37 protein-coding genes and 1 pseudogene (1 of these 38 only partly in view) are annotated in these 41450 nt (G+C 73.1%); 25 read left to right on the forward strand and 13 right to left on the reverse strand.

The genetic code is table 11. The annotated features are described in order from the left end of the window. The 3 genes from ddaH to F1615_RS28530 form a co-directional block, all read right to left on the reverse strand. Positions 1-276: the beginning of a dimethylargininase gene (gene ddaH / locus F1615_RS28520; protein ID WP_149551922.1), read on the reverse strand. Its footprint begins 501 nt before the window's first position; 276 of the gene's 777 nt are visible here — the first part of the coding sequence; its start codon is at positions 274-276; its stop codon lies beyond the left edge, outside the window. Between the two features lie 155 nt (positions 277-431). Beyond that, entirely contained in the window at positions 432-2696 is a 2265-nt protein-coding gene (locus F1615_RS28525) for an ATP-binding cassette domain-containing protein (protein ID WP_149551923.1), read from the reverse strand. A gap of 10 nt (positions 2697-2706) precedes the next feature. Further along, entirely contained in the window at positions 2707-4332 is a 1626-nt protein-coding gene (locus tag F1615_RS28530; protein WP_149551924.1) for an ABC-F family ATP-binding cassette domain-containing protein, read from the reverse strand. 315 nt (positions 4333-4647) lie between these two features. Here F1615_RS28530 and F1615_RS28535 point away from each other — a divergent pair, with 315 nt between their 5' ends. Both F1615_RS28535 and F1615_RS28540 read left to right on the forward strand, forming a co-directional pair. Continuing rightward, the gene (locus tag F1615_RS28535; RefSeq protein WP_149551925.1) at positions 4648-5292 is read left to right on the forward strand and encodes a GOLPH3/VPS74 family protein; all 645 of its coding nucleotides are present in this window, start codon (positions 4648-4650) and stop codon (positions 5290-5292) included. A 112-nt stretch (positions 5293-5404) separates the two neighbouring features. After that, complete coding sequence (locus tag F1615_RS28540; RefSeq protein ID WP_149551926.1) at positions 5405-6244, forward strand: isocitrate lyase/PEP mutase family protein; 840 nt, start codon at positions 5405-5407, stop codon at positions 6242-6244. 9 nt (positions 6245-6253) lie between these two features. On the opposite strand, the gene F1615_RS28545 is transcribed toward F1615_RS28540, so the two are convergent. Further along, positions 6254-6667, reverse strand: coding sequence for an SsgA family sporulation/cell division regulator (locus F1615_RS28545; RefSeq protein WP_149551927.1), 414 nt, complete (start codon positions 6665-6667; stop codon positions 6254-6256). Positions 6668-6942: 275 nt separating this feature from the next. Here F1615_RS28545 and F1615_RS28550 point away from each other — a divergent pair, with 275 nt between their 5' ends. From F1615_RS28550 to mmpA, 4 genes are all read left to right on the forward strand, one after another. Next, positions 6943-8001, forward strand: a complete 1059-nt coding sequence (locus F1615_RS28550; protein ID WP_149551928.1) for a WD40/YVTN/BNR-like repeat-containing protein — start codon at positions 6943-6945, stop codon at positions 7999-8001. Between the two features lie 71 nt (positions 8002-8072). Continuing rightward, entirely contained in the window at positions 8073-8396 is a 324-nt protein-coding gene (locus F1615_RS28555; protein ID WP_149551929.1) for a plasmid stabilization protein, read from the forward strand. Between the two features lie 67 nt (positions 8397-8463). After that, the gene (locus F1615_RS28560) at positions 8464-9186 is read left to right on the forward strand and encodes an endonuclease V (protein WP_149551930.1); all 723 of its coding nucleotides are present in this window, start codon (positions 8464-8466) and stop codon (positions 9184-9186) included. Positions 9187-9234: 48 nt separating this feature from the next. Further along, positions 9235-9381 carry a morphogenic membrane protein MmpA gene (gene mmpA, locus F1615_RS28565; protein WP_208818426.1) on the forward strand — a complete coding sequence of 49 codons (147 nt, stop codon included), beginning with the start codon at positions 9235-9237 and terminating at the stop codon, positions 9379-9381. Positions 9382-9399: 18 nt separating this feature from the next. Here the strand turns inward: mmpA and F1615_RS28570 are convergent, their stop codons facing one another. Continuing rightward, positions 9400-10578, reverse strand: coding sequence for a saccharopine dehydrogenase family protein (locus F1615_RS28570; RefSeq protein ID WP_149551932.1), 1179 nt, complete (start codon positions 10576-10578; stop codon positions 9400-9402). A gap of 509 nt (positions 10579-11087) precedes the next feature. Here F1615_RS28570 and F1615_RS28580 point away from each other — a divergent pair. Genes F1615_RS28580 through F1615_RS28590 form a run of 3 tightly spaced genes read left to right on the forward strand, consistent with a single transcriptional unit; the run spans position 11088 to position 15694 of the window. Beyond that, on the forward strand, positions 11088-12242 hold the full coding sequence (locus F1615_RS28580) for a CaiB/BaiF CoA transferase family protein (RefSeq protein WP_149551933.1): 1155 nt from the start codon (positions 11088-11090) through the stop codon (positions 12240-12242). A gap of 11 nt (positions 12243-12253) precedes the next feature. After that, positions 12254-13468, forward strand: coding sequence for an acetyl-CoA C-acetyltransferase (locus F1615_RS28585; RefSeq protein ID WP_149551934.1), 1215 nt, complete (start codon positions 12254-12256; stop codon positions 13466-13468). Between the two features lie 48 nt (positions 13469-13516). Next, complete coding sequence (locus F1615_RS28590) at positions 13517-15694, forward strand: 3-hydroxyacyl-CoA dehydrogenase NAD-binding domain-containing protein (RefSeq protein ID WP_149551935.1); 2178 nt, start codon at positions 13517-13519, stop codon at positions 15692-15694. Between the two features lie 17 nt (positions 15695-15711). On the opposite strand, the gene F1615_RS28595 is transcribed toward F1615_RS28590, so the two are convergent. Then, on the reverse strand, positions 15712-16419 hold the full coding sequence (locus F1615_RS28595) for a MerR family transcriptional regulator (RefSeq protein WP_149551936.1): 708 nt from the start codon (positions 16417-16419) through the stop codon (positions 15712-15714). 83 nt (positions 16420-16502) lie between these two features. Between F1615_RS28595 and F1615_RS28600 the strand changes: the two genes are divergently transcribed. The 4 genes from F1615_RS28600 (at position 16503) to F1615_RS28615 (ending at position 22211) form a co-directional block, all read left to right on the forward strand. After that, positions 16503-16982 (forward strand): macro domain-containing protein, encoded by a 480-nt coding sequence (locus F1615_RS28600; protein ID WP_149551937.1) that lies wholly within the window; start codon positions 16503-16505, stop codon positions 16980-16982. 196 nt (positions 16983-17178) lie between these two features. Further along, entirely contained in the window at positions 17179-19140 is a 1962-nt protein-coding gene (locus F1615_RS28605; RefSeq protein ID WP_149551938.1) for a Xaa-Pro dipeptidyl-peptidase, read from the forward strand. Further along, positions 19137-20408 (forward strand): M14 family metallopeptidase, encoded by a 1272-nt coding sequence (locus F1615_RS28610; RefSeq protein WP_149551939.1) that lies wholly within the window; start codon positions 19137-19139, stop codon positions 20406-20408. Before F1615_RS28605 ends, F1615_RS28610 begins: the two co-directional genes overlap by 4 nt. A gap of 81 nt (positions 20409-20489) precedes the next feature. Next, positions 20490-22211, forward strand: coding sequence for a BCCT family transporter (locus F1615_RS28615; RefSeq protein WP_149551940.1), 1722 nt, complete (start codon positions 20490-20492; stop codon positions 22209-22211). A 101-nt stretch (positions 22212-22312) separates the two neighbouring features. On the opposite strand, the gene F1615_RS28620 is transcribed toward F1615_RS28615, so the two are convergent. After that, positions 22313-23266: an NAD(P)/FAD-dependent oxidoreductase gene (locus tag F1615_RS28620; RefSeq protein ID WP_149551941.1), complete on the reverse strand. Its 954-nt coding sequence runs from the start codon at positions 23264-23266 to the stop codon at positions 22313-22315. Positions 23267-23333: 67 nt separating this feature from the next. Here F1615_RS28620 and F1615_RS28625 point away from each other — a divergent pair, with 67 nt between their 5' ends. Both F1615_RS28625 and F1615_RS28630 read left to right on the forward strand, forming a co-directional pair. After that, positions 23334-24356: an oxidoreductase gene (locus tag F1615_RS28625; RefSeq protein WP_149551942.1), complete on the forward strand. Its 1023-nt coding sequence runs from the start codon at positions 23334-23336 to the stop codon at positions 24354-24356. A 48-nt stretch (positions 24357-24404) separates the two neighbouring features. Next, a complete protein-coding gene (locus F1615_RS28630; RefSeq protein ID WP_149551943.1) occupies positions 24405-26045 on the forward strand; it encodes an ABC-F family ATP-binding cassette domain-containing protein in 1641 nt (546 codons plus the stop codon). Between the two features lie 98 nt (positions 26046-26143). Here F1615_RS28630 and F1615_RS28635 read toward each other — a convergent pair whose 3' ends face one another. Next, complete coding sequence (locus F1615_RS28635; RefSeq protein ID WP_149551944.1) at positions 26144-28510, reverse strand: Tex family protein; 2367 nt, start codon at positions 28508-28510, stop codon at positions 26144-26146. A gap of 105 nt (positions 28511-28615) precedes the next feature. After that, complete coding sequence (locus F1615_RS36900; RefSeq protein WP_257027966.1) at positions 28616-28747, reverse strand: LPFR motif small protein; 132 nt, start codon at positions 28745-28747, stop codon at positions 28616-28618. A 141-nt stretch (positions 28748-28888) separates the two neighbouring features. Between F1615_RS36900 and F1615_RS28640 the strand changes: the two genes are divergently transcribed. Next, positions 28889-29857, forward strand: a complete 969-nt coding sequence (locus F1615_RS28640) for a GlxA family transcriptional regulator (protein ID WP_149551945.1) — start codon at positions 28889-28891, stop codon at positions 29855-29857. 10 nt (positions 29858-29867) lie between these two features. Further along, the gene (locus F1615_RS28645; protein ID WP_149551946.1) at positions 29868-30503 is read left to right on the forward strand and encodes a DJ-1/PfpI family protein; all 636 of its coding nucleotides are present in this window, start codon (positions 29868-29870) and stop codon (positions 30501-30503) included. On the opposite strand, the gene F1615_RS28650 is transcribed toward F1615_RS28645, so the two are convergent. Beyond that, positions 30472-31245, reverse strand: a complete 774-nt coding sequence (locus F1615_RS28650) for an enoyl-CoA hydratase/isomerase family protein (protein ID WP_149551947.1) — start codon at positions 31243-31245, stop codon at positions 30472-30474. The two genes, F1615_RS28645 and F1615_RS28650, sit on opposite strands and share 32 nt — an antisense overlap. Positions 31246-31356: 111 nt before the next feature. Between F1615_RS28650 and F1615_RS28655 the strand changes: the two genes are divergently transcribed. Both F1615_RS28655 and F1615_RS28660 read left to right on the forward strand, forming a co-directional pair. Then, entirely contained in the window at positions 31357-32001 is a 645-nt protein-coding gene (locus F1615_RS28655) for an HdeD family acid-resistance protein (protein WP_149551948.1), read from the forward strand. A gap of 139 nt (positions 32002-32140) precedes the next feature. Continuing rightward, positions 32141-32671, forward strand: coding sequence for an ATP-binding protein (locus F1615_RS28660; RefSeq protein ID WP_167533884.1), 531 nt, complete (start codon positions 32141-32143; stop codon positions 32669-32671). Here F1615_RS28660 and idi read toward each other — a convergent pair. The 3 genes from idi to galE form a co-directional block, all read right to left on the reverse strand. Further along, a complete protein-coding gene (gene idi / locus F1615_RS28665; protein ID WP_149551949.1) occupies positions 32604-33197 on the reverse strand; it encodes an isopentenyl-diphosphate Delta-isomerase in 594 nt (197 codons plus the stop codon). The two genes, F1615_RS28660 and idi, sit on opposite strands and share 68 nt — an antisense overlap. A gap of 281 nt (positions 33198-33478) precedes the next feature. After that, positions 33479-34417, reverse strand: coding sequence for a cation diffusion facilitator family transporter (locus F1615_RS28670; protein WP_149551950.1), 939 nt, complete (start codon positions 34415-34417; stop codon positions 33479-33481). Positions 34418-34550: 133 nt separating this feature from the next. Next, the gene (gene galE, locus F1615_RS28675; protein ID WP_149551951.1) at positions 34551-35531 is read right to left on the reverse strand and encodes a UDP-glucose 4-epimerase GalE; all 981 of its coding nucleotides are present in this window, start codon (positions 35529-35531) and stop codon (positions 34551-34553) included. Positions 35532-35838: 307 nt separating this feature from the next. Between galE and F1615_RS28680 the strand changes: the two genes are divergently transcribed. The 6 genes and pseudogenes from F1615_RS28680 to F1615_RS28705 all read left to right on the forward strand — a co-directional run. Then, positions 35839-37671: a DUF5941 domain-containing protein gene (locus F1615_RS28680; RefSeq protein WP_149551952.1), complete on the forward strand. Its 1833-nt coding sequence runs from the start codon at positions 35839-35841 to the stop codon at positions 37669-37671. Continuing rightward, complete coding sequence (locus F1615_RS28685) at positions 37668-38420, forward strand: sugar phosphate nucleotidyltransferase (RefSeq protein ID WP_149551953.1); 753 nt, start codon at positions 37668-37670, stop codon at positions 38418-38420. The genes F1615_RS28680 and F1615_RS28685 overlap by 4 nt, the downstream gene beginning before the upstream one ends. Continuing rightward, positions 38408-39469 carry an iron-containing alcohol dehydrogenase family protein gene (locus F1615_RS28690; protein WP_149551954.1) on the forward strand — a complete coding sequence of 354 codons (1062 nt, stop codon included), beginning with the start codon at positions 38408-38410 and terminating at the stop codon, positions 39467-39469. The genes F1615_RS28685 and F1615_RS28690 overlap by 13 nt, the downstream gene beginning before the upstream one ends. A 13-nt stretch (positions 39470-39482) precedes the next feature. Next, positions 39483-40226 (forward strand): CDP-alcohol phosphatidyltransferase family protein, encoded by a 744-nt coding sequence (locus F1615_RS28695; protein ID WP_149551965.1) that lies wholly within the window; start codon positions 39483-39485, stop codon positions 40224-40226. Next, a complete protein-coding gene (locus F1615_RS28700) occupies positions 40223-41107 on the forward strand; it encodes a glycosyltransferase family 2 protein (RefSeq protein WP_149551955.1) in 885 nt (294 codons plus the stop codon). Before F1615_RS28695 ends, F1615_RS28700 begins: the two co-directional genes overlap by 4 nt. 96 nt (positions 41108-41203) lie before the next feature. Continuing rightward, positions 41204-41450: pseudogene (locus F1615_RS28705) on the forward strand (ABC transporter permease); the annotation flags it as partial.

A 41450-nucleotide genomic window follows, 5' to 3' on the forward strand; every position in this document is an offset into this window, starting at 1 on the left:
GGGCGTCTCCCCGCGCCGCGACTCGGCACCGGAGCGGGCGATCAGCGCCACGTTCCGGTACATCACCACCGTGTCCTCCACGAACACCGAGTCCGGGCAGTCCCCGGCCGGGTCCACCTCGATCGTCTCCCAGCCGTGGGTGCGCAGCGCCTCCGTGTACGCCTCCCACTGCTCCACCGCGCGGTCGAAGTCGACGCCTTCCCGCTCGATGTGCGTCACCAGCCCTTCGGCCAGACGGGGAGCGGGGCGGCGGACGAGGGCCTTCTTGCTGGGCACGGCTTGCGCCTTTCGCGTCGGACGGGGCATGTCTTGGCGGCGCCGGGGAGTCCGCGCGGTGGCCGGTCCCCCGCGGGCGTCGGCGCTGCCATCATGCAGGGCGGATCCGGACGGGACCACCCCGGCGGCCATGACGTGTACCACCGGTAACGGTCTCAGCGCGCGGCGCGCCGCAGATGCTCCGCCGTGAAGGACCCCTCGGCGGCGAGCAGTTCGGCCGGTGTTCCCTCGAACACCACCCGGCCGCCGTCCCTCCCGCCGTCCGGGCCGAGGTCGATCACCCAGTCGGCGCGTGCGACGACATCGAGGTTGTGCTCGACGACGACGACCGTGTTGCCCGCGTCGACCAGCCGGTCCAGGAGGCCGACGAGACCGTCCACGTCCGCCATGTGCAGCCCGGTCGTCGGCTCGTCGAGCACGTACACCACGCCCTCGCGGTGCAGCCGGGTGGCGAGCTTGATCCGCTGCCGCTCACCGCCGGACAGGGTGGACAGCGGCTGGCCCAGCGTGAGGTAGGTGAGGCCGACGTCCCGCAGGGCGCGCAGCCGGCGCCGTGCGCCCGAGTCGTGGAAGAAGTCCAGAGCCTCCTCGGCGGTCATCCCCAGCACGTCGGCGACGGAGCGGCCGCCGACGGTCAGGCGCAGCACCTCGTCCTTGAACCGCCGCCCCTCACAGGTGTGGCACGTCGTCGTCACCGGGTCCATGAAAGCGAGGTCGGTGTACAGGATTCCGCGGCCCCCGCAGGTCTCGCAGGCGCCGTCGGAGTTGAAGCTGAACAGCCCCGGTTCGGCACCCGTCTCCCGCGCGAAGATCTTCCGTACCGTGTCCATGATCCCGAGATACGTCGCCGGGGTGGACCGCGCGGAGATGCCGATCGAGGACTGGTCGACCACCACGGCGTCCCCATGGGCGGCGGTGAACTCGGCGACCAGTGTGCTCTTGCCCGAGCCCGCCACCCCCGTCACCGCGGTGAGCACACCGGCCGGGAACCGCACGGTGACGTCGCGCAGATTGTGCCGGTCGGCCCCCTTCACCCACAGCTCGCCCGTCGCCTCCCGCACCGCGCTCCTGACCGCCGTACGCCGTCCCAGGCACCGCCCGGTCAGGGTGCCCGAGGCGGCCAGTTCCCGCGGTGTCCCCTCGAACACCACTCTGCCGCCCTCGGCGCCCGCCCCCGGCCCCATGTCGACGACGTGGTCGGCCAGCGCGATGACGTCCGGGTCGTGCTCCACGACCAGCACGGTGTTGCCCTTGTCGCGCAGTCGCAGCAGCAGTTCCCCGAGCCGGTGGACGTCGCGCGGATGCAGTCCGACGCTGGGCTCGTCGAAGATGTACGTCATCCCGGTCAGGCTGGACCCGAGGTGCCGGACCGTCTTCAGCCGCTGCCCCTCACCGCCGGAGAGCGTGGACGTCTCCCGGTCGAGGCTCAGGTAACCGAGTCCGATGCGCTCGATCCGCTCGAGCGCGGCGACGGCGGCCCCGGCGACGGGCCCGGCCACCGGGTCGTCGATCTCCCGCAGCACGGCGGCGAGATCGGTGACCTGCATCCCGGCGCAGTCGGCGATGGACCGCCCGCCGATCCGGGAGGCCAGCGCCGCCTCGTTCAGCCTGGCCCCGCGGCAGGCGGGGCAGACGCCCTCGGCCAGGAACTCCCGCACCATGTCCCGGGTCCTCTGGCTCATCGCGGCCAGGTCCCGCTTCAGGTAGAGCCGTTCGAAGCGGTCGGCGAGCCCTTCGTACTCCGTGGTCCAGGTGCCGCCCGTACCGTTGACGGTGACCTTGCTGCCGGGCCGCCCCCGCATCAGGAAGCGCCGTTCGCCGGCGGTGAACTCCCGCACCGGCTTGTGCGGGTCCAGCTCGTCGCTGTTGGTGTACGCCTGCCCCTGCCAGGTCCCCGCGGCGAACGGCGGGAAGCGGACCGCCCCCTCCGCCAGGGAGCGGTCCGCGTCGAGGATGCGGTCCCAGTCCGGACGCACGGTCCGGCCCAGGCCGTCGCACTCACGGCACATGCCCGACGGGTCGTTGAACGAGTACGCCGTCGCCGGCCCGGCGCTCGGTGTGCCGTGCCGGGAGAACAGCACCCGCAGCACCGAGTAGACGTCCGTCATCGTGCCCACCGTCGACCGCGAGTGGCCGCCGACCGGCCGCTGGTCGACGACGATCGCGGGCGTCAGGTCCTCCAGGGCCTCCGCGTGCGGTCGCTCGTACCTGGGCAGCCGGTTGCGGACGAACCACGTGAACGTCTCGTTGAGCTGCCGCTGCGACTCGACCGCGATCGTGTCGAAGACGACCGACGACTTCCCCGACCCCGAAACGCCGGTGAACACGGTCAGCCGGCCTTTCGGGATGCGGAGCGTGACGTCCTTGAGGTTGTTCTCCCCGGCCCCGGTGATGGTGATGTACTCGCTGGACTGGCTCATACCGCCGACGCTAGGCGGAATACCCGACAGCTTCTGTCGTGATTTCCTTCAGCTCCCCCTCCTCCATCAACAGCCACCGGGTGATGCCGATGGACTCCAGGAACGGCAGGTCGTGACTGGCCACGATCAGGGCTCCCTCGTACGACTCCAGCGCCGTCGTGAGCTGCCGGACGCTCGCCATGTCGAGGTTGTTGGTCGGCTCGTCCAGCATCAGCAGCTGCGGCGCGGGCTCCGCCAGCATCAGCGCGGCCAGCGCCGCACGGAACCGCTCGCCGCCGGAGAGCGTCGCCGCCTTCTGGTCGGCGCGTGCGCCCCGGAACAGGAAGCGGGCGAGCCTGGCCCGGACCCGGTTGTTCGTGGCACCCGGGGCGAACCGGGCCACGTTCTCGGCGACGGACAGTTCCGCGTCGAGGACGTCGAGCCGCTGCGGCAGGAACCGCAGGGGCACATGGGCCCTCGCCTCGCCGGAGACCGGCTCCAGCTCCCCGGCGATCGTGCGCAGCAGCGTCGTCTTGCCCGTGCCGTTGCGCCCGATCAGCGCGACCCGCTCCGGGCCCCGCAGGTCGAGGCCGCCGTTCACCCGGGCGCCGTACGCCAGTTCCAGGTCCATCAGGGTGAGGACCCCGCGACCCGGCGGTACGGCCGTGTACGGCAGGTCGACGCGGATCTCGTCGTCGTCCCGCACGGCATCCACCGCGTCGTCGAGACGTTCCTTCGCCTCGGAGAGCTTCTCCTCGTGCATGACGCGGTGCTTGCCCGCGGACACCTGCGCCGCGCGCTTGCGCGCCCCCATGACGATCTTCGGCTCGCGCTTCTGGTCCCACATCTTCTGGCCGTACCGCTTGCGGCGGGCCAACTTGACCTGGGCGTCGATCAGTTCGCGCTTCTGCTTGCGCAGATCCGCCTCGGCGACGCGCACCATGCGCTCGGCGGCCTCCTGTTCGACGGCCAGGGCCTCCTCGTACGCCGAGTAGTTGCCGCCGTACCAGGTGACCTCCCCGGAGCGCAGATCCGCGATCTGGTCGACCAGCTCCAGCAGTTCACGGTCGTGGCTGACCACGATCATGACGCCCGGCCAGCCGGCGACGGCCGCGTACAGCCGCCTGCGGGCGTACAGGTCGAGGTTGTTGGTTGGCTCGTCGAGCAGCAGGACGTCGGGGCGCCGCAGCAGCAGCGCCGCGAGCCGCAGCAGTACCGACTCGCCGCCCGACACCTCGCCGACGGTGCGGTCGAGACCGATGTGGCCGAGGCCGAGTTCGCCGAGCGTGGCGACGGCGCGTTCCTCGACGTCCCAGTCGTCGCCGACGGTCTCGAAGTGCTCCTCGGCCACGTCGCCCGCCTCGATGGCGTGCAGCGCGGCCCGCCGGGCGGCGATGCCGAGGGCCTCGTCGACCCTCAGCGCGGTGTCGAGCGTCACGTTCTGCGGCAGGTAGCCCACCTCGCCGGCGACACGGACGGTGCCGTCGGCCGGGGTGAGCTCGCCGGCGATCAGCTTCAGCAGGGTCGACTTGCCGGAGCCGTTGACGCCGACGAGCCCGGTGCGGCCGGGGCCGAAGGCGACGTCCAGGCCCTCGAAGACGGCGGTGCCGTCGGGCCAGGTGAAGGCGAGGGAGGTACAGGTGAGGGAAGGTGACATGCGGGCCTCCGCGGTTGCTCGGGGCGATCAGGGGCAAACGCGTATCGAGACACCGCGGGACGACGACCGGCAGCCGGAAGGGAAGGCGTGGGCATGAGAGGAGCCCTGTTCCGAAGGAACCGCAAGGACGGCTCGAACGCCGAGGTCGCACGCGGCGTACACACCTGACGGGTGTGACGCGGTGTCTCAGAACCTCAGACGAGCAACGTCCTTCTCCATTCGACGGCAACAGGACCGCTGTACAACGTACGAGGGTCCGGACAGGCTGTCAACGCCTTTCACCGACCACGACGTCACCGCACCCGAGGAGGCCCCGTGCCCAGCGGCCCGCTCTCACTGCCGGCGCATCTCTGCCTGCTGGCCTGGGACACCGACCCGGCCCGGCTGTCACCCCTGGTGCGGGCCGGTGCCCTCGCCGAGCTGGCCCGGCGCGGACTGCTGATCGACGACGACGGCATCGCCACACCGCTCGACCTGGACTCCCGCACCGGGGACGCGGTCCTGGACGGACTTCTGGAGCTGGTCCGAGAGTCCTTCCCGCACCGCTGGCGCGCCTGGGTGACACTGCACGCGCGGCTCACCCTGGACGCGGTCCGGGAGCAACTGGTGGCCGAAGGTCTTCTGCGTGCCGAGAAGCACCGGGTCCTCGGGGTGTTCCCGTCCGTGGAACACGTCCTGGCCGACACCGCCCGCGCGGACTCCCTGCGCCGGGAGGCCCACCAGGTCCTGACCGGATCCGTACCGGCCGAGAGTGTCCCCGAGCCGGCCGCCACCGCCCTGGCCCTCGCGTCCGCGGCCGGCCTGCCGCCCGCCCCGGACGGCTCCTCCCGCGACCGGCGCGGCGAAGCCCTGGCCCACCGCGCCGGGGCGTCGAAGCCCGCGTTCGCCGCCGTCCTGCGCGAGCTGCGCGCGGGGCTGACGACCGCCGCGCCGATGCCCTCGCTCACCAGGGGCCGCTGACCCTCGGCCGGGTCGGACGCTGTCGCGCCCGGCCCGCCCGCTCGGCCGTCCCGTACGTCCCTGTCGGATTCCTGCCGGACGTGACGCCTGCCGCGCTGGTTGAGTGGCCCGCATGACGAACCCCGCCGCCGAGCTGCGTGACCGCGCCCTCGCCTTTCGCTCCCTGCACGTCCCCGGGCGTCCGCTGATCCTGCCCAACGCCTGGGACGCCGCCAGTGCCCGCCTCGTGGAGGACGCGGGCGCCGCCGCCGTGGCGACCACGAGCGCCGGGGTCGCCTGGGTCCTCGGCGCGGCGGACGGGGAAGGCCTGGACCGCGGGCGGGCCCTGCGCGCCGTGACGCAGATCGCCGGGGCCGTCCGCGTGCCCGTCACCGCCGACATCGAGAGCGGCTACGCACAGGATCCGGCGGGAGTCGGCGACACCGTGCGCGCCGTGCTCGCGGCGGGCGCGGTCGGGGTGAACATCGAGGACGCCCCGCACGGCACCGGCGGGGGCCCGTTGCGCCCGGCCGGGGAGCAGGCCGAGCGGATCGCCGCCGCCCGCGCGGCCGCGGACGGGGCCGGCGTGCCGCTGTTCGTCAACGCCCGCGTCGACACCTTCCTGTGCGGCGCCGGGGGAGTGGACGACACCGTGGAGCGCGCCGCCGCCTACCTCGCCGCGGGCGCCGACGGGATCTTCGTCCCCGGCACCGTCGACCCGGGGACCGTGAAGGAGCTCGCCGGCCGGATCGACGCCCCGTTGAACGTGATGGCCGGTCCCGGCGCCCCGCCGGCCGCTGAACTGGCCGCCCTGGGGGTGGCCCGCGTCAGCGTCGGTTCCGGCATCGCCCAGGCCGCGCACGCCCTGGTCCGCCGCGCCGCGCGGGAGCTGCTCGACGACGGGACGTACGAGGCGCAGGCCGGCGGCCTGGCGTACGGAACGCTCAACGCCCTGATGGCGGAAGCCCGTTAGCCCAACTCCTCAGGCGTCGCGCATCAACTCGGCGAGGCCGTGGTCCAGGTCGAGCTGGAGGAGCTCCAGACCGGCCGGCACCAGTTCGCTCGTGGCCTCGAGGAACCGGCGCACCTCGCCCGAGCGGACATGCACGACAGCCGTCCCCTCGGGGGCGTGGAACTCCAGCACGGTGCGGTCGTAGCCGTAGGGACGCACCCGCACGTCGCCGTGGCCCTCGGGTCCCCGCAGCCCCGCGGCCAGCAGTTCGCGGGCGAACGTCCAGCAGACCTCGACGCCCTCCAGGGTGGCCGGCGCGGGGAAGGTCATGCGGACGGCGAACGGGTCGTCGCGGTCGTAGTGCAGGGTGGCGGGAATGTTCGGCATCCGCGGCGCGGCGGCGACCAGGCGGGCCTCTACGGGCTGTTCGATGACGGTGGACAACGCCTTGCTCCCTCGTGACGGCTGGACGGGCTTCCGGGCGGATCGGGTCGGCTACTTGAGGAGACGACGGAATCAGCCAATCCGTGCACACGATGAGCGAGTGACCTCTGTCACCGCCTTCATGCACCCGAGTGACACGGCTCTCCCCGCGCGTTCCGCCGCGCCCCGCCCCGACGCCCTCTGGACGGCGCCCGGACGGTGGACTACGTTCGCCCGCCATGAGGCGCTCGGGGAGCACGCGACCGACGAGACGGACGAGACGAACCCACCGCCGGGTGACCGCGGCGGCCGTGTGCGCGGCGGCCCTGGCCGCCCTGACGGCCGCACCGGCCCAGGCGCACGGACCGGACCGGCAGACGTTGCCGCGCTGGTCGGTCAAGGACACCGGCACTGCGGACGTCAGGTTCCGCGGTCTGTCCGCCGTCAGCCGCGACACCGCCTGGGTGGCCGGGAGCCTCGGCACCGTCCTGCGCACCACCGACGGTGGCGGGAGCTGGCGGAACGTCTCCCCGCCGGGCGCGGGGGAGTTGCAGTTCCGGGACATCGAGGCGTTCGACGCGCGGCGGGCCGTGGTGCTGGCCATCGGCGAGGGCGAGGCGTCCCGGGTGTACCGCACCGACGACGGCGGAGCGACCTGGACGGAGTCCTTCCGCAACACCGACGCCCGGGCCTTCTACGACTGCCTCACCTTCTTCGACCACCGCCACGGCCTCGCGATGAGCGACCCGGTGGACGGCAGGTTCCGCATCCTGTCGACCCGGGACGGCGGCCGCAGCTGGACGGTGCTGCCGGACAGCGGGATGCCCCCGGCGCTGGAGGGCGAGGCCGGCTTCGCGGCGAGCGGCCAGTGCCTGGTGTCCTCCGGGCCCAAGGACGCCTGGCTGGCCACGGGAGGAGCCGCGCGGGCACGCGTGCTGCACTCCGCCGACCGGGGCCGCACCTGGACGGTCACCGACACCCCGATCCCGGGCGGCGACCCGGCGCGCGGTGTCTTCGCCCTCGCCTTCCGCGACCGCGCCCACGGCCTCGCCGTGGGCGGCGACTTCCGTCCCGGCCAGGCCTCGCCGGACGCGGCCGCCCGCACCGCCGACGCCGGCCGCACCTGGCGCCCGGCCGGCGCCCCGCCCCCGGCCTACCGGTCCGGTGTCGCCTGGCTCCCGCACAGCCGCACCGCCGCCCTCGCGGTGGGCCCCACCGGCACCGACCTGACGACCGACGCCGGCCGCTCCTGGCGGACCGTCGACACCGGCTCGTACGACACGGTCGACTGCACGCCCGACCACGGTTGCTGGGCGGCGGGGGAGAAGGGACGGGTTGCCCGCCTGGAGCACTGACGCGTGCGGCGTGCCCTGATCGCTGCCACCGTGGGTACCCGTTCGCTGTACGCGAGAGGAAGTGAGCGAACATGCCACGCGGTTCCAGCCCGAAGCGGGAGCGTCAGTACGAGCACATCAAGGAGAGCGCGAAGGACCGGGGCGAGAGCACCCGGCGCGCCGAGGAGATCGCCGCCCGGACGGTGAACAAGGAGCGTGCCCGGTCCGGCGAGTCCAAGACGGCCAGCCGCACCTCGACGCAGGACATGTCGTCCGGCAAGCGGGGCGGCCAGCGGTCCGGCAAGGGCTCCCAGGGCCCCACCCGGGACCAGCTGTACGAAGAGGCCAGGAAGCGGGGCGTGGAAGGCCGTTCGAGCATGAACAAGAGCCAGCTCCAGCGGGCCCTCGGCAAGTGAGCCGCCTCCGCGCGGTCGGGGACTCCTTCCGCGCGGAGAGCGCCCGCCCCGTAGGCTCAGGGGCACGATGACGACCGTACGCACACCGGCCGGCTGGCCCGTGACCGAGGAAGAGGCCCGAGCGGTCCAGGACCGGCTCCGCACCCGGGTGGTGCTCGACGAACCGGGCCCGCCGCCCGGCACGGGCCATGTCACCGGGGTCGACGTGGCGTACGACGACGAGCGGGACGTCGTCGCCGCCGCGGCCGTCGTCCTGGACGCGGCGACCCTGGACGTCGTCGCCCGGTCCACGGCCGTGGGCCGCGTCTCCTTCCCGTACGTCCCCGGCCTGCTCGCCTTCCGCGAGATCCCCACCGTCCTCGCCGCCCTGGACGCCCTGCCCTGCCCGCCCGGGCTGGTGGTCTGCGACGGCTACGGCCTCGCCCACCCCCGCCGCTTCGGCCTGGCCAGCCACCTCGGCGTCCTCACCGGCCTGCCGACGATCGGCGTCGCCAAGAACCCCTTCACCTTCACCCACGAGGAACCGGACACCCCGCGCGGCAGCACCTCCCCGCTCCTCGCCGGCCGCGAGGAGGTCGGCCGGGCCCTGCGCACCAGGGACGCCGTCAAGCCGGTCTTCGTCTCGGTCGGCCACCGCGTGAGCCTGGACAACGCCTGCGCCCACACCCTCGCGCTGGCCCCCGGCTACCGCCTCCCCGAGACCACCCGCCGAGCGGACGCCCTGTGCCGGCGGGCACTCGCCGGGGCAGCTCCCGGCCGGCCGCCCGTCCAAGGTGAGTACGGGGCCTGAGTATCCCGGCGGATGCCGGCCCCCGCCCGCCCCGGCAGGCTGGCGTGCATGACAACGCACCGTGCGCCCGAGCCCGTTGCCGCCGACGGCCGGCCCGTCGAGCGGGCCGTGACCGTCGGGCTGGCCCTCGCCGTACTCGCCGGACTGGGCTGGATCGCCGGGATGATCTACACGCTGGTCGAGTGGCCGCTGTAGCCCCCGCCGGCCGTGCCGTCAGCGGGTCGCGGCGACACGGAAGCGGATACCCGCCGTCCGCAGGCGGTCGATCAGCGCGTCGCCCATCGCCACCGCCGTCGTGACCTGGCCCGAGGTCGGCGGAAGGTCGTCGAGGGCCAGGCACATGGCCCCCTCGGCCAGCATCTTCGCCGTCTCGTCGTAGCCGGGGTCGCCGCCCGCGACCTCCGTGTACACCCGCCGGCCGCCGCCCTCGCCGACGAAGCGGACGGTGAACCAGCTCCTGGCGCGCTTCTCGGGGCCCGGTCCGTCGCCGGGGCTGAGCCGTTCGGAGAGCCGGCGCCGCATCGGCGGCACCTGGGCCGCGGCGACCAGCGCGCCCACGGCCGCCACCCCGCCCACCGCCACCGGGAGACGACGCACGGCCGCGTAGTGCCGGTAGCGGAAGTCGGGGCCGTACCGGTCGAGTGACCTCGCCGAGCGGCGCACGATCTGCGGGTCGATCGTCGGCAGGGGCAGGGCCCAGGCGCCGACCTCCGGTGCGTAGCGCGGCGCGCCCATGGGGGCCGAGGCCCGCCGGTCCACCAGCCGCGGTTCGTGGTGCCGGCGATCGCGGGCCGCCGCGCGGAGCCCGCGGTGCCGGGCGAACTGGTTCAGCGCCGAGGCGAAGGTCCCGCCCGAGAAGGCCGCGTCGGCGGTGACGAAGCCGTCCACGGACAGCGGCACTCCCTCCGGCAGCTGCCGCACGGTGAAGTAGGCGCCCAGGTCGTGCGGCACCGAGTCGAAACCGCACGCGTGGACCAGCCGCGCGCCGGTCTCCCGCGCACGTGCGTCATGACGGACGTACACGAGGTCCACGAACTCCGGTTCACCCGTGAGGTCGACGTAGTCGGCCCCGGTGTCCGCGCAGGCGGCGACGAGTTCCTCGCCGTACTCCACGTAGGGGCCCACGGTCGTGGCGACCACGCGCGCGTTCTCGGCGAGGGCGCGCAGGGAAGCGGGGTCGGACACGTCCGCCCGCAGCAGCCCCGCCTCCCCGCCTCCGGGCAGCCGCTCCCGCAACCGCTCCAGCTTCTCCGTGCTCCGGCCGGCGATCGCCCAGCGCAGCCCCGCGGGGGCATGGGCGGCGAGGTACTCCGCGGTCAGCGTCCCGACGAAGCCGGTCGCTCCGAAAAGCACGATGTCGTAGGGACGGTCCGTCCTGTTCAGCCTGCTCATGACACCCCTTGGTCCTGCAGCCGCGCCGCTGTCGGTGGCCGAGGCTAGCGTGAGGGGTGCGGAGCCCGACGACGAGCCCGGAGGAAAGCGATGTCCGTGCCACCGAACGCCCTGAAGAAGTGGGAAAAAGTGCGCGACCACACCCTGGGGCCGCCGGAGCCGCCGAGGAGCGTCCCTGGGGCGGGACCGTCGCCAAGGTCAACGGGAAGGTGTGCGTCTTCCTCGGCGCCGACGACTACCCCATGGGGGTGACGGTGAAGTTCAAGGACGAGACGGTGCACCCCCACGCGCCGGCGTGCCCCGGCGCAGAGCCCGCCGGGTACGGACCGGCAAGGGCCGGCCGCGCGCGCGTTCCCCCCGAACCCGCGGGCGCCCCGACGGCCGGGCGCGCGGCCGGACACCGCCCCGTAGAGTGGCCAAGCGCTTGCTCGCCCGGTCTTGTGCCGGGTGGAACGTGTTCTTAACATCGCTGGTGTTACATCAGGTGTGTCACAGCCGTTGGGGGCTCGATGACGGAGGCGAAGGCGCCGGGCGGCGGTCCGCTCACCGGCGTGCGCGTGGTCGAGCTGGCCGGGATCGGGCCGGGCCCGTTCGCCGCCATGCTCCTGGCCGACCTGGGCGCCGATGTCGTACGCGTGGACCGCCCGGACGGCCCCGGGCTGGGGATCGACCCGGCCCGCGACGTCACCAACCGCAACAAGCGCTCCGTGATCGTCGACCTGAAGGACCCCGACGGCCCCGCCCGCGTCCTGGACCTCGTCGAGCGCGCCGACGTCCTCGTCGAGGGCTACCGCCCCGGTGTCGCCGAGCGCCTCGGCGTCGGACCCGGGGACTGCCACGCCCGCAACCCGCGCCTGGTCTACGGCCGGATGACCGGCTGGGGCCAGCAGGGCCCCCTCGCCGACCGCGCCGGACACGACATCGCGTACATCGCCCTCACCGGCACCCTCGGGATGATCGGCGACCCGGACAGGCCACCGGCGGTCCCCGCCAACCTGCTCGGCGACTACGCGGGCGGCTCCCTCTACCTCGTCGTCGGCGTCCTCGCCGCCCTGCACCACGCGCGCGCGACCGGCACCGGACAGGTCGTCGACGCCGCGATCGTGGACGGCACCGCCCACCTCTCCGCGATGATCCACGGCATGCTCGCCGCCGGCGCCTGGCAGGACCGGCGCGGCGCCAACCTCCTCGACGGGGGCTGCCCCTACTACGGCACCTACGAGACCGCCGACGGCGGGTACATGGCGGTCGGTGCGCTGGAGCCGCGGTTCTACGCCGAGTTCCTGCGCCTGCTGGACCTGGACGACCAGGCCGGGGCCCACACCGACGTCACCCGCTGGCCGGAACTGCGCGCACAGGTCGCCGCCCGCTTCAAGACCCTTGGCCGAGACGAGTGGACGGCCCGTTTCGACGGCTCGGACGCGTGCGTGGCGCCCGTGCTGTCCCTGCGCGAGGCCCCGCACCACCCGCACCTCGCCGCCCGCTCCACGTTCACGGACCACGCCGGCATCACCCAGCCCGCGCCGGCCCCGCGGTTCTCCGCGACCCCCACCACCGTCCGCACCGGGCCCGCCAGGCCGGGCGCCGACACCGGCGACGTGGCCCGCGACTGGGACGTACCCCGGCTGCTGCCCTCGACCCCGAAGCCCTCGAAACCTCAGTGAAAGGCCCTCTCGTGAGCACCGAAGCGTATGTGTACGACGCGATCCGCACCCCGCGCGGGCGCGGCAAGGCGAACGGCGCCCTGCACGGGACCAAGCCCATCGACCTGGTCGTGGGCCTCATCCACGAGATCCGCGACCGCTTCCCGGACCTGGACCCCGCGGCCGTCGACGACATCGTGCTCGGCGTCGTCGGCCCCGTCGGCGACCAGGGTTCCGACATCGCCCGCATCGCCGCCGTCGCCGCCGGTCTGCCGGACACGGTGGCCGGCGTCCAGGAGAACCGCTTCTGTGCCTCCGGCCTGGAGGCCGTCAACATGGCCGCCGCCAAGGTGCGCTCCGGCTGGGAGGACCTCGTCCTCGCGGGCGGTGTGGAGTCCATGTCCCGTGTCCCCATGGCCTCCGACGGCGGCGCCTGGTTCAACGACCCGATGACCAACCTCGCCGTCAACTTCGTCCCGCAGGGCATCGGCGCCGACCTGATCGCCACCATCGAGGGCTTCTCCCGGCGCGACGTCGACGAGTACGCGGCCCTCTCGCAGGAGCGCGCGGCCACCGCCTGGAAGGAGAACCGCTTCGAGCGGTCCGTCGTCCCGGTGAAGGACCGCAGCGGCCTGGTCGTCCTCGACCACGACGAGCACCTGCGTCCCGGCACCACCGCCGACTCGCTGGGCAAGCTGAAGCCCTCCTTCGCGGACATCGGCGAACTCGGCGGCTTCGACGCGGTGGCGCTGCAGAAGTACCACTGGGTGGAGAGGATCGACCACGTCCACCACGCGGGCAACTCCTCCGGCATCGTCGACGGCGCCGCCCTCGTCGCCATCGGCTCCAAGGAGGCCGGCGAGCGCAACGGACTGACCCCGCGCGCCCGGATCGTCTCCGCCGCCGTCTCCGGCTCCGAGCCCACCATCATGCTCACCGGCCCCGCCCCCGCCACCCGCAAGGCCCTCGCCAGGGCCGGACTGACCATCGACGACATCGACCTGGTCGAGATCAACGAGGCGTTCGCCGCGGTCGTCCTGCGCTTCGTGAAGGACATGGGCCTGTCCCTCGACAAGGTCAACGTCAACGGCGGCGCCATCGCGCTGGGCCACCCGCTCGGCGCCACCGGCGCGATGATCCTCGGCACCCTCGTCGACGAACTCGAGCGCCAGGACAAGCGCTACGGCCTCGCCACGCTCTGCGTGGGCGGCGGCATGGGCATCGCCACCATCGTCGAACGCCTCTGAACTCCCAGCGACCGCACGCGACTTCCACGAAGACCCGGAGACCCCCTCATGACCGAGAGCACCACGATCCGCTGGGAACAGGACGACACCGGCGTCGTCACCCTCGTCCTCGACGACCCCGACCAGTCCGCGAACACCATGAACAAGGCGTTCCGCGACTCCCTCGCCGTGATCACCGACCGCCTGGAGGCGGAGAAGGACTCCGTCCGCGGCGTCATCCTCACCTCCGCCAAGAAGACCTTCTTCGCCGGCGGCGACCTGCGGGACCTGATCCGGGTCACCCCGGACACGGCCCAGCAGCTGTTCGACGGCGGCATGGCGCTCAAGCGCCAGATGCGCCGCATCGAGACCCTCGGCAAGCCGGTCGTCGCCGCGATCAACGGCGCCGCGCTCGGCGGCGGCTACGAACTCGCCCTGGCCTGCCACCACCGGATCGCCCTCGACGCCCCCGGCTCCAAGATCGGCTGTCCCGAGGTCACCCTCGGCCTGCTTCCCGGAGGGGGCGGCGTCGTCCGCGCCGTCCGCATGCTCGGCATCACCGACGCGCTGCTGAAGGTGCTCCTCCAGGGCACCCAGTACAACCCGCGCCGCGCCCTGGAGAACGGCCTGGTCGACGAGATCGCCGACACGCGCGAGGACATGCTCGCCAAGGCCCGCGCCTTCATCGACGCCCACCCCGAGTCCGCCCAGCCCTGGGACAGGCCCGGCTACCGCATCCCCGGCGGCACCCCCGCCCACCCGAAGTTCGCCGCCAACCTGCCGGCCTTCCCGGCCAACCTGCGCAAGCAGACGGGCGGCGCCCCCTACCCCGCGCCCCGCAACATCATGGCCGCGGCCGTCGAGGGCGCCCAGGTCGACTTCGAGACCGCCCAGGTCATCGAGGCGCGCTACTTCGTCGAGCTGGCCGCCGGACAGACGTCGAAGAACATGATCCAGGCGTTCTTCTTCGACCTCCAGGCCGTCAACTCCGGCGCCAACCGCCCGAAAAGCGTCGAGCAGCGCAAGGTCACCAGGGTCGCCGTCCTCGGCGCCGGGATGATGGGCGCGGGCATCGCCTACTCGTGCGCCCGCGCGGGCATCGACGTCGTCCTCAAGGACGTCTCCCTGGAAGCCGCCGTCAAGGGCAAGGGCTACTCCGAGAAGCTGTGCGCCAAGGCCGTCGCCAAGGGCCGCACCAGCCGGGAGAAGGCCGACGCGCTGCTCGCGCGGATCACGCCCACCGCCGAGGCCGCCGACCTCGCCGGCTGCGACGCGGTCATCGAGGCCGTCTTCGAGGACACCGCCCTCAAGCACAAGGTGTTCCAGGAGATCCAGGACGTCGTCGCCCCCGACGCGCTGCTGTGCTCCAACACCTCCACCCTGCCCATCACCGCCCTCGCGGAAGGCGTCGAGCGCCAGGACGACTTCATCGGGCTGCACTTCTTCTCGCCCGTCGACAAGATGCCGCTGGTCGAGATCATCAAGGGCGAGCGCACGGGGCAGGAGGCGCTGGCCCGCGCCTTCGACCTGGTCCGGCAGATCAACAAGACCCCGATCGTCGTCAACGACTCGCGCGGCTTCTTCACCTCCCGCGTCATCGGGCACTTCATCAACGAGGGCGTCGCCATGGTGGGCGAGGGAATCGAGCCCGCGTCGGTCGAACAGGCCGCCGCCCAGGCGGGCTACCCGGCCAAGGTGCTCTCCCTCATGGACGAGCTGACCCTCACCCTGCCGCGCAAGATCCGCAGCGAGTCGAAGCGGGCGGTCGAGGAGGCCGGCGGCACCTGGACCGCGCACCCGGCCGAGGCGGTCGTCGACCGCATGGTCGACGAGTTCGGCCGCACGGGCCGCAGCGGCGGGGCCGGCTTCTACGAGTACGGCGAGGACGGCAAGCGGGGCGCCCTGTGGCCGGGGCTGCGCGAGCACTTCTCGAAGCCCGGTCACGAGATCCCGTTCCGCGACATGCAGGAACGCATGCTCTTCTCCGAGGCACTGGACACCGTCCGGCTGCTGGAGGAGGGCGTGCTGACGTCCGTCGCCGACGCCAACATCGGCTCGATCCTCGGCATCGGCTTCCCCGGCTGGACCGGCGGCGTCCTGCAGTACATCAACGGCTACGAGGGCGGCCTGCCCGGCTTCGTGGCACGCGCGCGCGAACTCGCCGAGCGTTACGGCGAGCGCTTCACCCCGCCGGCCCTGCTGGTGGAGAAGGCGGAGAAGGGAGAGGTGTTCAGGGACGCGCGCTGACGCCGTTCACCGGGGTCTCACCCCTCCTCGTCGAGCCACTCCCGCAGCTCCTCCCTCAGCGACCGCTGGAAGGTGGTGAGCAGCGCCTGCACCACGAGCGGATGCATCCGCGCGGACAGGGACCGCACGTCCCGCGCGTCCTTGTCCGCGACCGCGTCGCGCAGCTGCCGCGACAGCTCGTGCGCGGCCGCGCGGGAGTGCTCGATCAGCGTGGTGCGGGCGGCGAGGATCGTCTCGTGCGACAGCGGTACGTCCAGGAGCTCGACGCCGAGCCGCAGCAGCCCGGCGTCGACCCGGAAGGCCTCGCCGTCCGGCGCCCCGCCGACGGGCTCGACGACGTCCATCGCCGCCAGCCGCTTCAGGTCCTCCTCGTCCAGCTCACGCCCCGCGCGGCGCTCCAGCTCGCCGCGCGGCACCGTCTCCGTCGCACTCGGCGCCCAGGAGGCCACCACCGCCCGCTGGATCGCCAGGTCCCGCACGCTCAGGTCCGGCGGCAACTGCCCCAGGTACCGCTCGATCGCCGCCAGCGTCATGCCCCGGTGCTGCAGCTCCTCGACGAGCTCCAGCCGGGCCAGGTGCTCCCGCCCGTAGTGACCGACCCGCCTGGGACCGATCACCGGAGGCGGCAGCAGCCCCTTGGTGCCGTAGAAACGGATGGTGCGCACGGTGACCCCGGCCCGGGCCGCCAGTTCGTCGATCGTCAGGGCCTCGGTCTCGGTCGTCATGCCCGCCAGTATTGCTGTACCACCGGCACTGCGACACCTCGGGCTCCCGGCCGCTTGTCGGTGCCGGCGTCTACGGTGACGTCATGTCGGGGATCACATATGTCCGGGGTGACGCCACCGCTCCGTCGGTGAAGGGCGTCAAGATCATCGCCCATGTCTGCAACGACATCGGGGGCTGGGGCAAGGGCTTCGTCCTGGCCGTGTCGCGCCGCCGGCCCGAGCCGGAGGCCGCGTACCGCGCCTGGCACCGCGACCGCGCCTCCAACGACTTCGCGCTGGGCGCGGTGCAGGTCGTCCGGGTGGAGCGGTACGTCCTGGTGGCCAACATGATCGGCCAACGCGGCACACGCACCGGCAGCAAGAGCGTCCCCGTCCGCTACGAGGCGATCGACACGGCCCTCGCCCGCCTGGCCGGACACGCGCGCGCCCTCGACGCCTCCGTTCACATGCCCCGCACAGGCTGCGGCCTCGCCGGTGGCACGTGGTCGCGTGTCGGACCGCTGATCGACCGGCGGCTGGTCGGGCGGGGCATATCCGTGACGGTGTACGACCACGGGGACTGAACGGCGGGGCGGTCCGCCGAGTGGTGCGCGCGCCGGCAGGGTGGCGGTGCCCTCCAGCCCGTCGGTGGCCGGCCGGTACCTCAGCGGCAGGCCGTAGCGGGAGACGCCGTACCACGCCGGTTCCGGCCACCTCGCGTCCCACGACCCGTCAGATGCGCTCTTCTGCACGGGAGTTCACCGATGTACCGTCCGCCGCATGCCGAAACGCACGCGCCCCACGACCTGGAGAACGCTCGCGGCGGCGGCCACCGCCGCCCTGACGGCCACGCTGCTCACCCCCGTCGCGGCAGACGCCGCGCCGCGCGAGAGCCGGCCCGTCCACTCCTACGACAACGCCATCCGCGAGGCCGTCTGGGTGGACACCGGCCTCGACGAGGACGAGAACGGCGGGACCGACCGGGTCGCCGTCGACATCGTCAGGCCGCGCGAACCCGCACAACGGGGCCGGAAGGTACCCGTCATCATGGACGCCAGCCCGTACTACTCCTGCTGCGGGCGGGGCAACGAGAGCCAGCGGAAGACGTACGACGCGAACGGCGACGTCGTGCGGATGCCGCTGTTCTACGACAACTACTTCGTGCCCCGCGGCTACGCCGTCGTCGGCGTGGACCTGGCCGGCACCAGCCGCTCCGACGGCTGCGTGGACGTGGGGGGCCGTTCCGACATCCGGTCCGCGAAGGCCGTCGTCGACTGGCTCAACGGCCGCGGCACGGCGTACACCAGCCGCACCGGCACCGAGCGGGCCCGGGCCGACTGGACCAACGGCCGCACCGGCATGATCGGCAAGAGCTGGGACGGCACCATCGCCAACGGCGTCGCCGCCACCGGCGTGGAGGGCCTGGAGACCATCGTCCCGATCGCCGCCATCTCCTCCTGGTACGACTACTACTTCTCCCAGGGCGCCCCGCTGTACGACTCCGGCCCCGACTGGCTGTCCCAGTACGTCGAGAGCCCCGAGGCCCGCGCCCGGTGCGGCGCGGTCCAGCGCGAACTCGTCGCCGGTGCCCCGCGCACCGGCGACCGCACCCCGCTGTGGACCGCACGCGACTACGTGCGCGCGGCGGAGAAGGTGAGGGCGAGCGTCTTCCTGGTGCACGGCATGCAGGACCTCAACGTGCGCATGCAGCACGTCGGCCCGTGGTGGGACGCCCTCGCGGCACACGGCGTGAAGCGCAAGATATGGCTCTCCCAGACGGGCCACGTCGACCCCTTCGACTTCCGCCGCGCCGAGTGGGTCGACACCCTGCACCGCTGGTTCGACCACGAACTCCTCGGCTACGACAACGGCATCGACCGCGAACCCGTGGCCGACATCGAACGCCGGCCCGACCAGTGGGTCACCTCGGCGACCTGGCCGCCGCGCGGCACGCACACCGCGACCCTGCGCCCCCACCTCGGCGACGAGGCCGGCGTCGGCACCCTGGGCCTGCGCCGGGGCAAGGGCATCGAGTCCTTCACCGACGACCCGCGGCTGAGCGAGACCGACTGGGCCGCGCGGGTCGACACCCGGACCCCCGGCAAGGCGGGCTTCGTCACCGGCCCGCTCACCCGCGGCCTGCGCCTGTCCGGCGCCTCCGAGGTCACCGTCACCGCCACACCCAGCACCCCGACGGCCCATCTCTCCGCCGTCCTGGTGGACCTCGGCCCCGACACCATCCGCGACTACGCCGACGACGGCGAGGGCATCGGCACCCTCCCCGAGCGCACCTGCTGGGGTGCGAGCACCGAGGGCGACAGCTCCTGCTTCAAGGAGACCCGCGCGACCACCACCGACGTCGAGCACACCGTCGTCAGCCGAGGCTGGGCCGACCTCGGCAACCACGCCGGCGACGGCAAGGGCGAACCCCTGGTCCCCGGCAAGCGGTACACGATCACCCTCGAGCTGGCCGCCACCGACCACGTGGTCCCCGAGGGCCACCGCCTGGCGCTGATCGTCGCCGGGACCGACCGCGGCCTGATCGACCCACCCGCCGACACCCCCACCCTCACCCTCGACCTGGCCCGAACCTCCGCCCGGGTCCCGTTCGTCGGCGGCACCGCCGCCTTCGCCCGTGCCACCGCCGGCGCGCACGCCACGGCCACGGCCCCGGACGCCGTCCTGGACGGCGTGAGCCGACCAGGCGTCACCGCCCACCGCGTCCCCGGGGTGGCACGATGAGGCGCGTCCTGGTCCTCGCCGCGGCCGCTCTCACGGCCTCCCTCGTCACCGCCCCGGCCGCCCGGGCCGACGACTCCCCGCCGCGCACCGGCTTCGAGCAGAGCGACGGCGCCCGCTGGACCACCCAGCCCGAGGAACAGCGGTTCCTCGCGGCCGTCGACCGGGCGAGCAGCCGCGTCTCCGTCAGCCGCGTCGGCACCACGGAACAGGACCGTCCGATCCGGCTCGTCCGCATCGGCACCGGCTCCACCCCGCACACGACGCTGCTCGTGTGCAGCCAGCACGGCGACGAACCCTCCGGCCGCGAGGCCTGTCTGAGCACGGTCCGCGACCTGGCGTACGCCGAGGACCGCCGGACCCGCCGCTTCCTGGAACGCACCACGGTGCTCGTCGTCCCCACCGCCAACCCCGACGGCCGGGCCGCCGGCACCCGGGGCAACAGTGAGGGTGTCGACATCAACCGCGACCACCTCGCCCTGAGGACCGCGGAGGGCCGCGCCCTGGCCGCCGTCATCCGCGACCGGCGCCCCGACGTGATCTACGACCTGCACGAGTACGGCGCCACACCCCCGTACTACGACGAGGACCTGTTCGACCTGTGGCCGCGCAACCTCAACACCCATCCCGCCGTCCGCGACGCCGCGCGGACCCTGTCCCACGACCACGTGCGCCCCGCCGCCGAGGCCGCCGGGTACTCGACCGGCACCTACGGCATCTGGACCGACCCGGACACCGGTGAACCGATCCGCCAGACGGCCGGGGACGGACAGGAGCGCATCCTGCGCAACACGTCCGGGATCAAACACGGCGTCGGCCTGCTCGTCGAGAGCCGCGTCGACCCGCTCACCGACGCCGAACGGGCCGACGAGGCGCTCAACAACCGGCGCAGGGTGCACTCACAGCTCACCGCGCTGGAGGGCCTGTTCCGGTTCGCCGGGGAACGCCGTGGCGAGATCGAGGCGGTGACGTCCCGGGCCCGCACCGCCGGGTACGCCGACAGCGGCCCCGTCCACCTCGGCGGCGCCGACAACGATCCGCCCGAACCGTCCGAGGTGATCGCCGACCCGCCGTGCGGATACCGCCTCACCGCCGCGCAGTACGCGGAGGTCGGGGACGAGCTGGACCTGCACGGCGTGCGGGTCCGGCGGGACGGCGACGGCGCCCTCGTACCGCTGCGGCAGTCCCAGCGGGCGCTCGTGCCGCTGCTCCTCGACCGGCGGGCCGCGTACCACCTGGTGGAAGCGGAGGCAGACACGTTCTGCCGATGAGGTGAGTTTTGCGCCAAAGGTGGTAGGGGCGTAACGGGAGGAGCGCTCTCCGCCCCACGGCTCTGAGGAAAGGTGCCGCCTGTGACGCAGGACCAGCACAGAGACCACGACCCCACGGCAGGCCCGCTGCCCGGCTCGGAAGCGGGCCTGTCCGGCCGGGAGCGCCCGCGGACCGACCGGGTGGTGTTCGGCGTCACCGCCGTGCTCACCCTCGCGTTCGTGCTCTGGGGCGCCATCTGGACGGACTCGCTCGAGGACGTCTCCACCAGCATGCTCGGCGGGCTGATGCACAACGGCGGCTGGGGATTCATGCTGGCCGCCTCGGGCTTCGTGGTCTTCGCCCTCTGGCTCGCGGCCAGCCGCTACGGCCGGATCCACCTCGGTGCCGAGGGCGAGGAGCCGGAGTTCCGCACGGTGTCCTGGATCGCCATGATGTTCAGCGCGGGCATGGGCATCGGCCTGATGTTCTGGGGCGTGAGCGAACCGCTCGCCCACTACACGACGCCCCCGCCGGGCACCAGTCCGGCCGACTCCGGGGACCGCATCGAGACGGCCATGGCCACCACCCTCTTCCACTGGACGCTCCACCCGTGGGCGATCTACGCGGTGGTCGGCCTCGCCATCGCCTACAGCACCTTCCGCCGGCGCCGCCGGCAGACCATCAGCGCCGTATTCACCCCGCTCATCGGTGAGAAGAACGCACACGGCGTCGGCGGCCGGGTCATCGACATCCTCGCCATCATCGCGACGGTCTTCGGCTCCGCGGCCTCACTGGGCCTCGGCGCGCTGCAGATCGGGTCCGGCGTGGAGAAGCTCGACTGGATGGACAAGGTCAGCACCGGGCTGCTGGTCGGCATCATCGCGGTGCTGACCGTGGCGTTCGTGGCCTCCGCGGTCTCCGGTGTCGAGAAGGGCATCCAGTGGCTGTCCAACACCAACATGGTGCTGGCCCTGATCCTCGCCGTGTTCGTGTTCGTCGCGGGCCCGACCATCCTCATCCTCGACCTGCTGCCGACCTCGGTCTTCGCCTACCTCGGCGACCTCCCCGAGCTGGCCGGCCGCACCGAGATCAGCGGAGGCGAGGGCGTCGCCGACTGGCTGGGCAGCTGGACGGTCTTCTACTGGGCGTGGTGGATCTCCTGGACGCCCTTCGTCGGCATGTTCATCGCCCGCATCAGCCGGGGCCGCACCATCCGCCAGTTCATCGGCGGGGTCATCCTCGTCCCCAGCACGGTCAGCCTGGTCTGGTTCGCGATCTTCGGCGGCTCGGCGATGCGGCTCCAGGAGCAGAACCGGCTCGGCGACGAGACGACCCCCGAGGGCCGGCTCTTCGCCGTGCTGCAGGAGTACCCCGCCGCCACCGTCACCAGCCTGCTGGTGATGGCCCTCGTCGGCATCTTCTTCGTCTCGGGCGCCGACGCGGCCTCCGTGGTGATGGGCACCCTCTCGCAGAAGGGCGCGCTCGAACCCAGCCGCTGGGCGGTGGTGTTCTGGGGTGTGGTCACCGGCGGCGTGGCGGCGATCATGCTGCTGGTCGGCAGCGGCCAGGGCGACGCGCTGACGGGCCTGCAGAACCTCACCATCCTCGCGGCGGCACCGTTCGTCCTCGTGATGCTCTTCATGTGCGTGGCGCTCATGCGTGATCTGCGCCGCGACCCGCTCATCGTGCGCGGCGAGATGGGCTCCGAGGCGGTGGAGATGGCGGTCATCGAGGGCCACAAGAGGTACGACGGCGAATTCGAACTCCGCGTCGGCCCGGGCCGGGGCACGGACGTGGAGGGCGACCCCATCGGCAAACACTGACCCGCCCGCCGGACCGCCGGTGCGCCGACCCGCCCCCCGGACCGGCGCACCGGCGGCGCTCACTCCACCGCCGCCGCGCGGCCCGGGCCGGTCGTCCGCGTTCACCGGGTGGCCAGTGCCGCCGCCTCCTGCGCGCAGCCCCAGGCCACGGTGACGCCCCCGCCGCCGTGGCCGTAGTTGTGGATCAGGACGCGGCCGTCGGGGAGCGCGGTACGTTCCAGGCGGACCGCGCCGCGGGCGGGCCGCAGTCCCACGCGGTGCTCCAGGACCCGGGCGCCTGCGATCTCCGGGCGCAGGGCCGCGCACCGCCGCACGATCGCCTCGGCCACCGCCGGGTCCGGCTCCGTGGACCAGGCGTCCTCCTCCGCCGTACCGCCCAGCACCAGCCGCCCCGGCTGCGGAAGGAAGTACGCCAACGCGCCGTCGGCCCCGGTGGAGACCATCCACGTACGGATCCCCGGGTTCTCCACGACCACCAGCTGCCCCCGCACCGGCCGCACCGCCGGATCCGGCACCAGCTCCCGCGCCCCCAGCCCCGTGCAGTTGACGACGACCGGCGCGCCGGTCTCCGCCAGGTCCGCCACCGTACGCGCCTCGACCGCACCCCCTGCCGCCAGGAACCGCTCCCGCAGCCACGGCAGATGAGCCGACATGTCGATGAGCGGCAGCCGGGCCCACACGCCCGGACCGGCGGGATACTCCCCGGCCGTCGCCCGGCGCAGCCCCGGCAGCCGCGCGGCGGCCCAGGAGCCGACGTCGTCCAGGACGGTGTCGCCCAGTACTCCTTCCGCCATCCGCACGCCTGTGGTCTCCGGCCGCGCCGCCATGGCCTCGTACACGTCCAGCGACCGCAGCGCCCACGTACGCGCCGACGCCACCGGCTCGACGCGGTACGGCCACCACAGCCCGCCCGCGACCGCCGAGGTGGTCCGCTCCACCGGGTCCCGCGCCCACAGCCGCACCCGTACGCCGCGCTCGGCCAGGACCACGGCCGTGGTCAGCCCGACGACACCGCCGCCGATCACCAGTACATCGCAGGGAAGTTCGCTCTCCATCGGGCGGACGCTAGCGGAATGTGTCATGCCGTGCTCAGGTCCGTCCCGCGGTGGGAATACTCACGGCATGTCCGCCGAGTACGCGACCTTCGGCCTGGCACCGGCGACGAGAGCCGGTGGACTCCTCGCAGGCGGTGACTACCAAGTCCACCGCGACTTCGTCGACTTCGTCGTCGACGGATGCCCGCTGCTGTTCCGCCTCTCCGACCTGGACGCTGTCTCCCCGCTCGCCTCCGACGTCCCGCCCTCCCTCTTCACCGCCCAGGTCCGCAGTCTGCTGCTGGAGACCGGGGCACCCCTGCCCGACGGCCGGTACGTCGTCTACGGCTGCCCCGAGTGCGAGGACCTGGCCTGCGGCGCGGTCACCGCGGTCATCGAACGCGACGGCGAGGACGTCATCTGGCGGGACTTCGCCTGGCAGACCGATCCGTACGCCGATCTGGAGCTCAACGGCTACCACGGCATAGGGCCGTTCCGCTTCCGCGGCACCGAGTACCGCACCGCGCTCGCCGCCCTGCTGAACGGCGGCGTCCCGGGCGCCCGCCGCCGTGTCCTGCTGATCGGCGCCCGGGTCGCCCTGCTCGCCAGGCTCGCCGCCGCCCTGCGCACCATCGGGATCGGCGCCGACATCGCCGGGAACGCCGACGGCGTCCCCGCCGAGGAACTGCGGGCCTACGGCGCCGTCGTCCTCGGCCCGTCGGCCGGCGCCGGGGACCGCGACGCCGTCCGTCGCGCCTTCACGGCCGCCGGCGTCGACGTGCCCCGCGTCGACGGCCTCGCCCCGGTCGTCCCGCTGCTCGTGGCCCAGACCGAACAGGCCCTGGACGGCAGCCCGCCGGGGCAGCGGCGCCTGATGGACCTCACCGCCGTCGACGGCGGTGCGGAGCTCCGGGTCACCTCGTCCTGCCGGGTGCGGCTCACCGCGTACCGGGTCGACCGCCTCTCCCGCACCCACACCCGGGACGTCTTCGACGGCGTCCTGGAACCCGGCCGCCACCGCGTCCCCCTGGACGCCAGGGCGGTGAGGGGCGAGGCGTACGTCGTGGCGCGCACCGGCGGGACGGTGCTGGTGACGGCCGTGGAACGGTGAGAACCGGCGCGCGGCCGGCCGCGCGCGACGACTAGGATCGGCGGTCTGATGACTGCCACCCTCGTCGCCAAGAACCTCGCCGCCGGGCACGGCGACCGCTCCCTGTTCGCCGGTCTCGACCTCGTCGTCGCCCCCGGCGACGTGATCGGTCTGGTCGGTGCCAACGGCGCGGGCAAGTCCACGCTGCTGCGCCTGCTCGCCGGGCTCACCGCCCCGGAGCAGGGCGAGCTGCGCCTCTCCCCGCCCACCGCGACCGTCGGGCACCTGCCGCAGGAGCCGGAGCGCAGGCCCGGCGAGACGGTGCGGGACTTCCTGGCCCGCCGCACCGGGGTCGCCGAGGCCCAGAGCGCCATGGACGAGGCGACCGGGTCCCTGGTCGACGGCGCCCCGGGCGCGGACGACGCCTACGCCACCAGCCTGGAGCGCTGGCTCTCCCTGGGCGGCGCCGACCTCGACGAGCGTGCCGAGGAGGTCGCGGGCTCCCTGGGTCCGGCCGTCGGCCTGGACCAGCCGATGACCTCGCTCTCCGGCGGCCAGGCGGCCCGTGCCGGGCTCGCCTCCCTCCTCCTGTCCCGCTACGACGTCTTCCTCCTCGACGAGCCGACCAACGACCTCGACCTGGACGGCCTGGAGCGCCTCGAACGCTTCGTCAGCGGACTGCGGGCCGGCACGGTCGTCGTCAGCCACGACCGCGAGTTCCTCACCCGCACCGTCACCAAGGTCCTCGAACTCGACCTGGCCCAGCGCCGGATCAGCCTCTACGGCGGTGGTTACGAGGCCTACCTGGAGGAGCGGGACGTGGCCCGCAGGCACGCCAGGGACGAGTACGAGGAGTACGCCGACAAGCGGGCCGCGCTGCGGGACCGGGCGCAGATGCAGCGGACCTGGATGGACAAGGGCGTGAAGAACGCCCGCCGCAAGGCGGGCAACGACAACGACAAGATCGGCCGCAAGTTCCGCAGCGAGGCGAGCGAGAAGCAGGCAGCCAAGGCACGCCAGACACAGCGCATGATCGAACGCCTCGAGGTCGTCGAGGAGCCGCGCAAGGAGTGGGACCTGCGCATGGAGATCGCGTCCGCCCCGCGCTCCGGCGCCGTGGTGGCCACCCTGCGGGACGCCGAGGTGCGCCGCGGCGGCTTCACCCTCGGCCCGGTGTCCCTGCAGATCGACTGGGCGGACCGGGTCGCCGTCACCGGCGCCAACGGAGCGGGCAAGTCCACCCTGCTGGGCGCCCTGCTGGGCCGCGTCCCGCTCGACGCGGGCCACGCGGCGCTGGGCTCGGGCGTCCTGCTCGGAGAGGTCGACCAGGCCCGCGCGCTGTTCCACGGTCCGGAGCCCCTGCTCGACGCGTTCCGCCCGGCGGTCCCCGGCCTGGAACCGGCCGACATCCGCACCCTGCTGGCCAAGTTCGGTCTCAAGGCGGACCACGTCGTGCGTCCCGCCGCCACGCTGTCCCCCGGCGAACGCACCCGCGCCGCCCTCGCCCTCCTCCAGGGCCGGGGCGTCAACCTCCTGGTCCTGGACGAGCCGACCAACCACCTCGACCTGCCCGCCATCGAACAGCTGGAGTCGGCCCTGGACGCCTACGAGGGCACCCTGCTGCTGGTCACCCACGACCGCCGCATGCTCGACGCGGTCCGCGTGACCCGCCGCCTGGACGTCGCCGACGGCAAGGTGACCGAGCGCTGACCGGCGGCCGGCCACCGGGGCGGCCGCCCGCCGTGCCGGCACTCCGGGCCGGGCCCGTCACCCGCCGCCACGGCGGGGGAGACGGGCCCGGGACGTGTTCAGCGCCTGCCGCTCTTCGGATCGACCAGACCGGCCCGCCGCAGGGCGTCGGCCATCGCGCCGTTCGCCGGCGCGGGCGCCTGGCGCGAGCCGCCGCCCCCACCGCCACCGCGGCCCTGGCGCTGCTGCGGCGGGCGCCCGCCACGCTGCCGGCGCTCACCGCCGGACGCCTGACCCTGCGGTGAGGCCTCGTCGTCCAGCCGCAGCGTCAGCGCGATCCGCTTGCGCGGGATGTCCACGTCCAGGACCTTCACCTTGACGATGTCACCCGGCTTCACCACGTCCCGCGGGTCCTTGACGAACGTCTTCGACATCGCGGACACGTGCACCAGGCCGTCCTGGTGGACACCGACGTCCACGAACGCCCCGAACGCCGCGACGTTCGTGACGACGCCCTCCAGCACCATCCCGGAGGACAGGTCGGAGATCTTCTCCACGCCCTCCTTGAAGACGGCCGTCCTGAACGCAGGCCGGGGGTCGCGCCCCGGCTTCTCCAGCTCCTTGAGGATGTCGGTGACCGTCGGCAGACCGAAGCTGTCGTCCACGAACTCCTGCGGCCGCAGCGACCGCAGCACCGCCGTGTTGCCGATCAGCGAGGCGACCTCCTCACCGGACGTCTTCACCATGCGCCGCACGACCGGATAGGCCTCCGGGTGGACACTGGACGCGTCCAGCGGGTCGTCGCCGCCGCGGATCCGCAGGAAGCCCGCGCACTGCTCGTACGCCTTCGGGCCGAGCCGCGCGACCTTCTTCAGTGCGGCGCGTGACCGGAACGGCCCGTTGGAGTCCCGGTGCGCCACGATGTTCTCGGCGAGCCCGGAGGTGATGCCGGAGACCCGGGCGAGCAGCGGCGCCGACGCGGTGTTGACGTCCACGCCCACGCCGTTCACACAGTCCTCCACGACCGCGTCCAGCGAACGCGACAGCTTCACCTCGGACAGGTCGTGCTGGTACTGGCCGACACCGATCGACTTCGGGTCGATCTTCACCAGCTCGGCCAGCGGGTCCTGGAGCCGGCGCGCGATCGACACCGCGCCCCGCAGTGACACGTCCATGTCCGGAAGCTCCTGGGACGCGAAGGCGGAGGCCGAGTACACGGAGGCGCCCGCCTCGGACACCATCACCTTCGTCAGGTTCAGCTCGGGGTGCTTGGCGATGAGCTCACCGGCGAGCTTGTCGGTCTCGCGGGACGCCGTGCCGTTGCCGATCGCGATCAGCTCGACCGCGTGCTCCTTCGCCAGCCGCGCCAGCTTCGCGATCGCCTCGTCCCACCGGTTGGCCGGGACATGCGGATGGATCACGTCCGTGGCGACGACCTTGCCGGTCGCGTCCACCACGGCGACCTTGACGCCCGTACGGAAACCGGGGTCGAGACCGAGCGTCGCGCGCGTACCGGCCGGGGCGGCGAGCAGCAGGTCGCGCAGGTTCGCCGCGAACACCCGCACCGCCTCGTCCTCGGCGGCGGTGCGCAGCCGGAGCCTGAGGTCGATGCCGAGGTGCACCAGGATGCGGGTGCGCCAGGCCCAGCGGACCGTGTCGCCCAGCCACTTGTCCGCCGGACGCCCCCGGGCGGCGATCCCGAAGCGGTGCGCGACGATCCCCTCGTACGACGACGGCCCGTCCACCGGCTCCTCGGGTTCCAGGACGAGGTCGAGGACCTCCTCCTTCTCGCCGCGCAGCATCGCCAGGATCCGGTGCGAGGGCAGCTCGGTGAACGGCTGGGCGAAGTCGAAGTAGTCGGCGAACTTCGCGCCCGCCTCCTCCTTGCCCTCGCGTACCTTCGCGGCCAGCCGCCCGCGCACCCACATCCGCTCGCGCAGCTCACCGATCAGGTCGGCGTCCTCCGAGAAGCGCTCGGTGAGGATCGCCCGCGCGCCGTCCAGCGCGGCCTGCGGATCGGCGACACCCTTGCCGGCGTCCACGAACGCGGCGGCCGCGGCGAGGGGCTCCACACCCGGATCGGCGAGCAGCCCCTCCGCCAGCGGTTCGAGACCCGCCTCGCGCGCGACCTGCGCCTTGGTGCGCCGTTTGGGCTTGTACGGCAGATAGACGTCCTCCAGGCGCGCCTTGGTCTCCGCGCCCCGGATCCGGGCCTCCAGCTCCTCGGTCAGCTTGCCCTGCTCGCGCACCGACTCCAGGATCGCCGTACGACGCTCCTCCAGCTCCCGCAGATAGCGCAGCCGCTCCTCGAGCGTGCGCAGCTGCGCGTCGTCGAGCATCTCGGTCGCTTCCTTGCGGTAGCGGGCGATGAAGGGCACCGTCGAACCGCCGTCCAGCAGTTCGACGGCAGCCCTGACCTGCCGCTCCCGTACGCCGAGCTCTTCGGCGATCCTGCCTTCGATGGACCCTGCGAGGGGTGTCGTCACGTTCCCGTACCGCCTTCTCCACTGAGGTTGCGCGGCAATTGTGGCAGGTGACGCCGACAATCGGGGATCAGGGCGCCGACTCGCCCGCAGACCGCACGGGCGGCGTCAGGCGCGACGGCCACGGGTGCTGGACGAGGCCCCGCCGAACAGCCGGGCGAGTGCCCGGAACGGCAGTGTCACGACGGTGGCGATCGCGCCGCCGATCTGGCGCAGGACGTCTGCGATGGCACGGAACACGTGTCTCCCCTTTCGTCTCCCGGCCTGTCCGGCCGGAAGTACTGCGGGTACCTCGCCGGCGCCTCGGCATGCGTACGCGTGGCAGAAAAGGTGGGAAACCCGTCGTTGCGGCCACCCCGGGCATCGCCAAGAATCGACCGCATGGCGCAGCGAACCGTTCTTGTCGTCCTCTTCGACGGGGTGCAGAGCCTCGACGTCACCGGTCCCGTGGAGGTCTTCGCGGGCGCCGAGCAGCACACCCCGGGGACGTACCGGCTGTGCACCGCCTCCCTCGACGGGGCTCCCGTACGGACCACCAGCGGCCTGACCGTCGTGCCGGACGGGGCGCTCGCCGGGGCGCCCGAGCCGCACACCCTGCTGGTGCCCGGCGGGCGGGGCAGCCGCCGGCCCGACCCGCGGCTGACCGACTGGCTGCGCCGGCACGGACCGCGGGCCGAGCGGCTGGTCTCCGTCTGCACGGGGGCCGCACTGCTCGCCGGAGCCGGACTGCTGGACGGCCGCCGCGCCACCACCCACTGGGCCTACAGCGACCGCCTCGCCCGGGACCACCCGGCCGTCGAGGTCGACCCGGACCCCATCTACGTCCGTGACGGCCGCGTCTCCACCTCCGCCGGCGTCACCTCGGGCATCGACCTCGCACTCGCCCTGGTGGAGGAGGACCTCGGCCGCGACGCCGCCCTCACCGTCGCCCGGCACCTCGTGGTGTTCCTGCGCCGGCCCGGGAACCAGGCCCAGTTCAGCGCCCAGCTCGCCGCCCAGACCGCACGGCGCGAGCCGCTGCGCGAGGTCCAGCAGTGGATCACCGAGCACCCCGGCGCCGATCTGACCGTCGAGGCGCTCGCCGCCCGCGCCGCCCTCTCGCCGCGCCACTTCGCCCGCGCCTTCCACGCCGAGACCGGCACGACTCCGGGCCGCTACGTCGACCGGGTGCGCCTTGAGCACGCCCGGCGCCTGCTGGAGGACACCGGCGACGGCGTCGAGGAGATCTCCCGCGCCAGCGGCTACGGCACCCCCGAGGCGATGCGGCGCGCGTTCGTCCGGACCCTCGGGTCGTCACCGGCGGAGTACCGCCGCCGCTTCCGCCCCGCTCCCTCACCCGCCCGCACCTGAAAGGCCGCCGATGCAGATCGCCATCGTCCTCTTCGACCGCTTCACCGCCCTGGACGCGGTGGGCCCCTACGAGACCCTCTGCCGTCTCCCCGACGCGGAGACCGTCTTCGTCGCCGAGCGGACCGGGCCCGTGCGCAACGAGTCGGGCACCCTCGCGCTCACCGCCGACCGGACCCTGGCCGACGTAGCGCGCCCGGACGTCGTCGTCGTCCCCGGCGGCCCCGGACAGACGCCCCAGATGGAGAACGGGACCCTGCTGGACTGGCTCCGCACGGCCGACGCGTCCAGCACCTGGACGACGTCCGTGTGCACGGGTTCCCTGCTGCTGGCCGCGGCGGGACTGCTCCGGGGCCGCCGGGCCACGTCGCACTGGCTGGCACTCGACCACCTGAAGCGGTTCGGCGCCGAGCCGACCGGGGAGCGTGTCGTGACCGACGGCAAGTACGTCACCGCGGCCGGCGTCTCCTCGGGCATCGACATGGGACTCACCCTGCTCGGCCGGATCGCCGGCGACGAACACGCCCAGGCCGTCCAGCTGCTCACCGAGTACGACCCGCAGCCGCCCTACGACGCGGGCTCCCCGCAGAAGGCGCCCGCGCACCTCGTCGAGGAGTTCAGGTCGCGGAGCCGCTTCGTCCTGACGTAGACACGCTCCAGGTGAAGCGGGGCGGCCGGCGCTCCAGGAACGCGGCGACCCCCTCCGCGGTGTCGCCGCTCTCCCGTGCCCGTTCGCTCCAGTGGGCGTCCCGGTCGGCGCGGCCGTCGGCGAACTCCTTCGCCGCGGCCTGCGTGAGCTGCGAGCGGGACGCCAGAATGCGGGTGAACTCCGCGATGCGCGCGTCCAGTTCGCCCTCGGGGAGCACCTCGTCCACCAGACCCGTGCGCAGGGCCCGTCCGGTGTCGATCAACTCGCCCGAGAACAGCAGGTACTTGGCGGTCGCCGGACCCACCAGCGACACCAGCCGCCGGGTGGCGGAGGCCGGGTAGACGATGCCGAGCTTCGCCGGTGTCACCCCGAACCGCGCCCCCTCCTCGGCGAACCGCAGATCGCAGGCCGCCGCCAGCTGCGCCCCGCCGCCCACGCAGTGCCCGCGGACCGCGGCCAGCGTCGGCTTGGGGAAGGCGGCGAGTGACTCCTCCGCCGCGACGGCCAGCCGCTGTGCCTCCAGCGGCGACCCCCGCAGCGTGGAGATGTCCGCCCCGGCGCAGAACGTGCCGCCGTCACCGGTGAGCACCAGCATCCGTACGTCCGGGTCGGCCGCCAGAGCGTCCAGCAGGGGCGGCAGGGAAGCCCACATCGCGGCCGTCATGGCATTGCGCTTCGCCGGATGGCGGATGACGACCGTCGCGACCGAGTCGGTGACGCTGTGCAGCAGCTGCGGCTCCATGGGCCGGATGCTATCCGTCCGGGCCGTCGCGCCGAGCGGCAGGAGTACGCGGGGCGTTACGACCGGCGGGGGCGGGGGACTGGAGAGGGGGACGAAACCCGGGAGGCACGCATGGTCAAGTCCGCCGGGACCGCCAAGCCGCAGGGCGGGGCGGCCGAACTGAGCCGCGGCTTCGGCTGGCTCGCCGTACTCGGAGTGATCCTGGTCGCCGCCGGGCTGGTCGGCCTGGTGTACACGGGCGTCGCCACCCTGACGTCGATGGTGCTGTTCGGCTGGCTGCTGCTGATCGGCGGCGTGGTCGGGCTGCTGCACGCCGTCCAGGCGCGGCACACCAACTTCTTCTGGCTCGGCGTGGTCGTCGCGGCGCTGAACATCGCGGCCGGTGTGGTGGTGCTGAGGACACCGGAGGCGGCGGCCGAGGCGCTGACCATGTTCGCCGCCCTGCTCTTCCTCACCGGCGGGCTGTTCCGTCTGGTCGGCAGCCTCGTGGTGCGCGGGCCGCAGTTCGGCTGGACCCTGGTCCAGGGCGCCTTCGGCCTGCTGCTCGGCGTCCTCGTGCTGGCCACCTGGCCGAGCAGCAGCCAGTACGTCATCGGAACGTTCTTCTCCCTCTCCCTGCTCTTCGACGGGCTCGGCCTGATCGCCACCGGGTACGGGGGACGCAGGATCGTCGGCATGGTCTCCGACCGGCTGGCCACCGAGGAGGCGGAACGGACAGGGGAGCGGCCGGCCGTCAAACCCGTACAACCCGAATAGTTCGCCGACACGGCACAAGGCCGTACGAGAACGGTCCCGCAATCGACGGTGTCATACGCAGGCGGTCGCGAACGCTCGATATGCGCCGACTTCTGTTCAGCGTCGAAGCGCGGAGCCTCTCGGTACCAACACTCGACGCGTGGCGACAATCGAGCGTGAGAGTGGCGATCCACTGCCGTACGAAGGTGTCTGGCGGTTCACCGCCCCGGCCGTGGACGCCTCGGTCCCGCAGGCCCGCCACGCCGTGCGGGACCTGCTCGTGCGGCAGGGCGTGCCCGTCGCGGACGACGTGGTGCAGGGGTTGCTGCTGATCGTCTCGGAGCTGGTCACCAACGCCGTACGGCACGCGGCGCTGCTGTCCCCGACGCTCGCCGTCGAGGTCGCCGTGGGCGCCGAGTGGGTCCGGGTGTCCGTGGAGGACAACCACCCCTACCGTCCCACCGCACTGGAGACCGACCACGCGCGCACCGGTGGCCGGGGACTGCTCCTGGTGCGTGAGATCACCCGGGAGGCCGGCGGGGCGTGCGAGGTCGAGCACACCGCGACCGGCGGCAAGGTGATCTGGGCCGCCCTGCCGCTCAAGCCCGCGGGGCTGCCCCCGGTCACCAGTCCGCCGAAGGCCCCGTCAGCTCCCGGACCGCCGGGCGGGCCGCGTCCAGGACGGTCATGAACCAGGCCGAGAAGGTGTCCTTCGCGTGCCGCTCCGCCAGCTCGGCCGGGGTCACGAACGCCGTGGACGCCACCTCGTCCGGGTCCGGCCGCGGCGGCGACTGCACCATGCCGACGAAGAGGTGGTTGTACTCCTGCTCCACCAGGCCCGATTCCGGGTCGGGGTGGTTGTAGCGGACCGTGCCGGCCTCGGCGAGCAGTGAAGGCGACACCCCCAGCTCCTCGAAGGTCCGCCGGGCCGCCGCGGCGAACGGCGCCTCACCGGGATAGGGGTGGCCGCAGCAGGTGTTGGACCACACACCGGGGGAGTGGTACTTGCCCAGCGCCCGCTGCTGGAGCAGCAGCCGCCCGCGCTCGTCGAACAGGAACACCGAGAACGCCCGGTGCAGCCGCCCCGGCGGCTGATGTGCGGCGAGCTTCTCCGCGGTGCCGATCGTCACGCCGTCCTCGTCGACCAGTTCCAGCAAAATCGGCTCGGCGGTGCCGCTCGACGGGCTGTTCGTCGCGGTGGCAGGTGTGATCGGCATACCCATCCTTCACTCGGTCTTCGCGCCCCAGTCTGCCGCACGAATCCGGCACTCCCGGCACTCCGGTCTCCGCCCGCATGTCCCACGGCGGCGGGGGAGGCGGTCGTACCGGCCGGACGACGGAAACCGGTCCGGAGCTGATCGTGCCCGGGGCGCCCGGCGGACATGCGGCCGCCGCGGGGCCCGTGCCCGGAAGGACGCCGGTACGGGGGCGGAGGGCAGCGTTCCCCGGCGCATCGGCGCATCGGCGCATCGGCGCACCGGGGCGCGTCCGGGCCGGCTCAGTGGCAGAGACGCGCCTCGTGCTCGGCGTGGCCGCGGGGCTCCAGCTGGAAGGTGCAGTGCTCCACGTCGAAGTGATCGCCCAGACAGCCCTGCAGCTCGTGGAGCATCTTCTCGTGCCCGATGGCGTTCAGCACCTCGGAGCTGACGACCACGTGAGCGGAGAGCACCGGCATCCCGGAGGTGATCGTCCAGGCGTGCAGATCGTGAACGTCCTCCACGCCGTCCGTGCCGAGGATGTGCTCCCGCACCTGCGCCATGTCCACGCCCTTGGGCGCCGCCTCCAGCAGGACGTCCAGTGTCTCGCGCAGCAGTCTGACCGTGCGGGGCACGATCATCAGCGCGATCACCAGGGAGGCGATCGGGTCGGCGGCCGTCCAGCCGGTGGTCAGGATCACCAGCGCGGACAGCATCACCGCGACCGAGCCGAGCGCGTCCGCCGCCACCTCCAGGAAGGCGCCGCGCACGTTCAGGCTCTCCTTCCGGCCGCGCATCAGCAGGGTGAGCGACACCAGGTTGGCGAGCAGGCCGATCGCGCCGAACACCAGCGCCAGGCCGCCCTTGGTGCCGGCCGGGGTGACGAACCGTTCGACCGCCTCGTACAGCACGTAGCCGCCGACGCCGAGCAGCAGCAGGCAGTTGGCCAGGGCGGCGAGGATCTCCGCGCGGGCGAGCCCGAAGGTGCGGTGCTCGCTCGGCGGGCGGCTCGCGAAGTGGATCGCGAGCAGCGCCATGCCCAGGCCCAGGGCGTCCGTCGCCATGTGGGCGGCGTCCGCGACCAGGGCGAGTGAGTCGGCCAGCACACCGCCGACGATCTGGACCACCATGACACCGAGCGTGATCGCCAGCGCGATCCGCAGCCTGCCGCGGTACGCCGCACTCGCCGTACCGCCGGCAGGCGCACCGTGCGCGTGCCCGTGATCGTGCCCAGCCCCCATGGGTGCCGCCGCCCTTCCGTGACCGTCTCCTGGGACCACAGTGAACTACGGGTGGGGGGTATGGGGCAACGCGGCACTGAACACCGTTGTCATGTGCTCTGACCTGCGGAAACGATCCGCAGGTCAGCGCTGTTCAGTGACGGTCCGCAGCCTGGTGGAGCTGCCAGCCCCGCCAGGCCGAGCCGACCATCTCGTGCACCGAGCGGCGTGCGGTCCAGCCGAGCAACTCGCTCGCGCGGGCGGCGGAGGCCACCGCGCGGGGCGCGTCGCCGGGGCGCCGCGGCTCGACGAGCGGGGCCCGCGTGTCGCCGGTGACCTCGCCGATGGCCGTGATCAGCTCGCGCACCGAGACGCCCTCGCCGCGGCCGATGTTCACCGTCAGGTCTCCGGCCGGGTCCCCGTCCGACAGCCGGCGGGCCGCCGCCAGGTGCGCCTCCGCCAGATCGGCCACGTGGATGTAGTCACGGACGCACGTACCGTCCGGCGTCGGGTAGTCGTCGCCGAAGATGCGCGGGGCCTCGTCGCGGGTGAGCCGGTCGAACACCATCGGCACGATGTTGAAGACGCCCGTGTCGGCCAGCTCCGGTGCCGCGGCCCCCGCGACGTTGAAGTAGCGCAGGCACGCCGTGGCGATGCCGTGCGCCCGGCCGGCCGCCCGCACCAGCCACTCGCCGGCGAGCTTGGTCTCTCCGTAGGGGTTCACCGGCGCGCAGGGCGTCTCCTCCGTGATGAGGTCCACCCGGGGATCGCCGTAGACGGCCGCGGACGAGGAGAAGACGAAGCGCCGGATCCCTGCCTCCGCGACGGCGTCCAGGAGCGTCGCCAGGCCGCCCACGTTCTCCCGGTAGTACCGGGTCGGCTGCGCCACGGACTCGGCGACCTGCTTGCGCGCGGCGAGATGCAGCACTCCCGTCACCTCGTGCTCCGCGAGCACCCGCTTCAGCGTCCCGCCGTCCAGCGACGAGCCCCGGACCAGAGGTACGTCGGCGGGCAGCCGTCCCGGCACGCCGGCCGAGAGGTCGTCCAGGGCGACGACCTTCTCCCCGGCACCCGTCATGGCGCGCACCACATGTGCCCCGATGTAACCGGCTCCGCCGGTGATCAGCCAAGTCATGGTCGCCCACCCTATGCCGACCCGCACCGGCGGGCGGGGAACGGGCCGGGTGTACCGCGATGCCCCGGATTGACCCCGCATGCCCTTTCTGGAGGCGCGGTTTGTGGGCCGGGCCCCGCATCCCCGATGATGATCCGCGGCAGGGACGCGGGCGAACCGCGTCGATCCAGCCGCCGAACGGGCGGTGAACGCGGGCTTCCGGGTATCCGATAGCCTCTGCCGACATGCCGCCCGGAGGCCCCGTACGGGCGCCTCACCGTGTACATGACCGGCGTGGACGCGTCGGCACCCAGGGAGTGAGATTCGGTTGTCGACCGCCATCCTCACCGGCCAGCCGGTCCCCGGTTCGTCACTCGAGGGCGATCTGCGCTCCCTCGGTTTCGACGTGCGGACCGCCTCCGGCACCGCCGAGGCCGAGACCCTGCTCGCCGGCGTGCCCGCGGGGCAGCGGGTCGCCCTGGTCGACGCCCGGTTCGTGGGCCATGTCCACGCGCTGCGCCTCGGCCTCACCGACCCCCGCTTCCCCATCTCCGCGATCCCCGGCGCCGTCACCGCCCAGCAGGCCGGCCGCCAGGCCCTCACCCGCGCGATGGCCCGCGAGAACTCCGCGGGCGAGGCACCCGGGAGCGGCACCACCCTGGTCGGCAGCCTCGCGGACCGCGTCGTCACCGCCCTCGACGCCGAGGGTGCCGACGTGCACCGTCCCGAGCTCGGCAGCCTCGTCGCCACCGTTCCCGCCGACCCCCAGGCCCGCAACGAGGCCCGGCAGGCCGTCGCCGCCGTCGACGACGAGGCCATACGCCTGCGGTCCGCCGTCAAGGCCCGCGACGGCTTCTTCACCACCCACTTCATCAGCCCGTACTCCCGCTACATCGCCCGCTGGTGCGCCCGCCGCGGACTGACCCCCAACCAGGTCACCACCGCCTCCCTGCTCACCGCGCTCATAGCGGCCGGCTGCGCCGCCACCGGCACCCGGGGCGGCTTCGTCGCCGCCGGCGTCCTGCTCATCGCCTCGTTCGTGCTGGACTGCACCGACGGGCAGCTCGCCCGGTATTCCCTGCGGTACTCCACCCTCGGCGCCTGGCTCGACGCCACCTTCGACCGCGCCAAGGAGTACGCCTACTACGCGGGCCTCGCCCTCGGCGCGGCCCGCGGCGGCGACGACGTCTGGGCCCTCGCCCTCGGCGCGATGGTCCTGCAGACCTGCCGGCACGTGGTCGACTTCTCCTTCAACGAGGCCAACCACGACGCCACCGCGCTCGGTAAATTGTCGCTGGCCAGCCCCACCGCCGCGCTCTCCGACAAGCTCGACGGCGTCGGCTGGACGGTCTGGGTGCGCCGCATGATCGTCCTGCCGATCGGCGAACGCTGGGCGATGATCGCCGTCCTCACGGCCCTCACCACCCCCCGGATCACCTTCTACGCGCTGCTCGTCGGCTGCGCGTTCGCCGCGACGTACACCACGGCGGGCCGCGTCCTGCGCTCGCTGACCCGCAAGGCCCGAAGGACCGACCGGGCGGCGCGGGCGCTCGCCGACCTCGCCGACTCCGGCCCGTTCGCCCAGGCCCTGACCGGCCCGCTGACGAACCCCGCGCGCCGCCTCCCCGGCTTCGCCGTCCCCGCCGTCGCCCTGCTCGGCGGTCTCGCCGTGGTCGCCACAGCCGCGCTCACCGGCTTCGGCGGCCCGTGGACGGTCGTCGCCGCCTGTGGCTACGTCCTGACCTCGGCACTCGCCGTCGCCCGCCCCCTCAAGGGCGCCCTCGACTGGCTGGTCCCCCCGTTCTTCCGCGCCGCCGAGTACGGCACCGTCCTGGCACTGGCCGCCGACGCGGACGTGAACGGAGCCCTTCCGGCGGCCTACGGGCTGGTGGCCGCGGTCGCCTACCATCACTACGACACGGTCTACCGCATCCGCGGCAACGCGGGCGCGTCCCCGCGCTGGCTGGTGCGGGCGATCGGGGGGCACGAGGGCCGCACCCTCGTGGTCGCCGTGCTGGCGGCCGTGCTCACCGCCTCCCAGTTCACCGTCGCGCTCACGGTCCTCGCCGTGGCCGTGGCCCTTGTGGTGCTCGCCGAGAGCATCCGCTTCTGGGCGTCCGCAGGGGCGCCCGCCGTACACGACGAAGGAGAACCCGCATGATCGGCCTCGTGCTTGCGGCCGGCGCCGGACGCCGTCTGCGCCCCTACACGGACACGCTTCCCAAGGCGCTGGTGCCGGTGGGCGCCGAGGGCGACCCGGACGCGGTGACGGTCCTGGACCTGACCCTCGCCAACTTCGCCGAGGTCGGGCTGACCGAGGCCGGGATCATCGTCGGGTACCGCAAGGAGGCCGTGTACGAGCGCAAGGCGGCCCTGGAGCAGAAGTACGGCGTGCGGCTCACGCTCATCGACAACGACAAGGCCGAGGAGTGGAACAACGCCTACTCGCTGTGGTGCGGCCGTGACGCCCTCAAGGACGGTGTGATCCTGGCCAACGGCGACACCGTGCACCCGGTCTCGGTGGAGAGGACGCTGCTGGCCGCGCGCGGCGACGGCAAGCGGATCATCCTCGCGCTCGACACGGTGAAGAAGCTCGCCGACGAGGAGATGAAGGTCGTCGTCGACCCGGACAGGGGGATGACGCGGATCACCAAGCTGATGGACCCGGCCGAGGCGAGCGGTGAGTACATCGGTGTCACGCTCATCGAGGGCGAGGCGGCCGGGGAGCTGGCCGACGCGCTGAGGGCGACCTTCGAGCGGGACCCGCAGCTGTACTACGAGGACGGCTACCAGGAGCTGGTGAACCGCGGTTTCCGGATCGACGTGGCGCCGATCGGTGACGTCGCGTGGGTCGAGATCGACAACCACGACGACCTCGCCCGCGGACGGGAGATCGCGTGCCAGTACTGACCCGGCTCATCCCCTCGCCGGTCGTCGTGGACATCCGCCCGGGTGCCCTCGACGACCTGGCGAGCGTCCTCGCCGACGAGCGCATCTCCCAGTCGGGCAGGCTCGCCATCGCCGTCAGCGGCGGTTCCGGCGCCCGGCTGCGCGAACGGCTCGCGCCGTCGCTGCCCGGCGCCACCTGGTACGAGGTCGGCGGCGGCACCCTCGACGACGCGGTCCGCCTGGCGGGCGACATACAGGGCGGCCGCTACGACGCGGTCGTCGGACTCGGCGGCGGCAAGATCATCGACTGCGCCAAGTTCGCGTCGGCACGAGTCGGCCTGCCCCTGGTCGCCGTCGCCACCAACCTGGCGCACGACGGCCTGTGCTCGCCGGTCGCGACCCTGGACAACGACGCGGGCCGCGGCTCGTACGGGGTGCCGAACCCGATCGCGGTCGTCATCGACCTCAATGTCATCCGTGAGGCCCCGGTCCGGTTCGTGCGCTCCGGCATCGGCGACGTCATCTCCAACATCTCCGCGGTCGCGGACTGGGAGCTGTCCCACCGCGTCAACGGCGAGAAGATCGACGGGCTCGCCGCCGCCATGGCCCGGCAGGCCGGCGAGGCCGTGCTGCGCCATCCCGGCGGGGTCGGCGACGACGGCTTCCTGCAGGTGCTCGCCGAGGCCCTGGTCCTCACCGGCATCGCCATGTCCGTGTCGGGCGACTCCCGCCCGTCCTCCGGCGCCTGCCACGAGATCAACCACGCCTTCGACCTGCTCTACCCCAAGCGCGCCGCCGCCCACGGCGAGCAGTGCGGACTGGGCGCCGCCTTCGCGATGTATCTGCGCGGGGCGCACGAGGAGTCGGCGGCCACGGCCGAGGTGCTGCGCCGCCACGGGCTCCCGGTGCTGCCGGAGGAGATCGGATTCACGGTGGACGAGTTCGTCCGCGCCGTCGAGTTCGCCCCGGAGACCCGACCCGGCCGCTTCACCATCCTCGAGCACCTCGACCTGAAGACCGACCAGATCAAGGACGTCTACGCCGACTATGTCAAGGCCATCGGTAGCTGAACTCCGCCCGGTCGTGCACCCCGCGGGGGTCAAGGACCGGCGCAGCGGTGAGCACTGGATGGGACGCCTCTACATGCGCGAGGTGTCCCTGCGGGTGGACCGCTACCTGGTGAACACCAGGGTCACGCCCAACCAGCTCACGTACCTGATGACCGTCTTCGGCGTCCTCGCGGCCCCGGCCCTGCTGGTGCCGGGGATCGCGGGGGCCGTCCTCGGCGTGGTCATGGTCCAGCTCTACCTGCTGCTGGACTGCGTCGACGGCGAGGTCGCGCGCTGGAAGAAGCAGTACTCGCTCGGCGGGGTCTACCTGGACCGCGTCGGCGCCTACCTGTGCGACGCGGCCGTCCTCGTCGGGCTCGGCCTGCGCGCCGCCGACCTGTGGGGTTCCGGGCGCATCGACTGGCTGTGGGCCTTCCTCGGCACGCTGGCCGCGCTCGGCGCGATCCTGGTCAAGGCCGAGACCGACCTGGTCGGCGTCGCCCGCCACCAGGGCGGACTGCCGCCGGTGAAGGAGGCCGCGTCCGAGCCGCGCTCCTCCGGCATGGCGCTGGCCCGCAGGGCCGCCGCCGCGCTCAAGTTCCACCGGCTCATCCTCGGCATCGAGGCGTCGCTGCTGATCCTTCTCCTCGCGATCCTGGACGCCACCCGGGGCGACCTGTTCTTCACCCGGCTCGGCACCGCCGTGCTCGCCGGTATCGCCCTGCTGCAGACCGTGCTGCACCTGGTGTCCGTCCTCGTGTCCAGCAGGTTGAAGTGAGCGCCGCCATGAAGGTCGGCGCGGTGATCATCACCATGGGCAACCGCCCCGACGAGCTGCGCGCCCTGCTGGACTCGGTCGCCAAGCAGGACGGCGACCCCGTCCAGGTCGTGGTCGTCGGCAACGGCTCGCCCGTCCCCGAGGTTCCCGAGGGGGTGCGGACCGTCGAGCTGCCGGAGAACCTCGGCATCCCCGGCGGCCGCAACATCGGCATCGAGGCCTTCGGCCCCGGCGGCCGGGACGTCGACATCCTGCTGTTCCTCGACGACGACGGCCTGCTCGCCGGCCACGACACCGCCGAGCTGTGCCGCCAGGCCTTCGCCGCCGACCCGCGGCTCGGCATCATCAGCTTCCGCATCGCCGACCCGGAGACCGGGATCACCCAGCGCCGCCACGTTCCCCGGCTGCGCGCCTCCGACCCGATGCGTTCCTCCCGCGTGACCACCTTCCTCGGCGGCGCCAACGCCGTGCGCACCAAGGTCTTCGCCGAGGTGGGCGGGCTGCCGGACGAGTTCTTCTACGCCCACGAGGAGACCGATCTGGCCTGGCGGGCCCTCGACGCCGACTGGATGATCGACTACCGGTCCGACATGGTGCTGTACCACCCGACGACCGCCCCCTCGCGGCACGCGGTCTACCACCGCATGGTCGCCCGCAACCGGGTCTGGCTCGCCCGCCGCAACCTCCCCGCCGCCCTGGTCCCGGTCTACCTGGGCGCCTGGATCCTCCTCACCCTCGTGCGCCGTCCCTCGCGCCCGGCCCTGAAGGCCTGGTTCGGCGGGTTCCGCGAGGGTCTGACCACCTCCTGCGGTCCCCGCCGGCCCATGAAGTGGCGTACGGTGTGGCGGCTGACCCGACTGGGCCGGCCCCCCGTCATCTGACAAGCTCGTGTCCGGGAACATCGGGGCCGTACCCAGGCTCCCCGGCTCATGCGGGCCCGCGCGGGCCCGCATCTCGAGGACGAAAGTTTTCCACTAGTGAGTGAGACAACGCACGACGGCACGGTCGCGGTCACCGCGCCCGTGCCGCCCGACGAGGGCCTGACGGCGGACCGGCTCGCCGCCAAGTACGGGCTGTCCGTCAGCGGCGCCCGGCCGTCCCTCATCGAGTACGTCCGTCAGCTCTGGGGCCGGCGGCACTTCATCCTCGCCTTCTCCCAGGCGAAGCTCACCGCCCAGTACAGCCAGGCCAAGCTCGGCCAGCTCTGGCAGGTGGCGACCCCGC

This window comes from Streptomyces marokkonensis (assembly GCF_008312835.1).
Taxonomy (GTDB): domain Bacteria; phylum Actinomycetota; class Actinomycetes; order Streptomycetales; family Streptomycetaceae; genus Streptomyces; species Streptomyces marokkonensis_A.

What these genes read in the sequence shown, in the direction of transcription:
- F1615_RS28570 (WP_149551932.1), bottom strand. Translation starts at nt 10,578, where the DNA reads ATGAGCAGGCTGAACAGGACGGACCGTCCCTACGACATCGTGCTTTTC.
- F1615_RS28605 (WP_149551938.1), top strand. Translation starts at nt 17,179, where the DNA reads ATGCCGAAACGCACGCGCCCCACGACCTGGAGAACGCTCGCGGCGGCG.
- F1615_RS28655 (WP_149551948.1), top strand. Translation starts at nt 31,357, where the DNA reads ATGGTCAAGTCCGCCGGGACCGCCAAGCCGCAGGGCGGGGCGGCCGAA.
- F1615_RS28685 (WP_149551953.1), top strand. Translation starts at nt 37,668, where the DNA reads ATGATCGGCCTCGTGCTTGCGGCCGGCGCCGGACGCCGTCTGCGCCCC.
- F1615_RS28625 (WP_149551942.1), top strand. Translation starts at nt 23,334, where the DNA reads ATGTCCGCCGAGTACGCGACCTTCGGCCTGGCACCGGCGACGAGAGCC.
- F1615_RS28670 (WP_149551950.1), bottom strand. Translation starts at nt 34,417, where the DNA reads ATGGGGGCTGGGCACGATCACGGGCACGCGCACGGTGCGCCTGCCGGC.
- F1615_RS28600 (WP_149551937.1), top strand. Translation starts at nt 16,503, where the DNA reads ATGTCGGGGATCACATATGTCCGGGGTGACGCCACCGCTCCGTCGGTG.
- F1615_RS28595 (WP_149551936.1), bottom strand. Translation starts at nt 16,419, where the DNA reads ATGACGACCGAGACCGAGGCCCTGACGATCGACGAACTGGCGGCCCGG.
- galE (WP_149551951.1), bottom strand. Translation starts at nt 35,531, where the DNA reads ATGACTTGGCTGATCACCGGCGGAGCCGGTTACATCGGGGCACATGTG.
- F1615_RS28555 (WP_149551929.1), top strand. Translation starts at nt 8,073, where the DNA reads ATGCCACGCGGTTCCAGCCCGAAGCGGGAGCGTCAGTACGAGCACATC.
- F1615_RS28580 (WP_149551933.1), top strand. Translation starts at nt 11,088, where the DNA reads ATGACGGAGGCGAAGGCGCCGGGCGGCGGTCCGCTCACCGGCGTGCGC.
- mmpA (WP_208818426.1), top strand. Translation starts at nt 9,235, where the DNA reads ATGACAACGCACCGTGCGCCCGAGCCCGTTGCCGCCGACGGCCGGCCC.
- F1615_RS28530 (WP_149551924.1), bottom strand. Translation starts at nt 4,332, where the DNA reads ATGTCACCTTCCCTCACCTGTACCTCCCTCGCCTTCACCTGGCCCGAC.
- F1615_RS28525 (WP_149551923.1), bottom strand. Translation starts at nt 2,696, where the DNA reads ATGAGCCAGTCCAGCGAGTACATCACCATCACCGGGGCCGGGGAGAAC.
- F1615_RS28540 (WP_149551926.1), top strand. Translation starts at nt 5,405, where the DNA reads ATGACGAACCCCGCCGCCGAGCTGCGTGACCGCGCCCTCGCCTTTCGC.
- F1615_RS28560 (WP_149551930.1), top strand. Translation starts at nt 8,464, where the DNA reads ATGACGACCGTACGCACACCGGCCGGCTGGCCCGTGACCGAGGAAGAG.
- idi (WP_149551949.1), bottom strand. Translation starts at nt 33,197, where the DNA reads ATGCCGATCACACCTGCCACCGCGACGAACAGCCCGTCGAGCGGCACC.
- F1615_RS28610 (WP_149551939.1), top strand. Translation starts at nt 19,137, where the DNA reads ATGAGGCGCGTCCTGGTCCTCGCCGCGGCCGCTCTCACGGCCTCCCTC.
- F1615_RS28630 (WP_149551943.1), top strand. Translation starts at nt 24,405, where the DNA reads ATGACTGCCACCCTCGTCGCCAAGAACCTCGCCGCCGGGCACGGCGAC.
- F1615_RS28640 (WP_149551945.1), top strand. Translation starts at nt 28,889, where the DNA reads ATGGCGCAGCGAACCGTTCTTGTCGTCCTCTTCGACGGGGTGCAGAGC.
- F1615_RS28645 (WP_149551946.1), top strand. Translation starts at nt 29,868, where the DNA reads ATGCAGATCGCCATCGTCCTCTTCGACCGCTTCACCGCCCTGGACGCG.
- F1615_RS28590 (WP_149551935.1), top strand. Translation starts at nt 13,517, where the DNA reads ATGACCGAGAGCACCACGATCCGCTGGGAACAGGACGACACCGGCGTC.
- F1615_RS28650 (WP_149551947.1), bottom strand. Translation starts at nt 31,245, where the DNA reads ATGGAGCCGCAGCTGCTGCACAGCGTCACCGACTCGGTCGCGACGGTC.
- F1615_RS28620 (WP_149551941.1), bottom strand. Translation starts at nt 23,266, where the DNA reads ATGGAGAGCGAACTTCCCTGCGATGTACTGGTGATCGGCGGCGGTGTC.